Genomic DNA, 55,657 nt, shown 5'->3' with positions numbered 1-55,657 from the left:
CCTGCGCGGTGAGAATGATGAAGGCGGCCTTCTTGGTGGTCGGGTTGGCCCGCACGGCGTGCAGGAAACCGAGGCCATCCATCTTCGGCATGTTGAAATCGGAGATGACGAGATGATGGGGCTGCTGCTCCATGATCTTCATTCCCTGCTCGCCGTCACCTGCGGCGGTGATCTGCTTGAAGCCGAGCTGTGTCAGCGCATCGCTGAGGAGCAGCCGGCTGGTCACCTGATCGTCAACGATCAGAACTTTGATCTTTTCTGCGAGAGACATTAGTCAGCACCTTCTTTGCGGGCAGTGGTTAGTTTGAGGATTTCTTCGCCGATGGAGCCCAGCGGCAATTGCTGTTCAACCGCGCCTAACTCGTAGGCCACACGGGGCATGCCATAGACGACACAGGTTTTTTCGTTCTGGCCGACGGTACGCGCACCGGCATGGCGCATTTTCAGAAGTCCAGCGGCACCATCGCGCCCCATGCCGGTCAGGATGACGCCAACGGCGTTGCGTCCGGCAAGTTCGGCTACAGAGTCGAACAACACATCGACGGAGGGCCGATGGCCGTTGACGGGATCGCGCTCCACGAGCCGGCAGCAGGGCGCCGAACGATTGGCGATCTGCAGGTGACGCTCGCCGCCCGGCGCGAGGTAGATCTTGCCGGTCTGCAGGCGGGCGCCATCCGTCGCCTCTTCCACCACGGGAGCGCAGATGCGGTTCAGCCGTTCTGCGAAGCTCTTCGTGAAGGCGGGCGGCATATGCTGGGTAATTACGGTCGGCGGGCAATTGGCCGGGAATTTCTGCAGCACCGCGATCAACGCTTCGACCCCCCCCGTGGACGAACCGATGGCCACGACCTTGCGCCCCGCCCGATATTCGCTGACCGGAACCGGCTGCGGCGCGGCTGCGGCTTCCGGCCGCGCCGCGCGGTAAGCAGCGTGTTGGGAGCGCGCGGCAGCCTTCACCTTGTCAGCCAGATCGCCGAAGGGGCGCGCATCGCCTGGTGCCGGCTTGCCGACACAGTCGAAGGCGCCGATTTCGAGTGCCGCGAGCGAGGCGTCCGCCCCGCGATGGGTCAGCGACGAGACCATGATGACCGGCATGGGCCGCAGGCGCATGATCTTTTCGAGAAACTCCAGCCCGTTCATTTCCGGCATCTCGATGTCGAGTGTCACGACATCGGGATTGAGCTGCTTGATGGCGGCACGCGCTTCCATGGCGTTGCCGGCCTGCCCGACGACTTCGACCTCCGGATCGGCCTTGAGCACAGCCGAAATCAGGCCGCGCATGGTCGGACTATCATCGACGACGAGTACCCGTGCGAGTGCGCTCATGCCTTCCTCCCCGAAGCGTGACCGATGTAGCGATAGGTGGTGATACCCGTATTATCGAACAGGTTCTTGGCGTCACCGGAGACACGTTCGGAATGACCGATATAAAGATGACCACCTTCCGGCAGCAGGCCTGCAAAACGCGACCAGATGCGCATCTGCGTCGGCTCGTCGAAATAGATGACGACGTTGCGGCAGAAGATGACGTCGAAATTGCCCTTGAAGGGCCATTGCGTCATCAGGTTCAATTCATTGAAGGTGATGAGGCGCTTGACCTTGTCGTCGATCTGGAACTTGCGGCGGCCGCCAGCATCCACTTCCGTGAACCATTGCTTGCGCATGGCGGGAGACACGGTTTCGAGCGCATTATCGTCATAGACCCCGGCACGGGCCTGCGCCAATATTTTCGGGTCGATATCCGTCGCCAGGATTTTGAAGTCGTAATCGGCTGCATTCGGAAACATGGCGAGCACGGTGAGCGCTATGGAATAGGGCTCCTGTCCGTCGGAGCAAGCAGCGGACCAGATGCGAACACGCCCGCCGCTCTTAGCCCTTGCAATGAGGCCAGGAAGAACCTCGTCACGCAAATGTTCGAAATGATGGTTTTCGCGGAAGAAGCGGGTGAAATTCGTGGTTAGGTGCGACAGCATTTCGCGCCGCGCCTGCGCGCCATCTGGAGATGACACCAGAACACAATATTCACGAAAGCCCGAAAGGCCGAGATTGCGGATGTGTTTCGACAGGCGGGAGTAAACCAGCGACGCCTTGGTGTCGTTGAGATAGATGCCCGCATCGGCATAGATCATCGCCGCGATTTCCGAGAGGTCACGTCTCGTCAGCGGGTATTCACCGCTGGCAAGAACGTCATCCGGAGACTGGCGCTGGTCGTTGAAATTAAGTGCTGCCATGAATGATCCGCTTTCAACCCGCCGCCGCGAGCGACATTTCCTGCTTCAAGGGCTGTCCGCGCGAGGCGCTGACGATGGCATCGACATCCAGAATGAGAGCGACGCGCCCGTCGCCGAGAATCGTTGCGGCGGCAATGCCCGGAACATGGGTATAGTTGGCCTCCAACGACTTGATGACAACCTGGCGCTGACCCTGGATCGCATCGACCATCAGGGCACGCTGGCCGCCGCCTTCCGATTCCACCAAAAGAGCAACGCCTTCGACCGGATCGGCCTGCGTCGGGCGGAAATTCAGCACGCGGCCGACATCCACCAGCGGGCAGAAGGAGTTGCGGATGGAGATCAGCCGCTGGTTCGCACCGAAGGAGTGAATATTCTTCGCTTCCGGCTGCAGGGTTTCCACGATCGCGGTCAACGGCACCACCAGTGTCTGGCCGGCAACCGTCACCACCATGCCGTCGAGAACGGCAAGCGTCAGCGGCAGGCTCATGGTGAAGGTGGAGCCTTGGCCGGGGCGCGAGGAGATGTTGATGCGACCGCCGAGCGCCTGAATGGAGCGCTTGACCACGTCCATGCCCACACCGCGGCCGGAAATGTCGGAAATCTTGTCGGCGGTCGAGAAGCCGGGGGCGAAGATGAGATTGTCGATCTCTTCATCCGTCAGGTTCGCATCGGCAGCGATGAGATCGTTGTCGATCGCCTTCTGGCGCACGCGCTCGCGATTGATGCCGGCACCGTCGTCCTGAAGCTCGATAAGGATGCGGCCGGAGCGGTGTTTGGCCGAAAGCTTGATAGTGCCTTCCGGGTTCTTTCCAGCGGCTTCGCGCTTTTCGGGCGTTTCGATGCCATGATCAACGGCATTGCGGATCATATGTGTCAGCGGTTCGGCCAGCTTGTCGATGACCGTCTTGTCGACTTCGGTGTTCTCACCTTCGGTGACAAGACGGATCTGCTTGCCGATCATGTCGGCGACTTCGCGAACGATACGCGACATGCGCTGGAACACCGGTTTTACCGGCTGCGCACGGATCGCCATGACGCTGTCCTGGATTTCGCGCGTCAGTTGCTGCAGCTCGTCGAGACCCATATTGACGGCTGACGTACCGCTCGCATCGTTTTCGATGACGCTCTGCGACAGCATCGCCTGATTGATGACGAGCTCGCCGACGAGATTGATCAGGCGATCGACACGGTCGAGATCGACGCGGATGGTCTGGCCGGCACTTGCATTGGCAGCGGCATTGGCGTTTGCCTGCGCTGCGGCAGGTGCTGCCGCAGCTTCACGCTTTTCGATGGCGGCATTGACGCTCTGGGCGATCTGCGTCGTTGCGACGGCCGTTTCGACAGCTGCTGCAACATAAGACGCTTCCGCCGTGGCGACTTCAACAACGGGCTGCTCTTCCGCGCCGCTATCAAGCGCCGAAAGGTCGAACGGCACGGGGATCATCGGGAGTTCTTCCTCGTCGGCAGCGGCCTCCGAAAGAACTGGCGTGATGTCGAGATCGCAATCCCATTCGGCAAATTCGAAGACGCTGCGGATACCTTCTTCACCCTTGTCGGTCGTGATCGAAACCGTCCAGGAGAGATAGGATGCTTCAGGATCGAGTTTGTCGAGCGAAGGCAGCTCGGACATGTCGCAATTGATGCTCATCTCCCCAATGCGGGAAAGATCGCGCAGCAGAAGTGCCGCCTCGTTGCCCTTTGAATAAAGCGATGCATGCGGCTTGAAGGTGATCTGGAAGGATGGCGCTTCCATCAGCGGCGTGGTTTCGTCGGCAAAGTCCGTGAAGGAGAAGGGGATCGGCTCGAAGCCGCTCTCATCCGTCGGTTTGGCCTTCACGGGTTCCGGCGCCTTTACTGCGACGGGAGCGGGCGCGGATGCCGGAACGGCTTCGCCGTTTGCCAGCGCCTCAAGTTCCTTCACGAGGCCACGGGTGCGGCTTTCATCGACACTGCCGCCGTCTCTTGCGGCATTGGTGAGGTCTGCCAGCACGTCGGCAGAGCGCAGCATGACTTTGAGAACATCCTGCGTCGGTTCCAGCTTGTTGGAACGCACGCAGTCGAGGGTCGTTTCAAAGACGTGCGCAAAGGCCACGAGATCATCGAGACCGAAGGCACCTGCCCCGCCCTTGATAGAATGAACGGCACGGAAAACGGCGTTGACGGTTTCCGGATCACGGTCGCCGTCATTCAATTTAAGAAGCCCCGATTCCAGTTCGGCGAGCTGCTCCTCGCATTCCTGGAAAAAGATTTCCTTGATTTCGTTCATATCCATCGTGAAATGTCCCGTATCAGGCGGTTACGCGCTCAATGGCATCGATGAGTTTGGCAGGGTCGAACGGCTTGACGATCCAGCCCGTCGCACCGGCCTGGCGGGCGCGGTTCTTCTTCTCTGCATCGCTTTCGGTCGTCAGAACGAGGATAGGGATCGCACGGTACTTTTCGTTGCGACGAACACCCTCTATGAAACCGAAACCGTCGAGACGGGGCATGTTGATGTCAGTCACGATGACGTCGGGGTTGCTCTGCTCGAGCACTTCGAGGCCCTCGACGCCGTCTTCGGCCTGAATTGTTTCGAAACCGGCATTGTTGAGCGTGACCAGGAGCATGTTCCTGATCGTCCGGGAATCATCCACGGTAAGAACTTTTTTCTTCACTTTTGCATCTCCTTCAGGAGCAAATGATCGATATCGACGCCTATCAGTTTCATAGTCTTGTCGAATGCATCGGACACGCTGGCAAAGCCGAAGCGTTTGCCGTCCTCTTCCCAGGATTTGGCGCCGGCCATGAGGACCTGCGCACAAAGGGCGCCGATACGTTCCACCTCTGACGCATCCACCGACAGCGGTGCTCCCCGCAACGTCATCAGCTTGCCGTGCAGGGCCGATGCTTCGTTGAGGTCCAGCACCGGTGACAGTTTCAGCGTCGCCTCAGCTGCTTTTCTGGCTGCCATTACATGACTCCCTGACGTCTGAATTGTTGGTAATCCTGGCGGTAATCCGTGCGGCTATCCTCACGGGCCATAAATGATGATTGCTGCCGATCCGCACCGGTGGCGGCAGCGAAATGTTCCTGGCGGGCAATACGAAATTCGCGCACGGTGCGGCCGAGTTCCAGAATGACGGTTTGAAGCGTGTCGGCCTCGGAGGCGCTCGCGCTGATATCGACGGCATTGCGGTCCGCCTGCCGTTGCTGCCCGCCAATATCGGCGGCAACAGATTGCAGTTCGCCGGCCTGCTCGGCCGTAAGCCGCGAGACTTCAGCGATCATCTCGTTGATGCCCGAGACCTGCCGGACGACGCCGCCGATCGCGTCCTGTGTGCGGTTGACCATGCGGACGCCGCCCTCGACCTGGGTCTTCGTGGTTCCGACGAGGCTCTTGATCTCCCTTGCGGCATCTGCAGACCGCTGGGCGAGCGCCCGGACTTCCTGCGCGACAACAGCGAACCCACGACCGCTTTCACCCGCACGCGCCGCCTCGATGCCGGCATTGAGCGCGAGAAGGTTGGTCTGAAAAGCGATCTCGTCAATCGTGCCGATGATCCTGCCGATCTGTTCGGCGGATTGTTCGATGTCCGACATGGCGTCGATCGCCTCGCCGATCGCACGGCCGCTTTCGACCGCCGCGTCGCGGGCGCTCGAAACCGCCTTTTCCGTCGCCGCAATGCGAGCGCCGTTTTCGGCAACGTTCCCGATCAGGGCCTGAATCGCATGCGAGGTTTCGGCAAGGGCTTCGGCCTGCTGGCGTGAACGCTCGACAATGGAACGGCCGATATCGGCAAAACGTCCGCTCAAGGCCTCGGCCTCGCCGACGCTGTTATGGGCCGCCGTCAACGACGCGCCTATGGTTTCAAGGGCCGTGTTGAATGTTGTCGCGACATCCCGATAGGCGTCTGGAACGTCACCGTCTATCCGTGCGTGCAAATCGCCTGCCGCAAAAGCTTTCAACGCGACGCCGAAGAGGTTTGCCGCTTCAGCCCGGTCATTGTCGCGTTGTTCCTGAAGTTCGCGGCCATGACGCAGGCGTAGTTCATTAAAGCGCAGCGAGACCGCTATCTCGGTATCGACCATCACAAGGCGGACGACATTCTTTACCGCTTCGGCGAGCTCACGGCTCTTCTTGCGGCTACCCGGCAGGATGGATCGGGGTGCGTGTTCCGCCACCAGTCCACCAACGAGGTGCTCCAGAACGACGGCGTGGCTGGCGATTTGCCAGCGCGGATCGAGACCCATGCGGCTGGCATTGTCGGAAAGCACCTTCACCCGCTCGGCATAGAGCGCATCGAAACGTGCATCCGTCAAAACGCTCCAGTGCGACGATTGCAGATCGTGCAGGCGTTCGAGCTGGTTTTCGCTGTCGAAGGACGGGGAACAGTCCGGCATGGACTGGAAACGGGTCATCACATCGCGCAGGCCGGCCTTGACGTAAGGCTCCAGCATGCCGCGATAGCTGCGCAGGAAGTCGGATTGCGTCTCATCGAGGCCGGCAAAACGCAGCCGCCCCGCCAGGCTTCCGCCTGCCGATCTGCGCGCTTGATCTGATGGCAAGTCCTGCCCCAACCGACGTCCCCAACAACATGACGGCCGGTGAAACCCGGCCAATTTGCCAAGGTTCAGAACGCCAGCACCCTGAGGGGATTTTTGAACGAACACACCCATCGCGGACGATGCGGCATCGACGCTTGCCAGACCTTCTTGAACCAAGAAACGAAATACCGGATCGGCACCGGTACGGCAGTGCGGCGTCATGCCTGGAAGGGGAGAGACCCCATTCCGCCGTGGAAATACCACCAATCTTTATGGTTAATTCCTTGCTTGAAAGTTAAGAAACGCGGCGTTGCGGGTCAAACGGTAAAATTTGTAAAGTCTTTTAACGGCCCCTGCCCCGACTTTGCCGCAAATGAGCAAAAACAAAAAGGAATTGAGCGCTTCGGGCGGTTTTTCCGGCCTGTGTGCTGGACAAGCGCGGGTGGCTTCCCCTAAAACAAATCAACGGGATATTCGCGCAGCGGTGATGCTTTAAAGAGACGTTTTCGATCAAGGAGATGCCAACTTGCAATGGATGGAGAAAGGCCGCAGTTCAAGGCGCCATCCGCAAGTGCTGATCGGTCTCGTGGTCGCCAGCCTTCTTCTCATGATCGGCTTCCAGGCGCCTTCGGGTATCAAGCCGCTTTCCAAGACCAGCCGCCTCGAACGCATGCAGACCGTCGATCTTGGCCGCTCCCTTTCGCTTCGCGACAAGGATTGCGACAACGGCGGTGATGTCGGTTGCCGGTCAGGCAATGCGGCCCCGGGTATTGGTCAGGACGCGTTTTCCTTGACCGCCGTCAGTGTTGACCTTGAGGCAAAGGCGCGGCTCGTTGCTGTTGCCGTCGCGCCACAAGCGTCCCGAGACTTTGCCAGCGTGGTACCACGCGCGCCTCCGCATCTTATGTACTAGTCATTCCGGCGGTCATCATCATTGGATTCATTGGAATCCTGAGGGATTGGAGTCGTCGGAAATCCGCCGCAAGCTCCCATTCCAGAGAGAAAACCGCCGCCGCATATGACACTTGCAACCATTCTTCCTTTTATTGTCGCATTGCCCTTCGTCGGCGCACTCCTGACGGCGTTCATGCCGCGCGAGGGTGCTGCTGCAGCTCCCGCTTCCGTTGCGGGGGCAGTTGCCCTTTTCGGGCTGGTCAGCAGTATTTTCCTTTATACCAGCGTCAGCGGGGGCGCCGTTCTTAAATACGATGTGGAATGGCTGCCGCAGCTCGGTTTGAACTTCACACTGCGGCTCGACGGATTTGCCTGGATCTTCTCGATGCTGATTACCGGCATCGGCCTGCTGGTGGTGCTTTACGCCCGCTACTACATGTCGACTGAAGACCCCATACCGCGCTTCTTCGCCTTTCTTCTCGCCTTCATGGGTTCGATGCTCGGCGTCGTTCTATCCGGCAACGTCATTCTGCTGTCCATCTTCTGGGAAATGACGAGCATCTTCTCATTCCTCCTGATCGGCTACTGGCACCAGAATGCCGGCGCCCGCGACGGCGCTCGCATGGCGCTGACAGTGACGGGGATTGGTGGCTTCAGCTTGCTGGCGGGTCTGCTGATCCTCGGCCACATGGCCGGCAGCTACGATCTCGACAGGATCATCGAGGCCGGCGCCGCCATTCGCGCGCATCCGCTTTATGTGCCTGCGCTCATTCTTATTCTGGGCGGCGCTCTGACGAAGAGCGCGCAGTTTCCCTTTCACTTCTGGCTGCCCAATGCCATGGCGGCACCAACACCCGTTTCCGCCTATCTCCACTCGGCTACCATGGTGAAAGCGGGTGTTTTCCTGCTGGCGAGGTTCTGGCCGGTGCTTGCGGGCACGCCGGAATGGTTCTGGCTGGTCGGCGCGGCCGGCGTCATAACTCTGCTGCTCGGTGCCTATTTCGCCATGTTCCAGCAGGATCTGAAGGGATTGCTGGCCTATTCCACCATCAGCCATCTCGGGCTCATCACCACGCTATTAAGCCTTGGCAGCCCGCTCGCTGCGGTGGCGGCCATCTTTCACATGGTCAACCATGCCACCTTCAAGGCCTCGCTCTTCATGGCGGCCGGCATCATCGACCATGAGACCGGAACACGTGACATGCGGCGGCTGAGCGGGCTCTATACCTATATGCCGGCAACGGCGACACTCGCCATGGCGGCAAGTGCGGCCATGGCCGGGGTTCCTCTGTTCAACGGGTTCCTCTCCAAGGAAATGTTCTTTGCCGAGGCCGTCGAAACCCATGCCGACTCGCTTCTCGACCGGGCGCTGCCCTATGTGGCAACATTATCCGGCGCATTTGCCGTCGCCTATTCGCTGCGCTTCATTCACACGGTGTTCTTTCGCCCCAAGCCAGTCGATCTGCCAAACCCCAATCCGCACGAGCCGCCGCGCTGGATGCGGTTTCCGATCGAATTCCTCGTCTTCGCCTGCCTGATCGTCGGCATCGTTCCGAGCCTTTCCATCGGCCCGTTCCTGCATACGGCCGTGCTTTCCGTTCTCGGCGCACAGACACCCGTGTACAGCCTGTCGATCTGGCACGGTTTCAATCTGCCGCTGATCATGAGTATCGCGGCGCTGATCGGCGGGGTAACGATCTACGTCCTGCTCGGCGGTTATTTCTCGCGCTGCGATGACGGTCCGCCGATCTTCCGGCATTTGCGGGGTCAGCGCATCTTCGAGCGCATTCTCGTCACCGTGTCCTGGAAGTGGGCGCGGTGGCTGGAAAGCACGCTCGGCACCCGGCGCCTGCAGCCGCAGCTGAGGCTTCTTATCCTCGTGGCGCTTCTTGCCGGTTTCTCGCCGCTCTTCCTTTCGGAGTTCTCCCTGTCGCTGCCGCGGGTAACAACCTTCGATCCGATCTTCGCCATTCTGTGGCTGATCGGTATGATTGCGGCCATGGGTGCTGCCTGGCAGGCGAAATATCATCGCCTCGCAGCCCTTGTCATGCTTGGCGTTTCGGGGCTCGTCACCTGCCTCACCTTCATCTGGCTTTCCGCACCGGATCTGGCGATTACCCAGCTTTTGGTGGAAATCGTCACCACCGTTCTCATCCTGCTCGGCCTCAGGTGGTTGCCGAAACGCTTCGAAAAAGTGGACAGCAGCGACGAGTTGCCGGCGCAGCTTCGCCGTGCCCGCGACTTCCTGCTGGCAGCCGCCAGCGGCATTGGAATGTCCGTCATCGCCTATGCGGTGATGACGCTGCCAGTGCCGAATGCCATTGCGACCTATTTCCTCGAACGCGCTTACAGCGAAGGCGGCGGCACCAATGTGGTCAACGTCATCCTGGTCGATTTCCGTGGCTTCGACACCTTCGGCGAAATCGCGGTTCTGGCCATCGTGGCGCTCACCGTCTTCGCGCTGCTTCGCCGTTTCCGTCCCGCCCATGAAAGCATCGGACTTCCGGAACAGCAGCAGATGCAGAACGCCTTCGATGCGGAGCGCCCGGATCGCAGCAAGGGCGATACCGTTCGCGACTATCTCTACGTGCCATCCATCGTGATGCAGTGGATGTTCCCCGTCATCATCACCTTTTCCATTTTCCTCTTCATGCGCGGCCACGATATGCCGGGCGGCGGTTTTGCGGCCGGTATCACCATGGCGATCGCCTTCCTTCTGCAATATCTCGCCGGCGGGGCGCGCTGGGCTGAGGACCGCATCCGCATCCTGCCGCTGCGCTGGATGGGCTTTGGCCTGTTGATGGCGGCGGCGACGGGTATCGGCTCGTGGTACTTCGGCTACCCGTTCCTGACCTCTTATTTCCAGTATACGGAGATACCCTATATCGGCAAAATGCCGATGGCTTCCGCCCTGCTGTTCGATCTCGGCGTCTTTTCGCTGGTCGTCGGCTCCACCGTTCTTATCCTGATAGCACTGGCACACCAATCGTTGCGCAACTACCGCGTTCGCACGCCTGACGCCGCAAAAGCGGAGGACGTGTAATGGAACTCATTCTTTCAATCGGCATCGGCATCATGACTGGCTCCGGCGTATGGCTCATCCTGCGCCCGCGCACCTATCAGGTCATCGTCGGGCTTTCGCTTTTGTCCTATGCCGTGAACCTGTTCATCTTCGGCGTCGGCGGCATCAAGACAAACGCACCCCCGGTGCTGGTGAACGGCGTCGACAGTTCAACGCTTGCCGACCCGGTGCCGCAGGCACTGGTGCTGACCGCCATCGTCATCGGCTTTGCCACGACAGCGCTTTTCCTTGTCGTGCTGCTCGCAGCGCGCGGCCTCACCGGCACTGACCATGTGGACGGGAGGGAGACGAAATGATGTCGTTCCCCTTCCACATCGTCATCGCACCCATCCTGCTGCCGCTCATTACCGCCGCGCTGCTGCTGTTCTTTGACGAGCGCCAGCGTGTGGCCAAAGCCGCGATCAGCTTCACCTCCACGGTGCTGCTGCTGGTGGTTGCGATTCTGCTGTTCCGCGAGGTGAACTCAACCGTTAACACCGAGATCGCTGCTGTGGTTTCGAGCGGCGTCTATCTCCTCGGCAACTGGCCGGCACCCTTCGGCATCGTGCTCGTCGCCGACCGCCTGTCGGGCCTGATGGTCCTGTTGACCGCATTGCTCGCCATTCCCTCGCTCATCTATTCGATGGCGAAATGGCACAAGGCGGGCGCCCATTTCCATTCGCTGTTCCAGATGATGCTGATGGGCGTCAACGGCGCGTTCCTGACCGGCGACCTCTTCAACCTTTTCGTATTCTTCGAAGTGATGCTGGCGGCATCTTACGGGCTGCTGCTGCATGGCTCCGGCCAGCAACGCGTCAAGGCAGGGCTGCACTATATCGCCATCAACCTCGTTGCCGCCTTGTTTTTCCTGATTGGCGTCAGTCTGATCTATGGCGTGACGGGCACGCTGAACATGGGTGATCTCGCCCACCGGATAGAGGGGCTGAACCCCGACCAGCGCATGCTGCTGGAAACCGGCTCGGCCATCCTCGGCATCGCGTTTCTGGTCAAGGCCGGCATGTGGCCGCTGAATTTCTGGCTGCCCTCCGCCTATGGTGCGGCATCTGCACCGGTCGGCGGGCTATTCGCGATCATGAGCAAGGTCGGCATTTATGTCATCGCCCGCCTCTCCTTCCTGCTGTTCGGCCAGACGGCCGGGGAATCGGCCGGTTTCGGCCACGATGCGCTGCTGGTCGGCGGCATCGCCACCATCATCTTCGGTGCCATCGGGGTTCTGGCGTCGCAGGCGCTGGGACGGCTTGCCGGCTTTTCGGTTCTGGTCTCATCGGGAACGCTGCTTGCAGCCATGGGTACCGGCAATCCCACGGTGGCGGCCGGCGCACTTTATTACCTTGTCAGCTCCACCCTCACCATCAGTGCCTTCTTCATGCTCATCGAACTTGTCGAGCGTGGGCAGGATGCGGGCGCAAACGTTCTTGCCGTAACCATGGAGGCTTATGGCGAAGGCGAGGAAGAAGACGAGGAAGAGGAAATCGGCGTGACCATGCCTGCCACCATGGCCGTGCTGGGCGCATGCTTTGCCGCCTGCGGCATCCTGCTCGCCGGCCTGCCGCCGCTTTCCGGCTTCATTGCCAAATTCTCGATGCTATCGGCCATTCTCAATCCGTCCGGTCTCGGCGCCAATGACAGCATCTCCACCCTGTCATGGTGGATCGTCTTCCTGATCGTCTTTTCCGGCTTTGCTTCACTGATCTCGATGACCCGTGCGGGCATCCGTACTTTCTGGGCCTCCATCGAAGGCACCGTGCCGCGCGTGCTCGTCATCGAAATCGCACCCATCATGCTGCTTCTCGGCCTGACACTCGCCATGACCGTTCAGGCGGGGCCGGTGATGCGTTACATGCAGGAAACAGCGCGCATCCTCGATCTGCCCGCGAGCTATATCCAGGGCGTCATTTCCGCGCCACGGGCGGGCGGCAATCCGGAGGCAGAGCCATGATGAACCGTGTCCTGCCCTACCCGCTACTGACCGTTTCCCTGATCTTCTTCTGGATGACGATCAACAGTTTCTCGCCGGGGCATCTGCTGCTCGGAACTGCGGTGGCGCTCATCGCTTCCTGGGCGATGGCGTCGCTGAGGCCGGCAAAACCCCGCATCCGCAACTGGCATCGGCTGGTGCAGCTGATCCTTATCGTGCTTTACGATATCGTCAGGTCCAATCTCTCGGTCGCGAAGATCATTCTGTTCAGGCGCGAAAGGGACCGAAAATCGGGTTTTCTGGCCGTGCCGCTCGATATACGCGATCCCATGGCGCTGGCCGTTCTGGCGACAATCCTCACCTCGACGCCGGGAAGCGCCTGGCTTGAATATAATTCCAGTCAGGGCACGCTCCTGCTCCACGTCCTCGACGACGTGGACGAGGCCGCGTGGATAAGCCTCATCAAGAACCGATATGAAAAACTGCTGATGGAGATATTCGAATGAGTTCGATTATCCTTTTCTGGTCCTTTTCGCTGGCGCAGCTGATGCTGGCCATTGCCATGACGATTTCGGTCTATCGCATCGCCATTGGCCCGCGCGCGCAGGACCGGGTGCTCGGCATGGATACGCTCTATGTCAACGCCATGCTGCTACTGCTGACCTTCGGCCTACGCACCGGCAACGACATCTATTTCGAGGCATCGCTGCTGATCGCCATCCTGGGCTTCGTGTCAACCGTCGCCCTTTCCAAATTCCTGATGCGCGGGGAGGTCATAGAATGAGCAACGCCGCAGAATTTCCGCTCTGGGCCGCCATCGCCGTGGCTTTCTTCGTCCTCCTCGGCGCCTCCCTGACGCTGATCGGCACTATCGGCTTTGCCAAGCTCAACAGCTTTTATGAACGCCTGCATGCGCCCACACTCGGCACCAGCTGGGGGACCGGCGGCATCGTCATGGCCTCCATCATCTATTTCTCCGTCTCCGGCGGCCGCTTCGCTTTCCACGAAATCTTCATCGGCATTTTCATGACGGTGACGACGCCGGTTTCCCTGATGCTTCTCGGCCGCGCTGCACTTTATCGGGACCGGGCGGAGCAGAATTCTGATAACCGGGAGCATTTGTGATTGCTTAGGTGTGCGTTGAAGCAATGACTTTACGAAAAGTCAGGGAAATCCTCCTGCTTCGAACGGTCTTCACCCCGTTCACAATATCCGATTTGCGAGCCGGAATTTCGTGAGTCCAATGATAACGCCCGGAGTCCATGAGCAGGACACCTGAGCGGGGCTGAAGCACAACGCCACATGTGCCGGATCCGCGCAAATCGCGGAAAACCATCTCGCAAGCGGATAGAAGGCTTATCGACACGATTGTATCGTCGAAACAGGGGACACAATCGACATGCGCGCTGATCCCCTGCCCTGGAAAGTATTCGTTCGCGATAACCTGATCAGGCAAGTTCTCGCAGTGGCCGTTCCTCACTAATCTTCTGGCGAACACGCCCAGCCATGGCGGCAAAGGCCCGAGATAGGCATCCGGCGCAACTGCGCGGGCTTTATAGTCATACCGATAACCGAAATGCTGCACACGACGCTTCAGTTCCGTGCTCCACCCACCGGCATCCAATATGGTTGCGGTGGCAGCTTCCTCTTGCGGCGAAAGGAAGTCACCGAAATATATGACGCCGGGCGGTAAAGAAGATGGAATTACAGTATGATCCATTTGCGGGCTGGCCTCCCTTTACGATGAAAAACGTATGTTACAACCTCGTCATTCTCATCTAGCGCAGAGGTGCCGTCATCTTTCGTTTTATGTGTGCGTATCCCGGATAGTCGGAAACTGAAACGGGTACGCAACCGGTCTAGCAAAACTACTGCGTTCAGCAGCCCCATCCATATCAAAGGCTCCATCGTAGGGAGAACTGTTTACGACAGTAATTGCAACTTTGCCGGAGCTCAAAAGATGGGCTGCGGCACTCCCAAGAAAACGGCGATCCATTTTGTTGTCACGAGCAACTCACGCCGAACGGTCACGGGAATGGCAAATCGCCAAGCTGGGCAAAAAATGCATTAAGCAAAGGTTAAGAATCTGCCAAACATCTGATATTTTTGGGATAATGTTAGCGGATGAAATACATTCACCCAAAAACATCTTAACGAGGAGTTTCGCCTACCCGCCCACGAGGTAAATGTTTATTGCCATTAGGGCTATCGTTGAATCCCACAAGATTAGGTCGGATCGGTCCGAACACGCACCTATATAAATTTATCAGTCTGGAGATTTAATGGTGCCCGGAGGCGGATTTGAACCACCGACACGCGGATTTTCAATCCGCTGCTCTACCAACTGAGCTATCCGGGCACTTCAGGTCCTTGAAGAACCTCCGCTTTTCGCGGTCGGGGTCGTTTGCGCCCCGAAAGTGAGCGGGGTTATAACATCTTGTTCGAACATGGCAAGCGCCCTTCCGAAGTTTTTTGACAGTTTTTTCACGGCGCCTGTGGATGGCTGGAAAGAGCGCAGGGCGAAGGCCGGTTCACGCAGGAAAACTCATTGTATGGCCTCCTGATGCCAGAGCGCATTTGCCCGCGTCATGTTTGCGAGGGACCTATCCCGGCCGGTGGCGGGCGCAGCATGGCAGGTGGGGCTATGCTCCTTCGCGGCGCCGTGCTTCGAAACCAAGCGCGAAAGGCACCACGGCTACCAGCGCCGCCATGACGGGCGAAGACGCAAAGATGCGGCTTGCAAGCGAGGTGACGGCTACGGAGCGCACGACCGTCATCAGGCGGGAGTTCTCGCGGTCGCGCTCATGGTGGGGCTGTGCGGGCCTGTGGCGGGACATCTCGGCCGCCTCAAGCCGCTTGACATCACGCCGGATCTTTTCGACCTGTTGGCGAAGCTCGTCCAGTTCGGCACGCAGCGCCGGGTCGACGGTATTGGCGGCAGGTGTCCTCCTGGCTGCGGTTTTTTCCTCCGTCTCTTCGGCGGCCACAGCTTCCGCCTCTTCGTCCAGTTCGGCCAACTCGTCGTCCAGGTCTGATGGCTTATCGAAACCGTGGGATCGCAGTGGTGCTTTCATCGCTGTCTCCTGAGGCGTGCTGAATTGCGGCGGCGGGCGCTTTTGCCCGGTCAGACTTTTCAACGCCTCAGCCCGGCAAAGGATGCATGGAAAGCGGGTAGACAGGCATAATAAAACAGGCCCCGAAGGGCCTGTTCAATCATCTCACTGGAGCCTCAGGCCGCCTTCGCGGCGCTGGCATAGGGATCGAAGCGACCGTAGAAGGTCTCGCCCTTGGCGGCCATCTCCTTCAGCAGCGGCGTCGGCTGGAAGCGCGGTCCGTATGTCTCGCTGAGCTTTTCGGCGAGCGCGACGAAGCTCTTCACGCCCATGCCGTCAATGTAGGACAGCGCGCCTCCGGTATAGGGCGCGAAGCCGAAACCGAGGATGGAACCGACATCCGCCTCGCGCGGATCGGTGACGATGCCCTCTTCCACCGTGCGGGCGGCTTCCAGCGCCACGGTGACGAGGAAGCGCTGCTTCAGCACCTCCATATCCACGTCTTCAGGCTTCTGCTGCGGATAGAGGTCCTTCAGGCCAGGCCAGAGGGACTTCTTGGCGGGCTTTGGCGGGTAGTCGTAAAAGCCCTTGGCGTTCTTACGGCCAAAGCGGCCCTCCCCTTCCACCAGCTTCTTCACCAGCTCCATATGGCGCGGATCGACCGCCTTTTCGCCGAGATCGGCGACGGTGGCTTTCAGGATCTTGTAGGAAAGATCGATGGCCACTTCGTCGTTCAACGCCAGCGGGCCGACCGGCATGCCAGCGAATTTCGCTGCATTTTCGATCATCGCGGGCGGCACGCCTTCGATCAGCATGTCGTAGCTTTCGGCCATGTAGCGCAGCACGCAACGATTGACGAAGAAGCCGCGGGTGTCGTTGACGACGATCGGGGTCTTCTTGATCTTGGCCACATAATCAAGTGCGACGGCGAGCGCCTTGTCGCCGGTTTCCTTGCCGAGGATCACTTCCGTCAGCATCATCTTCTCGACCGGCGAGAAGAAGTGGATGCCGATGAAATCGGTCGGACGCCTGGAGTTCTTTGCCAGCCCCGTGATTGGCAAGGTGGACGTGTTGGAGGCAAAGATCGCTCCTTCGGGCAGAACGGCTTCCACGGCCTCGATGACGGCTTTCTTCACGTCGCGGTCTTCAAAGACGGCCTCGATAACGAGATCGGCATCAGACAATGCAGTGTAATCCGCCGTGGGAGTGACGAGATCGAGCAGGGCCTTGCCTTCATCCTGCGTCAACTTACCCTTGCCGATGGCGGCCTTGACGCTTTCCTCGCAATGGCCCTTGCCCTTGTCTGCGGCTTCCTGATCGCGATCCACCAGCGTGACGGGAATACCCGCTGCGGCGGTGACGTAAGCGACGGCCGCCCCCATGAAGCCCGCGCCAACGACGCCGACCTTTTTGAACTCCGTCTTGGGCTGGCCGGACGGACGGCGCGCGCCCTTGCCCAGCTCCTGCATGGAAATGAACAGCGAGCGGATCATGCCGAAGGCTTCCTTCGAGCGAAGGATTTCGGTGAAATAACGCTGCTCCACCTTCAGCGCCGTATCGAAAGGCAATTGCAGCCCTTCATAGACGCATTTGAGGATGGCGAGTGCGGCCGGATAGTTGCCGGCGCTTTCGCGGCGCAGGATCGCCGGAGCGGCGGGCCACAGCTGGGCAGCCGCAGGCGTCCAGATGCCGCCGCCGGGCGCCTTGAAGCCCTTTTCATCCCACGGTGCTACCGGCTTCAGGCCGTCCTTGATCATCTGCTTTGCGGTTGCGACAAGCTGATCCGGCTCGACTACCTGGTGCACCAGCCCCATGGCCTTGGCGCGCGCACCGGTCAGCGACTGGCCGGTGGTCATCATCTGCAAGGCAGATTGTGCATCGGTCAGGCGCGAGACGCGCTGGGTGCCGCCAGCACCTGGAAAGATGCCGACCTTGACTTCCGGCAGGGCCATCTTGAGGTTCTTGGCGCTGGAGGCCACGCGGCCGTGGCAGGCGAGTGACAGTTCGAAAGCGCCCCCCATGCAGGTGCCGTTGATGGCGGAGACCCAGGGCTTGCCGTTGGTCTCGATCTTGCGGAACAGGCCGGTCATGCGGCCCACCAGCTCGAACAGCTTTGCTGCCGCCTGATCCGGGTTCTTCGTCTTCTCGTCATTGTAGAAGGAGAACATCGACTTGATCATCGACAGATCGGCGCCGCCGGAAAAGGTACTTTTGCCCGACGTGAAGACGACGCCCTTGACGGCGCTATCGGCGACGGTGGCGTCGAGAATGGCGTTCAGCTCGTCCATCACCTCTGACGTGAAGACGTTCATGGACTTTTCCGGCATGTCCCAGGTGACGAGGGCAATGCCGTCTGCGTCCGTCTCGATGGTGAAATTGGTGTAAGTGCTCATTTGGGATTCCTCTTCCCTGAATCGTAATGGCCGCTTCGCTTTCCTCGTCATCCTCGGGCTTGACCCGAGGATCTAAGCACCGGGGATAGATCCTCGGGTCAAGCCCGAGGATGACGGAAGCGGGCCTTAGCCGCTGCCTTAAACCCGCTCGATGACGGTTGCTGTACCCATGCCTGCACCGATGCAAAGCGTCACGAGCGCGGTGTTCAGATCGCGCCGTTCCAGCTCATCCAGCACCGTCCCGAGGATCATCGCGCCGGTTGCACCCAGCGGATGACCCATGGCGATTGCGCCGCCATTGACGTTCATCCGGTCGTGGTCGATGTCGAAAGCCTGCATGTAGCGCAGGACCACGGCGGCGAAGGCTTCGTTGAGTTCGAAGAGATCGATATCGGCAAGCGACATGCCGGTCTTCTTCAGAAGCTTTTCGGTTACGTCAACCGGGCCGGTCAGCATCAGCGCCGGGTCGGAGCCGATATTGGCGAAAGCCTTGATACGGGCACGCGGCTTCACGCCCATTGCCTCGCCGCCCGCTTTCGAACCAACCAGCACGGCGGCAGCACCATCAACGATGCCGGATGAGTTGCCGGCGTGATGTACGTAGTTAATCCGCTCCACTTCCGGGTGGGCCATGATGCCGACAGCTTCGAAGCCGCCCATTTCACCGGGCATCTGGAAGGACGGGTTGAGCGAAGCCAGCGCCTGCATATCGGTGCCGGGACGCATGTGCTCGTCGCGGTCAAGGATCGTCAGACCGTTCTGGTCCTTCACCGGAATGACCGACCTGTTGAAATAGCCCTTTTCCCAGGCGTGCGCGGCGCGCTTCTGGCTTTCGACGGCATAGGCATCGACATCGTCACGGGAGAAACCGTATTTCGTGGCGATCAGATCGGCCGACACGCCCTGCGGCATGAAGAAGGCCGGAAAGTTGACCGAGGGGTCCATGTACCAGGCGCCGCCCGACATGCCCATACCGACGCGCGACATGCTTTCGACACCGCCGGCGATGACGATATCGTCCGAACCGGCTTTGACCTTGCCGGCTGCGAAGTTGATGGCATCGAGACCGGAGGCGCAGAAGCGCGAGATCTGCATACCCGGCGCCTTGTTGGAGTAACCGGCCTCGAAGGCGGCGGCCTTGGGGATGACGGCGCCGGCATCCATGACAGGATCGACGCAGCCCATGATGATGTCATCGACAGCGGAAGTGTCGAGCCCGTTGCGGTCGCGGATGGCTTCCAGCGTCTTGGCGGCAAGGCGAACGGATGGCACCTCATGCAGGCTGCCATCCTTCTTGCCGCGTCCGCGCGGGGTGCGGACATGGTCGTAGATAAATACGTCGGTCATAACTCTCTCCCTGTGGCGTCAGAAACGCCAGATGTCTCAGAATGCTTCCGCGGCCAGTTCCATCATGATGTCCGCCCCGGTTTCGATGCGGGCCTTGCGCAGCGCCGTTTCCGGCATGATGCGCTCCATGTAAAACTTCGCCGTGACAAGCTTGGTCTTGAGGTAATCCTCATCCGAAGCGCTGCCTGCTGCAAGCGCTTCGCTGGCGGCTTTCGCCATGCGCGCCTGCATGTAGCCCAGCACCACGATGCCGAAGAGATGCATGTAGTCGGTCGAGCCGGCACCGGCATTGTCTGGCTTGGCCATGGCGTTCTGCATGAACCACATGGTTGCGGCCTGAAGGTCGTTCAAGCCCTTCTTCAAACCCTTGGTGTAGAGGCTGAGCTTTTCATCGCCGCGGTTTTCCTCGCAGAAATCGCCGATTTCCTTGAACAGCGCCATGACGGCGCGGCCGCCATTCATGCCGAGCTTGCGGCCCACCAGATCAAGCGCCTGAATGCCGTTAGCGCCCTCATAGATCATGGTAATACGCGCATCGCGGACATATTGGCTCATGCCATGTTCTTCGATGTAGCCGTGACCGCCAAAGACCTGCTGCGCCATCACGGCGTGGTCGAAGCCTTTGTCCGTCAAAACGCCCTTGAGGATCGGCGTGACGAGACCGAGCAGGTCGTCTGCCGCCTGCCGCTCCTTCTCATCGGTCGAGCGGTGGGCGATGTCCGATTGCAGCGCTGTCCACAGAAGGAAAGCGCGGCCGGCCTCGTTATAGGCCTTGATGGTCATCAGCGTGCGGCGGATATCCGGGTGCACGATGATCGGATCGGCCTTTTTGTCCGGGAATTTCGCGCCGGAAAGCGAACGGCCCTGAATACGCTCACGGGCATATTCCACCGCATTCTGATAGGCGATTTCGCCCACGGAAAGCCCCTGCAGGCCGACGCCGAGGCGCGCCTCGTTCATCATCACGAACATGGCCGAAAGGCCCTTGTTTTCCGCACCAAGCAGATAACCCGTCGCATCATCGTAATTCATGACGCAGGTGGCGTTGCCGTGAATACCCATCTTGTGCTCGATCGCACCACAGGTGACTCCGTTGCGCTCGCCGGGCGTGCCGTCTTCCTTGACCAGGAATTTCGGCACGATGAAAAGCGAAATACCCTTCGTGCCTTCAGGTGCGCCCTCGATGCGGGCGAGCACCAGATGGACGATATTATCGGTCATGGAATGTTCCCCGGCCGAGATGAAGATCTTCTGGCCGGAAATCTTGTAAGTGCCATCTCCCTGCGGAACCGCCTTGGTGCGCAGGAGACCGAGATCGGTGCCGCAATGGGGTTCGGTAAGGTTCATGGTGCCGGACCAGGTACCTTCAACCATATTCGGCAGATAGGTTTGCTTCTGTTCCTGCGTGCCATGCACGAGGATGGCGGCAATAGCGCCCTGTGTCAGGCCGGGATACATCATCAAGGACAGGTTGGCGGAAGACATATATTCGCCGATCGCCGCATGCAGCGTATAGGGCAGGCCCTGCCCGCCAAATTCCTGAGGAACGGCAAGGCCGATCCAGCCGCCTTCGCAATAGGCGTCATAGGCTTCCTTGAAACCATCGGGCACGGAGACAGAACCGTCATCGGCGCGCTTGCAACCCTGCTGGTCCCCGGAAAGATTGAGCGGGAAAAGCCGTTCCTCGGCAAGCTTTGCCGCTTCGCCGGTGATTGCCTCGATCATGTCGGGCGTCGCATCCTCGAAGCCGGGCAGGTTGTTATACCGCTCCAGGCCGAGAACGTCATTCAGGATAAAAAGCGTGTCCTTAACTGGGGCCTTGTAAACAGGCATTACCGATGTTCCTCCGCATCGTGGGCGCCGGAGATAATCCGGCCGATATGACGTGACAATATTTGACGTGCGCGTAAACGTCAAATAAATTCCATGGGGTTATCGCTCTCCCTTTTTGCGTAATTGTCCTCCGCACCGCCCCGGGGCTCGGCCTGCACCGCAAAAGTTAAAAAATTCCGACCTTGGTTAACCACTTCTTTACCACGTTTCGTGAATTCTCCCGATGGAGGTAACTGCTTCGTTCATCGGCGCATTTTCCTCCACGGGGGCAAATACCGGCTCTAGAATTGCTGCATGTTGCGGCGACGGCGTGTCCAAACAGGCAACGTCGCGACAGATAACCGGGCACGGCGGGCGGAAGCGAAGCGAGCGAAAAGATGAACGGATTGCGATCGAAAACCCAACAGCCAAGCGACAGGTCGTCGCTTGATGCTCTCAATCGCACCATTGAAGGCCTTGAAGCCCGCATCGAAGGGTTGATGAGCCAGAAGTTTCCGCGCGACCAGCGGGCCGCTGGCGCCCCGCCGGAAACAAAGAGCGAAACCTATGCCGCACCACGCGAGCCACGCACAAGCGTGACGCCACCGCAACTTGATCCCGTCAACGAAATACGCCAGCGCCAGCGTCTGCTGGAGACCAGCTTCCAGCGCCCCCAGGAACCTGCCGCCCGCCCGGAACGCACGATCACACGGCCGATCGCGCCGGAATATCGGCAGAGAGAGCCCCAGCCGGCTCCTCAGGCCGCACCGCGCGCACGCGCCATCCCGCCCTATCAGGAGCCACGCAATGACGCGGCCCTGCAGGAAATCGCGCAGGCACTCGTGAACCTCCGCCACGAATTGAAGCACGATATTGCCGAGGGCGTTGCGCGGGAAGCGCAGGGACTGCGCGCGGAAATCCGCAATATCCGCGCCGCGGCGGAAGACCAGCAATTCATCGGCGATCTGCGCGATGACATCGCACGGCTTGCCGGAAGCATCGACCAGCTCGGCAATCTGGCATCTCCGGATGTCTATGCGCTGCGCAACGAATTCGAGGACCTACGCCTCACCATTGACCAGCTCGCACGCGAAGACAGCGTCCATCGGATCGAAAGCCGCTGGAACAATGTGGAAGACACGCTGCGTGGTTTCGATGCCGGCGCCCTTCAGGATGAAATCGTTTCCCTCGCCTATCGTCTCGATGACATCAAGACGCAGCTCGGCGGCATGAGCAACAATCCGGCCGTTCGCGTGCTCGAGGAGAAGCTGATCGCGATCGCCAGCGCGGTCGAGCAACTCGGCAAGCACATGCAGCCGAATGAAGCGGTCTTCAGCGAACAGTTTTCCGGTCTCGATCAGCGGCTGGACGAAATCAGCCGCGCCATTGCGGCGACCGGCACACGCGCCAATGCGCAGGCAACCGACAATGCGCTCGCCCAGCGACTGGAAAACCGCCTGAACGGCCTCGCCGAACAGCTCGGTGATATCAACCGCCTCGCCGCTGCAAAACCGGAACCCTCCGTTGATCTTACCGCGCGCCTTGAAGCGCTGGCCGGCAAGATCGATGAGCTGAGCACCGCGCGCGATGCAGCGCAACTGCATGAGCGACTGGACCAGCTTTCACTGCTTCTGGAACGGTCGCAGCGCCCTTCGCAACAGGCGGAGCTGACGTCTTTCCTCAGCGACATTTCCCGCAAGATCGATGCGCTCGACCACGGCACAGTCAATGAGGGTCTGGCCGAACGGCTCGACACGCTCTCTCGGCAGATCGAGGAGCTCGATTATCGCTATAGCCAGCCGCAGCTGGCATCGGGCCTCAGTGAAAGCGCCTTTTCGCGCCTGGAAGAGCGGCTTGGCACTATCGCCGCGCGACTGGATGAGACCGCCCATGCCGCCCCCGCTGACAGCCATGCGCTGGCGAGCCTTGAAAACCAGATCGCCCATCTCTCGACGCTGATCAGCCAGCCGGTACAGATGCAGGCCGCAGGCATGTCGCCTGAACTCGATGCGCGCATGGCGGCGATCGAAGACTATATGGCTTCGAACGACGAATATATCATCGAAGCGGCCCGGCAGGCAGCCGAGGCCGTTCTCGACGCCTATACCCGCAACAACCTCTCGGCCGGCGCGAACATCGCCGACATGTCGATGCTGACCGACCTTGCGGCCGATTTGCGCAACCTTGAAGCGCTGAGCCGCAACACCGAAGAGCGCACGCACCGCACCTTCGAAGCACTGCACGAAACGCTGGTGCAGATTGCCGGCCGCCTGGATAATCTCGACAACGGAACGTCCTACCGCGAAGAGCCCACCCGTCACGTTGCACAGCAGGCTGTTGCCGCAGGCCGCGACGACGTCGCGATGCCGGCCGCCATATTCCCGGAAGAGGGCTATATAGCCGAAGAGCAGGCCATTCTTGAGGATGTCAGCGACAATGACGCGACCGCCATCGTGCCGCCCGCTGCCGCCAAGCCCGCAAAAGCAGAGAAAACGAGCCTGCTCGCCGGGCTGACGAAGCGTTTCAAAACAAGCACGGCGAAGCCCGCAAAGACGAAGGAAGAACCCGTATCGGCCTCTTCCCCCCGCACCCAGGTTGAGCCTGCCCCGTCGCTTGATCCGATCGACGTTCTGCCAGCCGGTCAGGAGAACGAACTCCTGGAGCCCGGTTCGGGCGCGCCTGATATCAAGAAAATCCTGGAACGCGTGCGCGCCAGCCAGGTGGCCGCCACCGGCAAGGCCGTGGACGCGGAAGGACGGACGGACTTCATCGCCGCCGCCCGCCGTGCCGCGCAGGCCGCCGCGATGGAAACAGCGCCGGAAAAGCTTGAAACCGGCAAAAAGAAAAGAAAGACCGAAACTTCGGCTCTTTCGCGTTATCGCCGGCCGCTGCTGCTCGGTATCGGCGCGATCCTTCTGGCGATGATGGCCATGCCCCTCGTCAAGACACTGATCAGCGGCACGGAAGCCCCGGCGCCGGTGATTGAACAGAAGATGGACAATGCACCGGTTTCCGCCCTTCCCGAAACCGGCGACAAGGCCGTCACCATACCGTCTGACCTCGCGATCGGATCCGAGCAGGCAGCCCCGGCCGATAGCATCGAGAACTCCGCTCCGGCACAGAATACCATTGACCACCGGACCATTGGCGGTGCGCCGCTACCCGCGGAGCCGCCGGTCGCCGATGTTCCCGCCGTGGATCCCGCAAAATCCGGCACCGTCGCGCAGGCGGAACCGCCGAAACCGGCTGAGGCCGTCTTCACGGCCGCTCCCGCCGACGGCGCCATCGTCGTTCCCGCCGGGATAGAGCCCGCATCGCTTGCTGAAGCCGCCGCCAAGGGCGACACGCAGGCGCTTTTCGAAATCGCAGCCCGCTACACCGACGGTCGCGGCGTTGCCGCCGACCGTGCCGAAGCCGCGAAGTGGTACAAGCTGGCTGCCGATCGCGGTCTTGCGCCCGCGCAATATCGTCTCGCCAATCTCTACGAGAAGGCGAACGGCGTCGAACGCAACCTTCCGGAAGCCAAGCGCTATTACACGCTGGCCGCCGAACAGGGCAATGCGGGGGCCATGCACAATCTCGCCGTCCTGCTCGCTTCCGACGCGGCTGGCCAGCCGGATTTTGCTGCCGCCGCGCAGTGGTTCATCAAGGCCTCCGAACTCGGCGTCCGCGACAGCCAGTTCAACCTCGCCATTCTTTATGCCCGCGGCAGCGGGGTTAAGCAGGACATCGAGGAATCTTACAAGTGGTTCGCCATTGCCGCCAAGGATGGCGATGCCGATGCCGCCCAGAAGCGCGACGAAGTGGCGGGCGCCTTGAACCCGCAGCAGCTCCAGAGCGCCAAGGCCAAGGTGGAGGCGTGGAAGGTCAAGCCGCTTTCGGAAGATGCCAACAACGTCAACCCGCCGGAAGAGTGGGCTGGCAAGGAAGGCGTGAAAACCGCCTCCGTGGACATGGAAAAGGCGATCCGCAACATTCAGGCGATCCTCAACAAGAACGGCTTCGATGCCGGGCAGCCGGACGGCAAGCTCGGCAAGAATACCGTGACGGCCATCAAGGACTTTCAGAAATCCGTGGGCCAGACCCCGGACGGGCGCATTACCAACGAACTGGTGACAGCGCTTCTCGCCCGCAATAAATAATGGTTCTGAAACCCAAAAAGCGGCCCCCGGCCGCTTTTTTGCAACGCCTGACAGGAATGTGGGCGGCTGCCTTCGCCAGACCTCTATCTTTCCAAATTATCAACGTATTTACCGTTGAATGTTGACAGGTTAGGCCCTCGCGGGCATGACGGATGAAGGCTGGGCATGCCCGGTCTTTTCAGACAGAAAGTGTAAATCGCGGCAAGGCCCCCTCACCGGACAAGCCATGCCGCCCGGAACCATTTGCCCGAGGTCCGAGCCGTGACTGTCTATCTGCCGATCGCAGAACTGTCGGTGAATATTTTCATCATTCTCGGCATGGGCGCGGCCGTCGGTTTTTTGTCCGGCATGTTCGGTGTGGGCGGTGGCTTTCTGATCACCCCGCTGCTGATTTTCTACAATATTCCGCCAGTCGTGGCCGTGGCGACGGGCGCCAACCAGGTGGTGGCCTCCTCCGTTTCAGGCTCGATCACGCATTTCCGGCGTGGAACCCTCGACGTCAAGCTCGGCAGCGTTCTGCTCGTCGGCGGCCTCCTGGGGGCGACGGTCGGCGTGTGGATATTCTCCTTCCTGCGCAGCATCGGCCAGCTCGATCTCATCGTTTCGCTGCTCTACGTCATCCTGCTCGGCACCGTAGGCGGGTTGATGCTGAAGGAAAGCATTTCGGCACTTCGCCGCGCCGCCCGCAACGAAACCGTGACGCTGCGCCGGCCGGGACACCACAACTGGGTACACCGCCTGCCGCTGAAAATGCGGTTCAAAAAATCGAAGATCTATCTCAGCATCATTCCAGTCGTCACGCTCGGTTTCGGCATCGGCATACTCACCTCTATCATGGGTGTGGGCGGCGGTTTCATCATGGTGCCGGCGATGATCTATCTGTTACGCATTCCCACCAGTGTGGTTGTCGGCACCTCACTGTTCCAGATCATTTTCGTCACCGCATACACGACCGTCGTACAGGCAGCGACCAACTACTCCGTCGATGTGGTGCTGGCTTTCATCCTGATGGTGGCTGGCGTCATCGGCGCGCAATATGGTGTACGCGTCGGCCAGAAACTGCGCGGCGAACAGCTGCGTGCGCTGCTGGCGCTTCTTGTCCTCGCCGTCGCCCTTCGCCTTGCGGTATCGCTGGTGGTGCGGCCGGAAGATCTGTTTTCGGTCGCCGTCGGGGGGTTAGGTTATTGACCCGCTATTTGTTGCTTGCCGCCCTTGCCCTGCTCTCCTGTCTTGCCTTCGGGCAAACTGCTTCCGCCCAGACGCCGCCGCTTGCGCTGCCGCCGGGTCCGCAGCAGCGCCCCCTGCAGGAAAACATCGAAATCGGCGCTTCGACGACGGAAATTCCGATAGCCTCGGATTTTCGCGGGGCGGATTTCACCCTCTTCGGCGCACTCAACAATACCGACCAGCTGCTACTGGCCATCGGGCAATATGATATCGTGGTGACGCTGGAAGGGCCGAGCGACTACATGACCGTGCGCAAGAAGGAGCGTGTGGCAGGCATCTGGATCAATACCAGCGCCATCACCTTCACGCCGCTGCCAGAATCCTACTCCATGGCCAGCACCCGCAATATCAGCGATGTCGCCTCCCCCGGAACGCTGCGCGCCATGGGGCTCGGCGTCGACCATCTATCGCTCAAAAGCGCTGTATTTTCGGGCGTGCCCGACAATGTCTTCGATTTTCAGGAGGCCTATCGTCGGCTCAAGCTTTCGAGCGGCATCTACCGCAATGACACGACAGGGGTGCGGCTGGAACGCACGGGCCTGTTTTGGGCGACCTTGCGCCTGCCCGCCAACGTCCCAAACGGGGTGCACACGGCACGCGCCTATCTCTTCAAGAGCGGCAAATTCATCGCCCAGCGCGAATTAAAACTGCGCGTCGTCAAGACCGGCATGGAACAGGCGATCACCGATGCCGCGCATCAGACGCCGCTTGCTTACGGCGCGCTTTGCGTTCTGCTCGCCGTCGTCACCGGCTGGGGCGCCAGCATCATCTTCCGCAAGGACTGAGCGTTTTCAATCGCGCAAAAGAGAGCGTCTGCCACCCGCACGGGCAAAGATAGCATTCGCTTCCTTCCGGGGTTTGCTGTAAAATTCAAGGCGTTACAAACGCACGCAGCTGATGGCGGCAAGTGCGGTTGTAACGGGGATGAAAAGGAGAAATGTCATGTTCAAGCACATTCTCATTCCCACCGATGGTTCGCCGCTGGCGCAGATCGCAATCGACCAAGGGTTCGCTCTCGCCAAGGAGGCAGGCGCAAAGGTGACCGTGGTGACGGTATCGGAACCCTTTCATGTGATTGCCAGCGATGTCGAGGACATTGCCGCCATTGCCGAAGAGGAATTCCACCGTTGCGAAGAGGCGGAGCATCTGCTTCGCGATACGCAGGCGCATGCCACCGCCATGGGGCTGGATTGCGAGGCCCTGCTGGCGCGGGCGGGGCGGCCGGACGAGGCGATCATTGAAATAGCCGACAAGACCGGCTGCGACCTCATCGCCATGGCCTCGCACCGGCGCAGGAGTTTCGTCGAGATGCTGCTCGGCAGTGTGACCGCCAAGGTGCTGAAGAATTCGAAGATACCGGTATTGGTCTACCGCCAATAGGCTGCGGTAAAATCTCAGCCGAGCAGACTGGAAAACCGCACCGAGTAGATGCGATCTCTCCCCATCAGATGCGCGACGAGAGCGGCATGATCGAACAGGCCGCGCATTGCCTTGTGGCGTAAATCCAGCCCGCCGCTCAAGACCCCGAATGCCGGCATCAACAGACGCGAACCATCGGTGGCGAAACAGGGCCGCCGCACCGTCTTCTCGCGGCGTCGCACAGTGGCGGAGGGGTGCAGGTGACCGGCGATTTCACCGGCCGCATCGTCCGGCTTAGGCTCGTGGCGGAAAACGAGATTGCCGTAAAACATCTCATCCACCGAAGAACCCGGCAGATCGACAGTGCCATCGGGGTCGTGGTTGCCGTTGATCCATATCCATTCGCGACCGCGGGCCATCTCGCGGATCAGTTCGCGCAACGGCAGCGGCAGGTGCTGGGAGCCGACGCGATCATGAAAATTGTCGCCGAGGCTGACGACGATCTTCGGATCGTAGCGGCTGACGAGGGAAGACAGTATCTTGAGGGTGGCGATGGTGTCATAGGGCGGCAGCATGCGTCCACGCCTTGCAAAAGCCGCACCCTTTTCCAGATGCAAGTCGGAAACGACGAGCAGCGACAGGTCGGGCAGGTAGAGCCCACCCAAAGGGTCGCACCAGGCGGAAACGCCGTTGATGGCGGTCTCGCTCCCCAGGCATTCGAAGCCGTTGGAAAACCTGTCGCTCAATGTCAGCCGGCTCAGCACTTTTATCGTTGTTCCTTCAATGCATACTTCAGCATATGGGCATATTTCAGGACATGGCCTCGGCGATCAGCTCATCAGCAGCTTCCGCCAGCACATCGTCCATCGCTTCGCCCGCCACCGTCTCCCGGCCGATTTCCAGCATGACCGGAACGGCGAGGGGCGAGACGTGCTCCAGCGCGCGATGCGTGGTGTGTCCCTTGATTCGCTTCAGCATATCGCCAAGGCGGCCAATATCCAAAAGTCCTGCTGCGGCATCGCGTCGCGTCGCTTCCAGCAGGATATGATCCGGCTCATGGCTGCGAAGAACGTCATAAATAAGATCGGCGGACACCGTGACCTGCCGGCCGGTCTTTTCCTTGCCGGGATGGCGGCGTTCGATCAGCCCGGAAATGACTGCGCAATTGCGGAAGGTGCGTTTCAGCATGAAGGATTCGTCAAGCCATGCTTCCAGATCGTCGCCAAGCATGTCCTCATCGAGAAGGTCGGCCAGCGACAGGCGGTGGGATTTCAGCCGCATGCCGATATCCTCCATGGCCCAGATGGCGAGCGAATAATCGGTGGCGACGAAACCCATCGGTTTTGCCCCGGCCCGCTCCAGCCGCCGCGTCAGAAGCATGCCGAGCGTCTGATGCGCCAGCCGTCCCTCGAAGGGATACATGACCATGAAGAAGCGCTTACGGAAGGGGAAGGTCTCCACCAATAGCTCGTCGCGCTTGGGAATGATCGACTTCTCCTTCTGGATTGCCAGCCAGTCGCGAACCTGATCCGGCAGGGCATGCCACCGTGTCGGGTCTGCCAGCATGGAGCGCACTTGATCTGCCAGGTAGGTGGAAAGCGGAAATTTGCCACCGGCATAGGAGGGTATCTTCGGATCCATGGAAAAGGCCTGTGAGACCAGGCATTCATTCTCCCTGATGCCCTCGAACCGCAGCACCTTGCCGGCAAAGAGAAAAGTATCGCCCTGCACCAGCTGCTCTAGGAAATATTCCTCGACCTTGCCGAGCGACATGCCACCGCGACCGACCGTGCCCTTGGCATTGCGCTTGACCATGCGGACATTGAGTTCCGCCGCCTCGACGATGGTGCCGAGGTTGAGGCGATATTGCTGCGCTACCGCCGGATTGGACACGCGCCAGCGACCGTCCTTCATCTGGCGGATGCGGGCATAACGTTCATAGGTGCGCAGCGCGTAGCCGCCGGTGGCAGTAAAATCCACCACCCGATCGAAGGTGGCACGCGGCAGGTCGGCATAGGGCGAGGCGCTGGTGACTTCGCGATAAAGTTCATCCGCATCGAAAGGCTCGGCACAGGCCATGCCGAGTACGTGCTGGGCGAGAACATCAAGCGCGCCTTCGGCGATCGGCGGCGTATCCTGCGCGCCGATATAGTTGGCATCCAGCGCTGCCCGGCATTCCATCACCTCGAAGCGGTTGGCGGGAACGAGGATCGCCTTTGACGGCTCATCCATGCGGTGGTTGGCACGGCCGATACGCTGAGCGAGGCGGCTAGCGCCCTTCGGCGCGCCGACATGCACGACAAGGTCAACGTCACCCCAGTCTATGCCGAGATCGAGGGTGGAGGTGGCAACGACGGCACGTAACCTGTTTTCCGCCATGGCCGCTTCCACCCTGCGGCGCTGCCCGGCATCCAGCGAGCCGTGATGCAGTGCGATCGGCAAATTGTCGTCATTGATCGTCCAGAGCTCCTGAAAGACCCTTTCCGCCTGCGAGCGTGTGTTGACAAACACCAGCGTCGTCTGATGCTGCTTCAACGCTTCGTATAAGTCCTTTCCGGCATAACGTGCTGAATGGCCGGACCATGGGATGCGTTCTTCCGTGTGCAAGATGGAAATATCCGGCTTTGCACCGCCTTCGACGGTTATCAAGCCGGCGGGCGGCTTCCCCTGCCCTTGCGGTGCAAGATAACGGCGCAAATCCATCGGCTCCGCCACCGTGGCCGAAAGGCCGATGAAACGGACATCGGGCGCATGCCGGCGCACGCGGGCGAGCGCCAGCGACAGCAGATGGCCGCGTTTGGAGGTGACGAGCGAATGCAGCTCATCCAGCACCACATATTTCAGGTCACGGAAAAAGCGCTCGGCCTCCTTGTTGGCGAGCAGCAGCGAGACCTGTTCCGGTGTGGTCAGCAGGATATCCGGTGGGCGCACCTTCTGGCGCTGGCGTTTCGCCTGGGGCGTATCGCCGGTGCGGGTTTCGATGACAATCGGCAGACCCATTTCGGAAACGGGCTTGGTGAGATTACGCTCGATATCGACTGCAAGCGCCTTCAGCGGTGAGATGTAGAGGGTGTGCACGCCGACAAAGCCGGAGCCAGGCGGTATCTTGCCCCGCTCTGTCAGGTCGGTGAGCGAGGCCATGAAGCCGCCCAACGTCTTGCCAGCACCGGTGGGCGCGATCAGCAACATGTTCTCGCCGCCCCGTGCCCGCGCCATAAGCTCCAGCTGATGGGCGCGCGGAGACCACCCTTTTTCGACAAACCATTTCTGGAATGAAAGGGGCAAGGTGCCGACATCTATGCCGGAAATGGGGGGCTCGGTGTGTTCCACGCCTTTAACGTAGTGAAAAACCTGAGAAAAAGAAGGGCGGAACAGGGCCGCTTGACAGGAAAACATAATCATGGATAAATAATGTCCATGATAGCGCAGCAACAGGACATGGAAAAGACCGATGAAACTCGGGGACGGCGTTGAACAGGCCATTCACAGCGTGGGAATGCTGGCGGGACTTTCCGAAGGCGGCGTGTTGTCCGCGGCCGCGCTCGCGGAATTCCACGGCGTTTCCACCAGCTATCTTCTGAAGCACCTGCAATCATTGTCCAGCGCGGGAATAGTTGCCACGGTGCCGGGGCCGAAGGGCGGCTATCGTCTGGCGCGACCGACTGACAAGATCACCCTGCTGGACATCGTTCTGGCCGTTGAAGGGCCGCAGCCGGCTTTCCGTTGCGCGGAAATCCGGCAACGCGGTCCAAACCCATTGCCGGGCCGGTATTTCACCAAGCCCTGTGGTATCAATGCAGCGATGTTGAAGGCAGAGAAGGTCTATAGGGCCGAACTCGCCAAAACCACCATTGCCGATATTCTGGGCGATCTTGCCGCCACTGACGATGGTGGAATTGCTGCGCGTGGCTGTGCCTTCCTGGAGTTGAACGAGCGCAAGACAGCAGCGCGCTGAGACTGGAAAACAGGCTCCGAAGAAAAACCGATCTACGCTGGAGGGCTTCGTCGCTTTCCGGACTGATGACGCATGACTTCAAACTGACCCAACCAACGGAGAGACCCATGAAAACCCGTATCAACTATGCCAAAGCATCCCCCGAAGCCTTCAAGGCCGTCATGGCGCTTGAAAATTACGTTCAGGGCAGCGGACTTGAACGCCGTTTCGTTCACCTCATCAAGCTGCGTGCCTCGATCATCAATGGCTGCGCCTTCTGCGTGGATATGCATGTAAAGGAAAGCCGCCATGACGGGCTTTCCGAACAATGGATCAACCTGATGAGCGTGTGGCGGGAATCTCCCGTTTATACACAGCAGGAACGCGCATTGCTCGGCTGGGTGGATGCGGTGACGAAGATTGCTGAGACCGGAGCTCCGGACGATGCCTTCGAAACGCTGAAAGCACATTTCTCCGATGAGGAAATCGTGAAGATTACGGTGGCCATCGGCGCCATCAACACCTGGAACCGTATTGCCGTCGGTTTCCGCTCGCAGCATCCGGTTGATGCGGCTGCGAAGGCGGCCTGACCTCGCAAACCCGCGACCGGCGGCCGCTACATGGCAATGTAGCGGTCGTTCCTGTGATTGATAGCAAGCGTGAGGTTCATAACCAGTGCTCCGAGAACGGAGCAGATAATGACAAAAGGTGTGGCAACGAAGAATGAGCAGGCCAGCACCATGCCGTCAAAGGCGAGCTGCACGAGGCCGGCGCGCCAGCCGAAACGATCCTGCAGATAAAGCGCCAGAATGCCGAAACCGCCGAGGCTGGTGCGATGACGAAACAGCGCCAGCATGCCCGCCGCAACCGTCAATCCGCCGAAAAGTGCTGCGGCAACCGGATTGATGCTCTGAAAGGCGAAAAAGCCGGGCATATATTCCGACAGCAGCGCTGTCAAAGCGATGGCGCAGAAGGTCTTGACCGTGAAGGCGAGGCCGAGGCGGCGGAAGGCGAGATAATAAAACGGCAGATTGACGAGGAAGAAGACCGTACCAAAGCTGAGGTCGGTACCGTAATGCACGAGGAACGCCAGACCAACCGTGCCACCCGTCAAAAGACCGGCTGCGGAAAACAGCGTGACGCCGAGCGATACCAGCATGCTGCCCGCAAGAACGCCCTGCGCGTCTTCCAGCAGCGAATGACGATCCGGCGCGGAGGCCCAAAGATTAAGACGCCTGCGCGCGCTCGTATCGTCCATGCCTTGTCCCCTGAATACCAAGCCCTGCCGAGCTATTGCGCTGAAGTGCGGGAGATTTCAACCACCCTCGCTCAGCGCACGACGATATATCTGTCCGAACGGTGATTGATGGCCAGAAACATGTTGAGGACAAAGGCGCCGACGATCGAATAGACCACCGTGACCGGATCGATGACGAGGAAAGCACAGAGCATGACGAAGGCATCGAAGGCGAGCTGGATCAGGCCGGCGCGGATGCCAAAGCGATCCTGAATATAGATGGCCAGAATGCCGATGCCGCCAAGGCTGGCGCGGTGGCGATAAAGCGCCAGCAATCCGTAACCCAGCAGCAGACCGCCGAGCAGCGCCGCCCACAGCGGATTGATGCTGTCGATCACCATCCAGCGCGCTTCCACTTCCGTCAGCACCGAAACAAGGCCGATGGCGATGAATGTCTTGAAGGAAAAGGCAAGGCCGAGCCGACGGAAGGACAGGTAATAGAATGGCAGATTGACGAGGAAGAACAGCAGCCCGAAGCTGATGCCGAAGGCATAATGCAGGAGAAAGGCGACACCGGCGGTCCCGCCCGTCAAAAGGCCGACCTTGTTCAGCAGATAAAAGCCGAGCGCCGAGACAATGGCGCCGGTGACGATGCCCTGCACGTCTTCCACCGGCGCGTGTCTGGCCGGATCGGAACTCCACATGCCGTAAACGCTTCTCGTTCTCAAGCTTTGCCCTCGGTTTCTTTCATATTTTGCACTGCAAAACGAACCCGATCAAGATGGATACGTAAGGAAGGCTGACCTATCGAGAAAATGGAAAGAAATGAGATGTTCAGACCTTGGCGCGGGCAAGAAAAAGAATGCCGGAAAGGGGTTTTCCGGCATCCTTGCGAATGGTGGTCTTGCGAATTTCCATGAGATCAAAACCCGCCCGTTCCAGAAGACCGCTGACATAGGTTTTCGAATGGGCGTAACGAAGGGATTCCCGCAGAACGAAACCATCCTCCCCTGCCGCATCCTCAACCGAAAAGGCAAAGAAGCCGGAGGGCGCCAACAGGGCGGAAACGAGGGGCATGACGGTTTCGAGACTGCCGAGATACATCATTACATCGGCGGCGGCGACGAGATTGGCGCGCTTCGGCGCCAGGGTCGTGGTGAAGAGCCCCGAAGTTTCCGCTTCGAGGGAAAGATCGGCGTGGCCGAGGTGATCGTAGAGATCTTTTTCCTCCGCCTTGGCAAGCATGTTCTGTGAAATATCGAAACCTTCCAGCCGTTTTGCGAAGGCTCTGATTTCAACGCCGAGGAGTCCCGTGCCGCAGCCGATGTCGACGACAGTGTCGAATACCCCGCCATCCGCCGCCTTCTCGATCAGTTCGGCCAGTTTCTGCGGCACGCTGTAATCGAGCTTTTCGACCAGCGAAGTTTCGAAACGATCGGCATAATCGTCGAACAGCCCTTCCACATAACGGCTCGGCGGCTGTTCCGGTGTTTCTGCGGCGCCGAGAACCGCAAGCTTCAGTTCGGCTGCAAACAGGCCTTCCTCATCCATCTCGGCGACCTTTTCGTAAGCCGCCACGGCCTTGTCCGTTTCCCCCGCCTTTTCGTGATATTCCCCGAAGCGAAACCAGCCCGCCGTCCACCGTGGCGCTAGTTCCAGCGCCTGTTCCATGAGTTCGGCGGCGGCGGGATAATCACCGCCCTCCGCCAACATGCGGGCATAGTCCGCCCGGCGGTCGGCAATGACGTCACCGGAAGAAAACTGGTTTGGGGCCATTCAAGATTCCTGAGAAGATGCGCGCTGTCATTTATCAAGCCATAAAAAAACTCAAGTCCTATTTCATGGCGCACTCGTGGAATTGGCTGATATGCGCGATATAGTGCGCAAAAACTTGCATCGATGTGGTCCGTTTCATATGTCAGGACAAAACAGGAGACTTGCTGATGGCCGGTGAGGTCAACAAATTGCTGGGCGACACAGTGGCCCGAACGGTGGTGAAGCTGCTCGTGGTTTCACTGCTCGTCGGCTTTCTGATGGCGATCTTCGGCTTGACGCCGTGGAACATCATTTACGGCGCGCGCGACTTCGTCGTCGACCTGTGGCGCAGCGGTTTCCATGCGCTGGGGGCGATCGGCGACTATCTGATCCTGGGCGCCACGATCGTCATTCCCGTCTTCATCATCCTGCGCCTTCTGAGCTATCGCCGCTGACATGACCGACACCTCTCTCCAGACGCTTACACGGCGCGGTTTCGTGCTGCTTTCCGCCGGTTCGGTTCTTTCCGCCTGCGTTTCCGTTCCAACCAACAAGGGCATACCTTCAGGCACCCGCGATGAGACCGCAGCGGCGCTTCCAATGGTCAACGACCTGCGACGCTCGAAAGGACTTTCGCCGCTTTCCATCAATGGTGCAGCCAGCAGCGCCGCCGCCTATCAGGCCGGACGCATGGTCAAGGCGCAGAAGATGGCGCATCTGATCGGACTGACCGACAGTTTCCTGATCCGAATGAAGGAGGGGAATGTGCCGCTTCCTGCGGCGGAGAATGTGGCCGCCGGTCAGGATAGCGTGGAGAGGGTGGTGAAGGCCTGGATCGGCTCCAAACACCACCTGGAAAACATGCTTGGGCCTTATAACGGCCTCGGCGTGGCGGTCGCCTACGATGCCACCAGCCGCAACCGGCCCTATTGGGCTATGGTGCTCTGCGCCTGAGGTAAAGGGCGGGAAACCACCCTCTTCCCTCATTTCTGTGCTTGTTACAGGAATCCAGCCGACGCGCCTGCGCGGCGGAGAGAGTTCTTTCAGCCTAAGGACTTGGGCTGGCTGGATCCCTGTGACAAGCACAGGGATGAGGAGGGAGAGCCCCTGAGGAAGCGCTGCCTCGACCTTTCAGGCTCGCTGTCAGCCCGGCTTACGATCCGCCCAGCGGTCAACCGCGCTGTCGCGCAGATCGCGGATCGATTCCACGCCCTCACGGGCAACCAGCTTCGACAGGCCCTTGACGATGGCAGATGGCAGACCGGGGCCTTCATAGACCATGCAGGAGTACAGCTGTACCAGATCCGCACCTGCCCTTACCTTTTCCAAAGCCGTTTCCGGGGACGAAACGCCGCCGACACCGATGATCGGCAGATTGACGCCGACGCGGCGGCGCACCTTGGCCAGAACCGTGGTGGAGAGTTCGAAGAGAGGCTTGCCGGAAAGGCCACCCGCCTCACCCTTGTGCGGGCTGGCTCGCAGGCCGTCGCGTGAGAGGGTGGTATTGGAAACGATCAGGCCGTCCAGATCATGGGCAAGCGCTTCTTCAGCAACGTCGTCCAGTCCCTCTTCGGTCAGATCGGGAGCGATCTTGAGGAAGACGGGGATGCGTCTGCCGAAACGTTCAGCTTCCGCCTTGCGGCGTTCCAGCACGGCCGAGAGAAGGGCGGCAAGGCTTTCGCGCGCCTGCAGGTCGCGGAGACCAGGTGTGTTGGGGGACGAAATATTGACGGTGAAATAGGATGCGACCGAATAAAACGCCTCGATGCCCTGCACATAATCGGCGATACGGTCTTCACTGTCCTTGTTGGCGCCGATATTGACGCCGACAATGCCACGCAGATGCGCCTGCTTCAGACGCTCCAGCGCAGCGGCATGGCCTTCATTGTTGAAACCGAGGCGATTGATGACGCCCTCATCTTCCACAAGGCGAAAGATACGCGGCTTCGGATTGCCGGCCTGCGCCCGCGGCGTGACGGTGCCGATTTCAGTGAAGCCGAAACCGAGCTTCAGAAGCGGTCCCGGTACTTCCGCATTCTTGTCGTAACCCGCCGCCATGCCGAGCGGATTGGGGAAGACAAGGCCCGCCACGGTCTGCTGCAGTCGCGGATCGTGCGGCACCATGCAGGTGGGCAGGAAGCCGCTTTTCAGGGCCGCAATGGACAGCCCATGGGCCTTTTCCGGATCGACCAGGAACAGGCCCTTGCGGCCGATCGAGGAAAATAATCCGCTCATCACAAAATCTCCGGAAACTGGTGCTGGCCGTCGTGATCGAGTGCAAGCGGCGTCTCCCAGAGCACGGCGGTCAAGGGAAGAGGCCCATAAAGGTGAGGGAAAAGATCGCCGCCTCTTGAGGGTTCATAGACCAGCTTGTCGCCGAGGGCCGCGCCGTCGACTGCGATCAGCAGCAGATCGGCCTGGCCGGAAAAATGCCGCGCGGCTGTTTCCGCCACCTGCCTGGCCGTGGAAAAATGGATGAAGCCATCGGTCAGGTCGATGGCGGCGCCGTCGAAGGCACCCTTTGCCCTGGCCTCGTTCCACAACGTCTCCGGCACGATTTTATAGATGATCGCGGGCGTTTCCTGCATGCGCTCTCCATGGCTTTCCAACCATCGCGGTTTGCCGTAAAGCTGGGGGATTGTCCACAGTTTCCACGGTATTTTTATTGCTGAAAGCCTGAAAGACCGCCTGTCCACAAGCTTTTCCTTGTAAAGAGGAACCGATTGGCGCAACCTTTTGCGGAGGAGCCGGGCGTGTTTCGACCACCGGCAAAGGGAGTGAGTCAATAACTGGAAAAGAACCGCATAATGCCCTTGGGAGGGGGCCAGAATGTCGGAACTTGTCATTATCATTGCAGATGATCATCCACTTTTTCGCGGTGCCCTGAAACAGGCCGTATCCGGCCTCGACGGACACCAGACCATCGTTGAAGCCGGTGATTTCGAGGCTGCCAGACGCGCAGCCGCAGCCCGTAACGATGCGGATCTGATGCTGCTCGACCTTGCCATGCCAGGGGTCAGCGGGTTTTCGGGCCTCATGGCGCTGCGCGCAGAGTTTTCCAGCCTGCCGATCGTCATCGTATCGGCGACGGATGACGCGACGACCGTCCGCCGCTCAATCGAACTCGGTGCTTCCGGTTTCATTTCAAAATCCTCCGGCATCGATGACATCCGTGATGGCATCCGCGCGGTTCTGGAAGGCGACCTGTGGGTACCGGCCGGCCATCACGGCGAAAAGGAGCACGATCCGGATGTCGCCGATCTCATCGGCAGGCTGCGAACGCTGACGCCGCAGCAGAGCCGTGTTCTCGGCATGCTGGCAGAAGGCCTGCTGAACAAGCAGATCGCCTATGAGCTCAATGTCTCGGAGGCGACGATCAAGGCACATGTCTCCGCGATCCTGTTGAAGCTCAAGGTGGACAGCCGCACGCAGGCGGTCATCCAGCTCGCCAAGATCAACACATCGGCTCTTGTGGCGTAAGCAAGGATTTTATTCCTTTCCTTCCTTTACTCCGGACCGGATATGGTCTAGATTTCGAGGTGTTAACGACAGGAGCTTTTCCGCTATCGGCTCCGTTTGCGGGCTTTCTACCATGCTTTCACATGAGACGATCTGGAGCGCCATCGATACGCTTGCCGAACGCCATCAGCTGACGCCTTCGGCATTGGCGAAGCGTGCCGGTCTCGACCCTACTTCATTCAATAAGTCGAAGCGTTTCGGGCCGGACGGCCGCAAACGCTGGCCCTCGACGGAGTCCGTTTCCAAGGTGCTCGAAGCGACGGGAGCGAGCGTGGATCAGTTTTTCGGTTATGCTTTCGGAAAGGCGCAGACGCGACCTGCCGGTGCGGAAAGTGCCATCCCCCTGCTCGGTTTCGCTCAGGCCGGTTCCGGCGGTTTTTTTGACGACGGCGGCTTTCCGGCAGGTCAGGGCTGGGACGTGGTTGAGTTTCCCTCGTCTCCCGAACGCAAACAGGGAGTCTACGCGCTGGAAGTGCAGGGAGAGAGCATGATGCCGCTTTACCGCGACGGCGACATCCTCATCGTGGAGCCTGGCGCGCAGGTACGGCGCGGCGACCGCGTGGTGTTGAAGAGCCGTGACGGTGAAGTGATGGCCAAGGTGCTGGCGCGGCAAAGCCCCAAGAGCATCGAGCTTCTTTCGCTCAATCCTGAGCATCCCAATCGGAGCTTCGAGATGGCCGATGTGGAATGGATCGCCCGCATCATATGGGCCAGCCAGTAGGCCGATATCCTACACGTCATAATCGCTTTCACCGCGACGGCTAAAAGCGCGCAGCACTGTGCCGTGCCTTAGAGGCCGAGTGCCGTCACGGCCGCGTCAACCGTCATGACTTTTGCGCCACCGGATGCCGCCTTACGCACGAAACCCTGAAACCTGTCTTCCGGGCAACCGTAAAAGCTTGGCGCAGACGACACATCATGGGTAAAAATGACGAGCCAGCCGCCGTTTTGCAGGACGTCGTCAAGCCAGCGATCAGCGGCATCGAGATAATTCGGATCGGGCCGCAATTCGACGGCAGCAAGATTATGCGTATCGATGCTGCCGCGGTTGATGCCGGGCATGATCCCGCGGGCAGTCCTGAACCTGCGCCGCAGCATGGGCTGCATGAGTGGCGAAGCCATGCCGAAGGGGGTGGAGAAATTCCGCCTGTGGCCGTTCTCGTCGAACGAGGCCAGCACCTTTTCATTACGATCGAGATCCTCTTCCAGCCCTCGCCGTGAAAAGCTTGAGAGTTTGCGATGGGAATAGGTATGGCAGGCGAGCTCATGACCGGCCGTAGCCAGTTCCGAACAGCCCCTAGCGGAAATCATGTCCTGCGGTTCGTCATGCCTGTCGATGAAGACCCCGGAAATATAAAAGGTCCCGCGAACATTCTCGTTTTCCAGAATGCGGGCACCGCTGGTCCAGGCGCTCGCCGGCACATCGTCGAATGTGAAGGAGACAATCGGTTCGGATGTCTCGATCCGCGCCGTCGGTCCAGGGAAATACCGCACGAGCCGGTTATTGACCCGGTCTGCGATTGTTCCGATTTTCTGCGTCATACTAGCCCCCCGGCCCGCCGTGCAAATTACTGTCCCTGTTCCAGTATGTCGTAAGCCTGATGTCTCAAACAATAGATCGCAATAAGAAGAGAAGACCAGATAGGCCCGGTTCCGGTAAAGAAATTACTCTCAAGACAGGAAGAAAGCAGCGCATATACCCAGATTCGCCCAAAAAGCCGCGTCAGGCCGGGATCCGTGCCTCTGTCCACCGCTGCTCGGAAATCATTTGCGGGGATGATCACGAGCCATATGAGAGTGAGGACGAAGGCGGGCAGTCCGCCATTCAAAAGGCTCTCGACATAGCCATTATGCGCGTGAAAGGCCGTGACCGCCCAAGTCTCGGAGATATCGGCCTGTGACAGAAGCCGGTCGCTTGTCCAGAAGGCCTGGAATCCCTGTCCGAAGATCGGCGATTGCGCAAAGGTGTCGAAAGACAGGCGCCATATATCCGTCCGTCCGGTGAACGTGGAATCGATGCCCAGGCTTTCGACGAGGCTCTGTATGCTCGGGAAATAGGTGGAGCCGATTGCAACGATATTGAGAAACGCCAGAAGGCCACCGATCATCAGCAATGTCCGCCCGGCATGCCGCTCCATGACCCAGACCAGGGCGATGGTGACGGGCAAAAGCATCGCTGCAGTTTTCCCGTTCGTCTTCCAGAGAAAAAAGCCGGCCAGCAGCGTGATCGCTATTCCGCCCAGCGTGGACCAGGCATTGCGCAGATAAAGGCCCACCATGAAAAGAATGATCATTGCCGGCGCGGCGGCGTTCTTATGATTGAATATTCCGCGCCAATCGCCTGCAAGCGCCTTCTCATCGAGATCGTAAGGCTGATGGATTGCGCGCGAACTCAGGAAGATAACCCCGAGATAACAAAGCGCCAGCAGGAGAATGGCGAAAACGGCCATCATCCGGTCGAATTGCCGCCTGTCGCGCGGCATGACGACCAGCACGCTGGTGATAAAACACAGGAGCGCCGTGAAAATCAGGCGCTGCAACGACGTGCCGGGCTCCGCACCAAGGACCGAACAAAGCGCGAGCCAGGAAAAGAGCAGCAGGATTGGCAAGCGGGGCCTCAGCAAAAGCCCCGTCAGACGATGGCGCAGTGCGAAGACACCGAGGATCAGCGCGATCATCAGACCGGTCAGCTGATTGGCGGCGGCGCGCGGCACGGGCGGCGCCGCAAGATTTTCAAAGGGCGCGACAGAAATCCAGATGTAAAGCATCGTGGCGACAAAAAAAATCGCGTCGCGACGGCCGCCCGACAGGGACATGGCACTGCTGTTTTCCGCAGAAATGGACCGCGTATCAGCAAAACGCGGCATGGTAGCCTGCTTCGGGAACGGAAAATCGGATCATGGACCTGCCCTGCAACGAACAACGAAACCCTTCTGAACCGGGCGATGTCCTAATAACCATAAACAGTCATTATCATCATTATTGTGTAATTGCTTTAACCCTCTCTTACCTCAACAGGGCTAAGACAGGAGAAACTGTCATTCATTCAGGTCGTCGGTGTCGAATACCGCCCGGTTGCCGCCCTTTCAGTTCGTAAGACTTTAAAAGGGACAGTCCTTTTGAATTCGCCCGGCAATGCCGGAAAAAACGGAGAATGAGGTGTCGTTGAACACGCCGCGGCTCGGCCATCTTGTCAGACTTGGATTGGCCTATATGGCATCCGGAGGCGCGCTGCTGATGTCCAGCGCCGCCCAGCTCTTGACCTTCGCGCTGCTAGCCCGCCATCTGGGTGTCGAACAATTCGCGCTTTACGCCTCGATCACGGCCGTTACCAATCTGGGCGTTCAGATTTGCGGTATCGGCTCACAGGAATCGCTCATTCGTCGCGTGGCGCAGGATCGCGGCATGTTCCCCGTCATGCTTGGCCACAGTTATCTCCTCAGCGCGGCGACGGGTGTGGTCCTGACGCTCATCGGCATGGTGACGATCCCGGTGTTTTTCCCGACGTCGGAAACGTTGCTGCACACGCTGATCACCACTTTCCTGATCCTGTTCACCAACCTCGTTCTCCTGAAGGTTATTTCGCTTTCCACGCAAAGCTTCATCGCCCATTCCGACTTTGCCTCGGCCAACAAGCTGGAGGTGATGTTTGCCGTCGCCCGCACCATTGCCGCCGTGGTTGCCTGCCTCGTCTTCAAGGTGGAAACGGTCGAGGCCTGGGCACTCTGGAACCTCGCAGCCCACACGATTGCAGCCATGATTTCCGTCAAGGCAATAGGCAGGCTCGGCCGACCGGTCTTTCGGATCGTCCGGGAGGAAATTCGCATCGGCATCCTGTTTTCCACCCAGTTCCTGTTCAAGGCGGTACGCGGCAATGCCGATATTCTCGTCCTTGGAGCCATCGCCAGTGCGGAGATACTGGGCAGCTATTCCATCGCCCGGAGGATTCTCGACAGCTCCTATCTTTCCGTCGAGGCTCTGAACCGGCTCATCTATCCGGGATCCGCCTCTGCAGCGCTGCAGGGTATCAGCAAAACCATCGAACGCGCCTATAATGTGCTGAAAGCGGCGCTGTTCATCGCGACAGGCAGTGCGCTGGCAATCTTCATCATCGCGCCCTTCCTGCCGCTTTTATTTGGCGACGAATATGTTTCGCTTCCCACCATCACCCGCGTGCTTTGCTGGGCCGTACTGCCGATGGCCGTGGCGGCTACCGCGCTGGAGGCGCTGGGCGCCTCCGGGCGCCAGGATATCCGCGCCAAGATATGGAACAGCGGCAATCTCATAGGCTCCGTCGTCGTTGCCTTCTTCACCTGGTCTTTCAGCATTTCGGGAACGATCGGCAGCTATTTCATCGTCGAAACCGCCATAGCGGCAGCTGTGTGGGTGGCGCTTCTACGGCTGCGGCGGAGCGAAGAGGCTTTCGCTGCGGTCAAATAGAGCCCGCCTCATTCAGTTGAATCGAGTCGGTCCGGGTCTCTCCTAATAGAGCCCGTAGGGAAAATAACGACGATAGATCTCTTCGAGCCGGCCGTTGCGGGAAAGAGCGGCAAGCGCCTGATCGAAGGCCGGCACCAGCACATTATCCGGATCGACCGTCATGATGGAAAGGCCCTCGCCGAGGAACCTGTCCGACATATAAGGCCCCCCAAAAAGAGCGCAGCAGCCTTCGGATGCGCTTCCTGAAACCCAGAACGGCAGGCGCAGGGCATCGGCAAAGATGGCGTCGACCTTACCGGCCTTCAGAGCACCGTACATGGGTTCGTAGCCGTCAAAACCCTCAACCGCCGCCTTGGGAAAAAATGCCTTGAGCATCTGTTCGTGCCGGGAACCGGTCACCACGCCCACTTTCTTGCCGGACAGTGCGTCGGAGCCGGAGCCGGCAAATTTCGTCGCCTTGTTGACAGCCAGCCGGGCCGGCAACAGAAGATAGGGCCGCGAAAAGGTGAAGCTCTTGCGCAGCTCGGCCGTGACGGCGAGACCGGAAATCACCGCTTCGCCCTCTCCCATCTCCAGAGCCGCCTCCAGCTCGTCAAAGGGTAAGGCCTGTACCTGACATTTGCTCTCCACCTTGAGCTGCGCGCACACCTCGCGGACGAGATCGACATGGAAACCCGCAAGCCGCCCTTCCTGATCGGTAAAATTGAAGGGCGGAAAATCCACCGACATCAAAAACCTGATGCGGGGAACGGAGGAAAGGTCACCACCGGGAAACCGCTCCTGAGCGTCGAAAAGCACTGGCATGCGGTTCCCGTCCGACAGGCCCTCCGCATGAAGCTTTTCGAAAATACCGACAACTTGCAAAGCGAACACTAAAGTAAAAACAAGAATTATATTTCGCGTTACAATCGTCATTCTCATCTATACTATCCGCAACAGGAAGTGGGGCGTTACCATGACGGTGGCGGCAGTGCATGGATCATTTGCGACACTATACACGAGAATCGTTTCGCACGACGCCTGCCGGGCGAAAAATTGTATTTTCCCGCATACGCGACAATCCACCCCAGACGGTTCCTGATCGGGGTGAAGCCGGACACATGCGCTTCCTCCGGGCGCTGGGATTTGGCAAGCCCTACATCAGCGCGTGCGAACGGCTGGCGCTGGAAAACGGCTCGACGCTGGAAGCGGAACTGCTGGCCGGCGGTCTTGTCGCGACGGATGCCTATTTTGGCGCTTTCGCCAGATTTTTGCGGTTACCCTTTGTCGCGGAGATCGATTCGGACCGGATCGCAGATGTCCATCTTCTCGATACGCAGCTAGCCGAGCCGCGCTTGCTACGGCTGACGCCTGCGAACGGTAAACCAGCACTTCTGATCGTGCCCGAGCTGGCGCGGATGGAATTACTGAAAAGCCTGCTGGATCGACATCCGCATCTTCTGGACGAGCTCGTGGTGACGACGCCGCATGCCATGCGCGATGCGATCTGGAAGGCGGGTGAAACACGCCGCTGTCGTGAGGCTCGCCAGCAACTCTTCAACACCGCGCCGCAGTACTCTGCCAGGATCACGCTTCAAGGTCATCAGGGCTTTTATAGCGGTATCGTCGTCACCCTGCTTATGCTCTCGCTGCTGTTTCACACGCAGACGGCCATGGCCGTCATCCACGTCGCCCTGACGATGCTTTATTTCTTCACACTGCTGTTCAGGCTGTTTGTGCTGATGCAGACTTCAGGAGAGAAAGACACGACGACCGCAGCTGCGCTCGAACCCGACGGAAATCTGCCGGTCTATACCATTCTGGTGGCGCTCTATCGTGAGGACGCCATCGTCAGCCAGCTCATCGGCGCGCTGGAGCGGCTCGACTGGCCCAAATCCCGACTGGATATCAAGCTCGTCTGCGAGGCAGATGACGGGGCCACAATCGACGCCATCCTTAGATTAAATCCCGGACAGCATATTGAGATCGTGAGAGTGCCGCCTTCCCTGCCGAGGACCAAGCCCAAGGCGCTTACCTATGCGCTCTCCGGCGCGCGTGGGGCGTTCGTTGCCATCTATGACGCGGAAGATCGGCCACATCCGCTGCAATTGCGCGAAGCCTATGCGACCTTCCGCCATCAGCCGGAGAACGTGGCCTGCCTGCAAGCGCCGCTTATAATCAGCAATGCGCGCTCTTCCTGGATCAGTGCCTGTTTCGCCCTGGAATATGCTGGTCTGTTCCGTTCAATGTTGCCCGTGCTTGCGGCGTACCGGCTACCGCTGCCGCTTGGCGGCACGTCCAACCATTTCCGCACCGCCGTATTGCGTCGCGTCGGCGCCTGGGATCCTTACAATGTGACTGAGGATGCCGATATTGGCCTCAGGCTGCACCAACTCGGCTATCGATGCGGCGTCATATACCGTCAGACGCTGGAGGATGCGCCCACCGCGCTTCCCGTGTGGCTCAACCAGCGGGCGCGCTGGTACAAGGGTTGGCTGCAGAGCTGGCTGGTGATGACCCGCGCGCCTGTTGCGACGGCGCGCCGCATGGGATGGCTCTCCTATATCGTCTTCCAACTGTTGATCGGCGGCATGCTGGTGTCGTCGATGGCTCATCCCCTGCTCTTCGTTTCCGTGGCGTGGATGGCCACGGCTATCGGGAACAGCGGTGCAGACATGCTGTTTTCGTGGCAGGGCGTTCTGTTTCTTACCGATACGCTGAACATTGCCGGCAGTTACGCCATATTCGTGCTGATGGGCAGGAACAGGATGATCGATTACGAGAGGAGGCAGGTGGGAAAACGCTGGCTGGCAATTCCGCTTTATTGGCTGATATTGTCTCTGGCGGCCTGGCGTGCCGTGCTTGAGTTAAAAACCAAACCTTTCGTCTGGAACAAGACGCCTCACGTGCCGAGCGTTAGCAACACTACCTGAAACGGTTGCCGCTTCGATCCTCTACCTAGTCGCCGAAGGCGGCTTTTATTTTCTGCCGATATCGTCGCGATTTGCAAAACCGAAGCCGGCCTTACGCAAGTCGCCCACCGATGCGCATATAATCGACGTCTGCCGGAGCGCTTCGTCCGGCAGACGTCCCGTTTCATTTCAAGTGCGGTCGATTATCTTGCGACAAGCTTGTTCTTGATCAGGCCGACGATGACCTGGACGATCAAACCGCCGACACCGCCGCCAACGAGCTGGCCGGCAAGGACGCCGATATCCACACCGCCGGCTGCGGCGTCTCCCGCTGCCCCAAGCAGCGATCCGAGCACGGTTCCACCGCCAATACCGCCAATGGCCCCGGCAATCAGGTTGCCGAGCGCGCCAAGGTCAGAGTCCTTCAGTATCTTTCCACCGGCTGTCCCACCAGCCGCACCGCCGATGATCTGGGCCAATATCGAAGCAAGATCCATGTCATCCTCCTCACTTGTTTTCCCGACCATTCGGAAAAACAGAGCCTCCTAATCACGTCTGTGCGGGCTGGATGGAGCCGGCATGGCCGACCTTCTCTTCCTCACCGAAAATTTTCCAGATTACAGCGCCAATCGCCCCACCGACGATCGGGGCAAGCCAGAACAGCCACAGCTGCTGCAGAGCCCATCCACCGACAAACAGGGCCTGCCCCGTGGAGCGGGCCGGGTTGACCGACGTGTTGGTGACCGGAATGGAGATCAGATGAATGAGAGTAAGCGCAAGACCGATGGCGATCGGCGCGAAACCGACCGGCACCCTGCCATGCGTCGACCCCAGAATGATGATCAGGAAAAACGCCGTCAGAATAACCTCGATCAGCAACGCCGACAGGAGCGAGTATCCCCCCGGCGAATGCTCCCCATAGCCATTGGCAGCAAAACCACCAATGTCAGCCCCCGCCTTGCCGGTGACGATCACGTAAAGAGCCGCCGCGGCAACGACCGCCCCCAAGACCTGCGCAACGATATAGGGCAGTAGGCTTGCTGCCGGAAATTTACCGGCAACGGACAGGCCGACCGAAACAGCTGGATTGAAATGCCCGCCGGAAATACCGCCAACCGCGTAGGCCATGGTCAGCACCGTCAGGCCGAAGGCGAACGCGACACCCAGGAAGCCAATGCCGAGTTCAGGAAAAGCAGCAGCGAAAACCGCGCTGCCACAGCCACCAAAGACCAGCCAGAAGGTTCCCAAAAATTCAGAGAGAAGTTTGCGACTCATAACATTTCCCCATCATGTTACGACTGGATCAACTATTACGTGCAATTTAATCGTAGTCAAGCAAAATCACATAGTCCCGCTGCCACCGACGTGGCAGTAGACAGGGGCCAATATTTTTGGCGAGGGGATCAAGGGAGACTGGAGCGGGTGAAGGGAATCGAACCCTCGTATTCAGCTTGGGAAGCTCGATCTATCGCTACGATTTCAACACGCTACGGGTAAAACTCGTCTTTTCGTGTCGAAATTCTCTCAACGTTTTCAATAGCACTGTAAAACTTTGCCAGTCCTAAAATATGGCGGAGCCACTCCATATTGACTCTCTTTTAAAATGAGAACATTTATAGAACAAACAAGAGAGCAAGAGATATGTCTGACGCTGAAAAAATCATCGTAGTACAGTTCAAAAAGGGACGCGGCGGGATTGTGCCGGGCGATATGCGCCCCGCCACCAGCGCAGCATCCGCTGAGAAAATGGCGAGCGCCATGGCACCGCGTCACATCGGCGTTGCGGCATACGCCGTGACCGTGGACGAAGAAAGCGGCAGCATGGCAAACCCGCGCTTGCTGGTTTCGCACGGTCAAATTTCCGACCTTATGCCAGACTGATTTACCGGCGCGGGGGCGCGCGCCATTTCATGACAGGGGAAACTTTGCGGCTCTGAAACAGGAGATTGGAAACGTGCGCCCGAATGCAATCAAACAGCCGGACGATATCGCGGCCTATGTTATCCAGTGCCATGACGGCGATGCTGTTGCCGCTGTGGAAACGCTGCTGGACGAAATCCACCATCTGCAAAACCAGTTATCCATGGCTGTCGCAGCCATGGGCCGGGGATATACCCGTGGATGGAAGCCGAGCGGCGAGCGGGAATGACATGCGCCATCGTCGCGGTATCGATCTGACCGGCGGCAACAACGATAATTTGCCGCCGAAGCCGACAGGCATTTTTGTGCCGCAGCGGGACCACTCGGCGACCTTGGCCGATCTGCCGCAATGGTATGTCGTCGGCGCGCAATGCTGGCGCTGCAAACGCGTCGGCATGTTGGACAGGTGGGCGCTACAGCGTCGTTACGGGAAATTCCGGCCTATCGTTTCCATGGAACCGCTGTTGCGATGCCTTGGCTGCGGCAACCGTGAGAAAAACAGTTTCGTTTTGGCGCGCGCAAAAAGGGACTGGCCATGAACTATAAACCGACCCCCGGCACCTACGGATATTTGTGGGCCGAAGGCTACACGGTCACGGCCTATTGTGACCCATGTAATCGCGTCGTCAAAGTCGATCTGGAGAAGATGCCCGCCGAGCAAAGCTACATTAATAGGCGCTGGCGGTGCCAGTATTGCCACGGGTTAGGACAGGCCAACTTAAGCCCGGATCATTCGCCGCGCGATTCACCAGCGGCCAAACAACGCGATATGGAGCGCGCCCGCAGGATAGAAGTGTTGGCAGAGCGGATGCGGCCACAAATGCAAAAAGCCGCCCGGCGCGACCCGAGCGGCTTTTTTGATAGGGAAAAATAACGTATCGCTGGTCCGGCATTAAAAATATGGCTATCGAAATCAGCCCCTTACAAAATTTCATAGTCCACTAACGCCCTTGTTAATTGACCATTCATCACTAGATAGGTATCACCATGATACTTACAGCGGTCTAGACCGGTCGGAGGATGTGTGAAGAGTAATGATCCTTGGCTGCCTAATGTGGCAACCGACAAACTGAGGGCAATAGCCCGAGACCCGAAATTCACCATCGCCTACAAACTACATGCCAAAGAGCGACTTGCAGAGCGCAACCTTATTGCCTCTGACGTATTGTACGCTTTGAAATACGGGTTCGTCTACGAACAGGCGGTCCCGGCGACTAGGCAGGGATTCTTCCGCTATCGCGTCGAGTGCAGAACTCCGAATAGCGGGAGCCGAGCCATAGGCGTTGTTGTTATACCCAACCACGTCGGCTGTTACATGAAGGTTGTAACGGTCATGTGGATTGATGAATTCGAGCGCAGGGACGGCTCGATAATTGGAGAATGAAAATGAGTGTTGTTGAGCATCACTACACAGAATGCGGCTTGATGAACGTGTTCATCAGCGGAATCGAGGTCCAGACCGACGATGACGGCGATGAGGTAATCATCGTTCCCGCTGTGAACGAGCTTCATCACGTCATTGCTACGGGCATTGTCAATCACCCGAAGGGCATCAGCGGTGATGAATTGCGCTTTCTGCGTACCGAAATGGGCCTGACACAGTCCGAATTGTCTGGTCTCGTTCACCGAGACAAGCAGTCGATTGGCCGTTGGGAACGCGGCGAAGTCGAAATCGACAGCCCGTCTGAAACGTTGATCCGCCGCCTTGCCATCGAAAAGCTTGGCTTGCAGGAAGTGGCGATTGAAGAACTGTCCAAGCGCAGCATTCCTACTGCGGAAACGCAGACAATTTCGATCCGTAAAGTCGAGAACAACAATGAGCCTTACGAACTCATTGCTGCGTAACGTAGTTTCATAGAGATGGAAAAGCCCGCGTTGCGGGCTTTTTTTATGCGTCAACCGGCCATGCGCCGGTCAAACCATTTATGAAAGAGCGCTTCGACACCACGCGGCCCGAGATAGGCCAGAAGCGCAATCAACCCGGTTGATGCAGGTTGACCAAGATCGGCATAGGCGGCAGCGCTTTCGCCGATGACCGCCATGCCGAGCGCAACCGGCAGTTCCCAAAACAGTTCGATGCCGAAGAACTTGCGGCGACCTTTCCGCGCCTCATTACCGTGCCACATGAAGCGGCCTAGCAGGGAGGCGATAATGGTGGTGAAGGCACCACCAACCCATGCATTCATCAGTTCGATGAAAGAGGTGTATTTTTCCGGCATCACTCGGGCTTTCCGCAATAGAGGGCATAACGTCCGCGATGCCGGGCGATATCAACAGCGGCGCTCCGGTCGTGGGTGATAAGGTAAGTGTTTGTTTCCGGGAGCGGGTTGATCGGCACAAGCAAATCGCAAGGCTCAATCGCCTTCACGGTCGGGCTGCACGCAGCCACCGAGAAGCCCGCACAAATCAAAATCGTCAGCTTGCAAAGCGCCTTCATCGATCTTCTGTCCGTCTTTGAGAATGGTGATACGGTCATCCTGGAGTCCGACCGCGACTTCAGCTTTTCCTGCCCCCTTGCCGACAAAGTAGGCGGGCGCAGCCATGAGAGCGGCACCGATAACGATGCCGCCCCCGATCAATGCAGCGTCAAAAATCCGCATCAGAGTTTCCGCCACGCGAGATAAACGGAGATACCGACGATGAAGACGGCGATTGCCATTCGCGCCCATTCCCCGGAGGAAAGCTCGCCCTGCTGCGCCGAGACAACCTCAACAGCCTTCGTCAAAGGCTCCTGTCCAACCGGAACGGCGGTGCTGACGCCACCGCCCAAAATCGCCAGCGCCTTGGACTTGGCCTGCGTCTCGGTTTCGGCGGTATATTTCTTGCCAGCGACAGGCCCCGCCGAAGGGTATTGTTTCCACGGCAACTGGAAGTGCGGGCCATCCTTAAAGGACTTCCAGTCACCGCCCCATTCCAGCGGAATGCCGAGTTCCTTTGCCGCCTGTTTCATGGCCTTCGCGAGCTTGGCATAAAGCGGCCAGTCCCAAACCACGCTACCGCCGACCAGCGCCGCCAGATCGACCGCATGACTGTAACCGTTCGCAGCCTTCAAATGTCGGCTGTTCATGGTCTTGGAAGCGCCGCGCGCAACCATGTCCTTCTGTTTTTCCAGCGTCCGCACACCTTCGGTCACCACGAAATCAATTTCGGTGATCTGGATGGCGCGCTGGACGATGCGCACTAGATCGGGATGCACGCCTTCAAGGCGCGCAAGGCTGCGTTGGGAAAGCACGTAACCCATTATGGTCTCCAAATTTTCAGGGGCATTATCGGCGGGATGCCGGTTAGTTCTCGTCCGTCCGCCCGAAGCGGCGCGGTGTCAGGAAAGACGAAGGCGTGGCCGGAGTGCCGGGCGCACTGTTCGGAGCAACCTTGCCGGTTGCTTTCGCGGCGTCCGGGCCGGAACTTGAGCTACCGCTTTCCGTGCCGGCCGATTTTTCAGTTGCGGATTTTCCATCATAAAGCCTGCCCGAAACCGCGACTTCGAGACCGCCTGTTTTCGTGTAGGCGGTTTTGGCCGTCTTGATGATGTAAGGCACGCCGTCCACGCCGGGGCGGATATCGGCGAAGAGCAGCGGCAAGCCCGCATCAATACCCGCATCGCCAATCACGGTGACAGACACCGAGCCTTCGCCGCGCTGCAATTCCTTGGCCTTCGCCTGCGCGGCCTTGTCGGCTTCGGCAGGCGATGCATAGGGTTCCGGCAAACGATAAATGCTATCGCCATCCGCATCCGCATCCGCGTCGATTTCAACACGTTCGGCCTTGTCGGAATCCTGATAGTAGGCCACGACCTTGCTGTATTTCGTGCGGTCGTTTATTTCGACTTTCAGGCTTCCGACCTTGATTTTCTCGGGCGTCAGGATGATGGAGCCGAGCGGCGCACCAGACGCAGACAAACCGGAACCGAGCCGCGTGAAAATCATTCGCCTTTGCTTAACCGCAAAGAGGCCGTTATGCCGCTCCGCCAGCCGCCGCAGGAAATTGATGTTGCTTTCGTCCTGTTGCGCCAGCCAGTCATATTCAAAGTCCGCAAGGTCATCATCAACGGCAGGGGTTAAGCCGCTTTCGCTGGCGATCTGAGACAGGATATCGCCGAGCTTCGTTTTATCCCATGACCTTTCCTGCCGCTCTTTAAGCTTTCCGCTGCGAAGGTCCGCAGCCTTGCCGGAAATCGACATTTTATAAGGTAGGCAATCGACATTGACTTTGTCCGCGGTGAAGACACCTTTCGGCACAAGATCGTCACCGAAACCCATCTTGACCGAAATGATGGCCCCCTTACGCGGGATCGCCAGAAAGTTCGGCGGGCCGTCATTCAATTCAATGTCCACCGTGTCGGATTTCATGCCCTCCTCGTCAGTGACGGTGAGGGAAAGCAAACGCTCATAGAAATGGCCTGCCACCGGCACGCCGTCGATACTCACTTCCACGCGCGGTTTCATGGTTAGTCCCAAAGGCTGGTCAACGGCTTGGCCGTGCTGGTGGCGGGAATGTCCGGCATGGTGATTTTCGTGCCGAGCGGAAGGACAGGACCGAGTGCGGCAAGACCCGGATTGGCATCAATAACGGCTTCGACCACTTTGGCCGTGCGCCCATAGAAAGCGAGGCAGGCGAGATCAACCGTCTCGCCCTGCCGTGTAGTGTAAATTGTCGCCATAGGGTCACCGGAAAAGTTCGGACAGGAAAGATGCAGCCCGATCCACCAAGCCTCCCGCACTGGGCAGGGTGCCGGAGCCGGAGCGCTTGAGAGTGATGGAATAGGCGTTGCGCCCCGCCTCACCACGGCGATTGATATAGCTGCGGTCCTCTTCCACGGTCTGGACCGTAAACATGCCTTGAATGACGCCCTGCGCCGCATCACCGGTCACAAGCATCATTTCGGTTCCGGCCATGGATGCGGCAATGATACCGTCAAGTTGCGATTGCCCGCCGAATTCTTCGGGGAAAAGCACTCCCGAGATTGTTACTTCGTCGGACGTGGGGCCGGTCCATTGCTGCTGGTTGAGGGTTTGGCCGACAGGTATATCTACCCAAGGCGTATTCACCTTACGTTTGACACCCTGATAGCCAAAGCCTAACCCCTCGAAGGCGAAGCCCCCGAGCATCATCGACGTAACGCCGGTCATACCTACCTCATTGAATTTTGCTGCCGCAGCGACAGCCGGTCACACAGATGGCAACGGAGTTAATCCGAGAACAAACCTTCTGTGCCCGCTGCGATCTGGTTGCCGAGATCGTTAGCCGCAGCCGCGACAGCTTCTTTGGAGTCGGCAACGCCGGTTATGGTGGCAGTCGCATATACCGTTACGTTCGGCGGCTGCGGGTTCACAACACGCACATCCTGTGTGGCTGTCGGCCTGTTCATTTCGGAGATTGAAGCAGCGTCAATCCGAACAGGGCGCACATTCAAGTCATCTGCCGCTTTGCCGGGAAGCGTGTCAGTAGTGCCTGCACCAATCCCAAGAGCACGCGCACGCCGAGCTTCATCAATTGCCAATTGTGTAGAAGTTCGGGAGGAAAGTCCGCTCTGGCTGTCGGCCTTCGTCAAGGGGTCATCCATGCCGAAAAGACGCAACAGGCTTTCCCTGTACTTCTTCTGATTGTTTACTTGGTCCTGAAACGTATCGCCGGGAGTGTCGCCAAGACCCTGAACACTTAACCCAAAAAGAGCCTGAGAGCCAAAGCCCTTGATCCACTGCGCGGCGCTACTGAACCAAGGAACCACGTCCGGCACGTTACTGCCGCCCTTCGGTGCCTTCGGCCCACCCTTGCCCGGATCACCACCAGCCAAACCCGGAAACTCGCTAAGGGTCCCAACGGTTTTTAAGATCGAAAGTGCGGTGCTTGCCCCGGATAACAGGAACAATGCTGCCGCCAGCTTGCGAATGGTGCCAGCCAGCAGAGAAATACCCATGCCCCACGCAAAAAGCTGGAAGCCGTAGCCGGACATTTCCGCAAAAAACTTGGCGATAGGGTTGTCCTTTATCGCATCGTTCAATTCGCGGATGGATGCGCCCCATTCCTTCGCCCGCATGAAGATTGCGCCAATGCGGTCGGCGGCGTTCGGATCAACGGGACCAAGCAACAGGTCGCCGAGATCGTTCATGAATTCCTTCATGCCGCCGGTATAGCCGAAGCCCTGCGCAAATCCCTTCGTGAAATTCGTGATCTGGTCGAAGATCGTCACGCGGTTGCCGAGCGTGTCCAGCACCTCGCCGATGCCCTGCGCGCCCTCGCGAATGGTCGGCAACATGCTGTCACCGATTTCCGCAAAGACATTGGAAATCTTGTTCCCAAGAAGGTCCAGAACGTTTTCCGTGGTGCTGGCGCGCTGGATGTACTCATTGAATGCCGAACCTGCATATTTCGTGCGGTCGGCCACGCTATCAAGCGCTTGATCCAAAAGCTTGATGTTGCCGACCAGCGGCATGAAGGCGCGCGCTTCGTCGCCGAAGAATTCGGACAGCAAGGAAACCTGCTTATCCTTCGGCGCTTTCGCAATCGCCGTCAGCACCTTGCGCATGGTGCCTTTCGCGTCTTTCTGCATATCCTTGGCAATAGACGGCAGATGCAACCCGAGCGCCTTGGCGGCGTCCCGCTGCGACTTCTTGGCAAACTCGCCTTTCGTCAATGCGCGGATGACGTTCAACATGGCGGTTCCCGCCGTGCTGGCATCCGAACCGGCGGAGATCATGGCGCTACCCATGGCCGCAAGTTCTTCTTTTGCGAAGCCGCCCATTTCACCGAAGGAGCCGACCCGCAACATAAATTCGGTCACGTCCTTCGCCTTGGACGCCATGTTGTTCGACAGGTGGTTGATGGCATCGGCCATGTCGCCGGTTTCGGCCACCGTCAAACCAAGCTGCGTTTTCAGCTTGGCAAGGCTTTCGCCTGCCTCACCTGCGCCGAGATCGAAGGCGATGCCAACGCGCGCGGCCATTTCCGCGAAGCTTTGCAGGTCTTCGGTCGCGATACCGCTTTCACCTGCGGCTGCGAACAGTGCGGCAATGTCGTTTGCCGCCAACGGGATTTCGCCGGACATGCGCCGGATGCTGCGGCGCATGTTTTCAAACTGTTCCTCATTGGCTTCGACTACCTTTTTCACGTCAGCAAATGCAGACTCGAAGCTGATAGCCGCGCCTGCTGTCGCTTCCAGACCGCGCGTGACGCCGAAGTAACCAGCGCCGAGCGCAACCGCCTGCCCGATCAAACCGCGCATTGGCGCGAATGCAGAAGCGGATTGCGCCCGCAGGCCGTCCAGTGCACGCCCGATGTGTCGCGCGGTGGCGGTTGCATCATCAATAAGCGAGATGCGGAGGCTGCTTTGCTGGACACCCATGGTCATTCTCTCATGATTTTTCGCAATTCCTTGGCCTTATGGAAGTAAGCCAGGAGTTTTCGGGCGGGCCACCGTTCAATCACGTCAAGCGGTGTGTGTGCGGTGCTGGCGACGTAGACGGCGATCAGCCGCCAGTCGTGGTCTTCTGGTCGTTTCCCAAAAGCGGTTTTGTCTTGGCGAGGATCGCCTTGAAATCGCTGCCCTTGATCTTCTTAAAGGCGGGCAATGGCACATCGGAAATGAGGGCCAGCAGCGTGACCATTCTGGCAAGGTCGGATGTCGTCTCATCCGCCACCAGCAAATCACCGACATCCGGTTCGCGGAAGGTCAGGTCGGTATAGGTCTTGCCGTCATGCTCGACGGGCTTGGCGAGCGTTGCAGAAATTTCGTCCATGGTATCACCTGAAAAAATGGCCCGCATCACGCGGGCCGGATTGGAAGGATTGGAAAGTGAAGGGGGTGCAAGCCGTTACAACAGCAAGGCGTTGCGGATATCGCCGAACTGCGAGATGCCGCCGACTTTGAAATCGAAATCATCCATTTCGTAGATTTCTTCGCCGTCGATTTCGAGCTTGTAATAGTTCACGTCCACGCCGTAGTCGTTTTCGGAAAGCTCGCCAGCCTTCCACGTCCC

Annotated in this window: 59 protein-coding genes and 1 tRNA gene (2 of these 60 cut by a window edge); 26 read left to right on the top strand and 34 right to left on the bottom strand. The window is 59.2% G+C overall.

From position 1 onward, the window contains the following. The 7 genes in view from cheY2 to EGT36_RS09075 are tightly spaced (at most 16 nt apart) and all read right to left on the bottom strand, a layout consistent with a single transcriptional unit that may run on beyond the window. Window positions 1-271, bottom strand: partial view of a chemotaxis response regulator CheY2 gene (gene cheY2 / locus EGT36_RS09105; protein ID WP_003503467.1) — the 5' portion only. Its footprint begins 119 nt before the window's first position; 271 of the gene's 390 nt are visible here — the first part of the coding sequence; it begins with the start codon at window positions 269-271; its stop codon lies off the left edge, out of view. Further along, on the bottom strand, window positions 271-1,326 hold the full coding sequence (gene cheB / locus EGT36_RS09100; RefSeq protein ID WP_125270316.1) for a protein-glutamate O-methylesterase CheB: 1,056 nt from the start codon (window positions 1,324-1,326) through the stop codon (window positions 271-273). The genes cheY2 and cheB overlap by 1 nt, the downstream gene beginning before the upstream one ends. Next, window positions 1,323-2,231, bottom strand: a complete 909-nt coding sequence (gene cheR, locus EGT36_RS09095; protein WP_004439874.1) for a protein-glutamate O-methyltransferase CheR — start codon at window positions 2,229-2,231, stop codon at window positions 1,323-1,325. Before cheR ends, cheB begins: the two co-directional genes overlap by 4 nt. Before the next feature lie 13 nt (window positions 2,232-2,244). After that, window positions 2,245-4,506, bottom strand: a complete 2,262-nt coding sequence (locus tag EGT36_RS09090; protein WP_037092351.1) for a chemotaxis protein CheA — start codon at window positions 4,504-4,506, stop codon at window positions 2,245-2,247. 16 nt (window positions 4,507-4,522) lie between these two features. Next, entirely contained in the window at window positions 4,523-4,888 is a 366-nt protein-coding gene (gene cheY1, locus EGT36_RS09085) for a chemotaxis response regulator CheY1 (protein ID WP_004439870.1), read from the bottom strand. Then, entirely contained in the window at window positions 4,885-5,184 is a 300-nt protein-coding gene (locus tag EGT36_RS09080) for an STAS domain-containing protein (protein WP_004439868.1), read from the bottom strand. Before EGT36_RS09080 ends, cheY1 begins: the two co-directional genes overlap by 4 nt. Next, the gene (locus tag EGT36_RS09075) at window positions 5,184-6,779 is read right to left on the bottom strand and encodes a globin-coupled sensor protein (RefSeq protein WP_234882021.1); all 1,596 of its coding nucleotides are present in this window, start codon (window positions 6,777-6,779) and stop codon (window positions 5,184-5,186) included. The genes EGT36_RS09080 and EGT36_RS09075 overlap by 1 nt, the downstream gene beginning before the upstream one ends. A gap of 39 nt (window positions 6,780-6,818) precedes the next feature. Between EGT36_RS09075 and EGT36_RS30365 the strand changes: the two genes are divergently transcribed. From EGT36_RS30365 to mnhG, 8 genes are all read left to right on the top strand, one after another. Then, window positions 6,819-7,214, top strand: coding sequence for a hypothetical protein (locus tag EGT36_RS30365; RefSeq protein WP_161794457.1), 396 nt, complete (start codon window positions 6,819-6,821; stop codon window positions 7,212-7,214). A 79-nt stretch (window positions 7,215-7,293) separates the two neighbouring features. Next, complete coding sequence (locus EGT36_RS09070; protein ID WP_037092349.1) at window positions 7,294-7,671, top strand: hypothetical protein; 378 nt, start codon at window positions 7,294-7,296, stop codon at window positions 7,669-7,671. Window positions 7,672-7,776: 105 nt separating this feature from the next. Continuing rightward, complete coding sequence (locus EGT36_RS09065) at window positions 7,777-10,695, top strand: monovalent cation/H+ antiporter subunit A (RefSeq protein ID WP_125270314.1); 2,919 nt, start codon at window positions 7,777-7,779, stop codon at window positions 10,693-10,695. Next, complete coding sequence (locus tag EGT36_RS09060; protein ID WP_006697652.1) at window positions 10,695-11,030, top strand: Na+/H+ antiporter subunit C; 336 nt, start codon at window positions 10,695-10,697, stop codon at window positions 11,028-11,030. Before EGT36_RS09065 ends, EGT36_RS09060 begins: the two co-directional genes overlap by 1 nt. Further along, window positions 11,027-12,673: a monovalent cation/H+ antiporter subunit D gene (locus EGT36_RS09055; RefSeq protein WP_004439856.1), complete on the top strand. Its 1,647-nt coding sequence runs from the start codon at window positions 11,027-11,029 to the stop codon at window positions 12,671-12,673. The genes EGT36_RS09060 and EGT36_RS09055 overlap by 4 nt, the downstream gene beginning before the upstream one ends. Next, entirely contained in the window at window positions 12,670-13,158 is a 489-nt protein-coding gene (locus tag EGT36_RS09050) for a Na+/H+ antiporter subunit E (RefSeq protein ID WP_004439853.1), read from the top strand. The genes EGT36_RS09055 and EGT36_RS09050 overlap by 4 nt, the downstream gene beginning before the upstream one ends. Next, a complete protein-coding gene (locus EGT36_RS09045; RefSeq protein WP_004439850.1) occupies window positions 13,155-13,436 on the top strand; it encodes a K+/H+ antiporter subunit F in 282 nt (93 codons plus the stop codon). The genes EGT36_RS09050 and EGT36_RS09045 overlap by 4 nt, the downstream gene beginning before the upstream one ends. Then, window positions 13,433-13,777 carry a monovalent cation/H(+) antiporter subunit G gene (gene mnhG / locus EGT36_RS09040; protein WP_004439848.1) on the top strand — a complete coding sequence of 115 codons (345 nt, stop codon included), beginning with the start codon at window positions 13,433-13,435 and terminating at the stop codon, window positions 13,775-13,777. The genes EGT36_RS09045 and mnhG overlap by 4 nt, the downstream gene beginning before the upstream one ends. 4 nt (window positions 13,778-13,781) lie before the next feature. Here mnhG and EGT36_RS09035 read toward each other — a convergent pair whose 3' ends face one another. The 6 genes from EGT36_RS09035 to EGT36_RS09010 all read right to left on the bottom strand — a co-directional run bounded on the left by EGT36_RS09035 (window position 13,782) and on the right by EGT36_RS09010 (window position 21,278). Then, window positions 13,782-14,372, bottom strand: coding sequence for an alpha-ketoglutarate-dependent dioxygenase AlkB (locus EGT36_RS09035; protein WP_006697650.1), 591 nt, complete (start codon window positions 14,370-14,372; stop codon window positions 13,782-13,784). A 563-nt stretch (window positions 14,373-14,935) separates the two neighbouring features. Then, a tRNA-Phe gene (locus EGT36_RS09030) sits at window positions 14,936-15,011 on the bottom strand. Between the two features lie 283 nt (window positions 15,012-15,294). Beyond that, window positions 15,295-15,726, bottom strand: coding sequence for a hypothetical protein (locus tag EGT36_RS09025; RefSeq protein WP_125270312.1), 432 nt, complete (start codon window positions 15,724-15,726; stop codon window positions 15,295-15,297). Between the two features lie 155 nt (window positions 15,727-15,881). Next, window positions 15,882-18,098, bottom strand: a complete 2,217-nt coding sequence (locus tag EGT36_RS09020) for a 3-hydroxyacyl-CoA dehydrogenase NAD-binding domain-containing protein (protein WP_037092346.1) — start codon at window positions 18,096-18,098, stop codon at window positions 15,882-15,884. A 138-nt stretch (window positions 18,099-18,236) separates the two neighbouring features. Further along, window positions 18,237-19,445: an acetyl-CoA C-acetyltransferase gene (locus EGT36_RS09015; protein WP_037092345.1), complete on the bottom strand. Its 1,209-nt coding sequence runs from the start codon at window positions 19,443-19,445 to the stop codon at window positions 18,237-18,239. Between the two features lie 36 nt (window positions 19,446-19,481). Continuing rightward, the gene (locus EGT36_RS09010) at window positions 19,482-21,278 is read right to left on the bottom strand and encodes an acyl-CoA dehydrogenase C-terminal domain-containing protein (RefSeq protein ID WP_037092343.1); all 1,797 of its coding nucleotides are present in this window, start codon (window positions 21,276-21,278) and stop codon (window positions 19,482-19,484) included. Window positions 21,279-21,655: 377 nt separating this feature from the next. On the opposite strand from EGT36_RS09010, the gene podJ reads away from it, so the two are divergent. The 4 genes from podJ (at window position 21,656) to EGT36_RS08985 (ending at window position 28,006) form a co-directional block, all read left to right on the top strand. Continuing rightward, window positions 21,656-25,399 carry a cell division protein PodJ gene (gene podJ, locus EGT36_RS09000; protein WP_081950659.1) on the top strand — a complete coding sequence of 1,248 codons (3,744 nt, stop codon included), beginning with the start codon at window positions 21,656-21,658 and terminating at the stop codon, window positions 25,397-25,399. A 261-nt stretch (window positions 25,400-25,660) separates the two neighbouring features. Further along, complete coding sequence (locus EGT36_RS08995) at window positions 25,661-26,587, top strand: sulfite exporter TauE/SafE family protein (RefSeq protein ID WP_004439829.1); 927 nt, start codon at window positions 25,661-25,663, stop codon at window positions 26,585-26,587. Continuing rightward, a complete protein-coding gene (locus EGT36_RS08990; RefSeq protein WP_035206762.1) occupies window positions 26,584-27,411 on the top strand; it encodes a TIGR02186 family protein in 828 nt (275 codons plus the stop codon). Before EGT36_RS08995 ends, EGT36_RS08990 begins: the two co-directional genes overlap by 4 nt. Before the next feature lie 157 nt (window positions 27,412-27,568). After that, a complete protein-coding gene (locus tag EGT36_RS08985) occupies window positions 27,569-28,006 on the top strand; it encodes a universal stress protein (protein WP_006697645.1) in 438 nt (145 codons plus the stop codon). A gap of 14 nt (window positions 28,007-28,020) precedes the next feature. On the opposite strand, the gene pdeM is transcribed toward EGT36_RS08985, so the two are convergent. Together pdeM and EGT36_RS08975 are read right to left on the bottom strand one after the other, a co-directional pair. Next, entirely contained in the window at window positions 28,021-28,749 is a 729-nt protein-coding gene (gene pdeM, locus EGT36_RS08980) for a ligase-associated DNA damage response endonuclease PdeM (protein ID WP_037092342.1), read from the bottom strand. Window positions 28,750-28,795: 46 nt separating this feature from the next. Further along, complete coding sequence (locus EGT36_RS08975; protein WP_022555588.1) at window positions 28,796-31,387, bottom strand: ligase-associated DNA damage response DEXH box helicase; 2,592 nt, start codon at window positions 31,385-31,387, stop codon at window positions 28,796-28,798. Window positions 31,388-31,436: 49 nt separating this feature from the next. On the opposite strand from EGT36_RS08975, the gene EGT36_RS08970 reads away from it, so the two are divergent. Beyond that, complete coding sequence (locus EGT36_RS08970; protein WP_004439813.1) at window positions 31,437-31,940, top strand: RrF2 family transcriptional regulator; 504 nt, start codon at window positions 31,437-31,439, stop codon at window positions 31,938-31,940. A 107-nt stretch (window positions 31,941-32,047) separates the two neighbouring features. After that, entirely contained in the window at window positions 32,048-32,509 is a 462-nt protein-coding gene (locus EGT36_RS08965; RefSeq protein WP_006698962.1) for a carboxymuconolactone decarboxylase family protein, read from the top strand. A gap of 26 nt (window positions 32,510-32,535) precedes the next feature. Here EGT36_RS08965 and EGT36_RS08960 read toward each other — a convergent pair whose 3' ends face one another. The 3 genes from EGT36_RS08960 to EGT36_RS08950 form a co-directional block, all read right to left on the bottom strand. Beyond that, entirely contained in the window at window positions 32,536-33,177 is a 642-nt protein-coding gene (locus EGT36_RS08960) for a YitT family protein (protein WP_004439810.1), read from the bottom strand. A gap of 71 nt (window positions 33,178-33,248) precedes the next feature. Then, window positions 33,249-33,860, bottom strand: a complete 612-nt coding sequence (locus EGT36_RS08955; RefSeq protein WP_006698960.1) for a YitT family protein — start codon at window positions 33,858-33,860, stop codon at window positions 33,249-33,251. 130 nt (window positions 33,861-33,990) lie between these two features. After that, window positions 33,991-34,932, bottom strand: coding sequence for a class I SAM-dependent methyltransferase (locus tag EGT36_RS08950; protein WP_172965636.1), 942 nt, complete (start codon window positions 34,930-34,932; stop codon window positions 33,991-33,993). Between the two features lie 167 nt (window positions 34,933-35,099). On the opposite strand from EGT36_RS08950, the gene EGT36_RS08945 reads away from it, so the two are divergent. Together EGT36_RS08945 and EGT36_RS08940 are read left to right on the top strand one after the other, a co-directional pair. Then, entirely contained in the window at window positions 35,100-35,366 is a 267-nt protein-coding gene (locus EGT36_RS08945; RefSeq protein ID WP_004439806.1) for a DUF6460 domain-containing protein, read from the top strand. A gap of 1 nt (window position 35,367) precedes the next feature. Beyond that, complete coding sequence (locus EGT36_RS08940; protein WP_037092341.1) at window positions 35,368-35,865, top strand: CAP domain-containing protein; 498 nt, start codon at window positions 35,368-35,370, stop codon at window positions 35,863-35,865. A gap of 189 nt (window positions 35,866-36,054) precedes the next feature. Here EGT36_RS08940 and EGT36_RS08930 read toward each other — a convergent pair whose 3' ends face one another. Both EGT36_RS08930 and EGT36_RS08925 read right to left on the bottom strand, forming a co-directional pair. Further along, window positions 36,055-37,146, bottom strand: a complete 1,092-nt coding sequence (locus tag EGT36_RS08930) for a quinone-dependent dihydroorotate dehydrogenase (protein WP_037092340.1) — start codon at window positions 37,144-37,146, stop codon at window positions 36,055-36,057. Further along, complete coding sequence (locus tag EGT36_RS08925) at window positions 37,146-37,499, bottom strand: DUF952 domain-containing protein (RefSeq protein ID WP_037092338.1); 354 nt, start codon at window positions 37,497-37,499, stop codon at window positions 37,146-37,148. Before EGT36_RS08925 ends, EGT36_RS08930 begins: the two co-directional genes overlap by 1 nt. Before the next feature lie 241 nt (window positions 37,500-37,740). Between EGT36_RS08925 and EGT36_RS08920 the strand changes: the two genes are divergently transcribed. After that, window positions 37,741-38,391 (top strand): response regulator, encoded by a 651-nt coding sequence (locus tag EGT36_RS08920; protein WP_006698958.1) that lies wholly within the window; start codon window positions 37,741-37,743, stop codon window positions 38,389-38,391. A gap of 112 nt (window positions 38,392-38,503) precedes the next feature. Beyond that, window positions 38,504-39,151 (top strand): S24 family peptidase, encoded by a 648-nt coding sequence (locus tag EGT36_RS08915; RefSeq protein ID WP_004439793.1) that lies wholly within the window; start codon window positions 38,504-38,506, stop codon window positions 39,149-39,151. A gap of 68 nt (window positions 39,152-39,219) precedes the next feature. Here EGT36_RS08915 and EGT36_RS08910 read toward each other — a convergent pair whose 3' ends face one another. After that, window positions 39,220-39,972, bottom strand: a complete 753-nt coding sequence (locus tag EGT36_RS08910) for a polysaccharide deacetylase family protein (RefSeq protein ID WP_037092337.1) — start codon at window positions 39,970-39,972, stop codon at window positions 39,220-39,222. A gap of 26 nt (window positions 39,973-39,998) precedes the next feature. Then, complete coding sequence (uppY, locus tag EGT36_RS08905; protein WP_125270310.1) at window positions 39,999-41,297, bottom strand: Wzy-type polysaccharide biosynthesis protein UppY; 1,299 nt, start codon at window positions 41,295-41,297, stop codon at window positions 39,999-40,001. A 268-nt stretch (window positions 41,298-41,565) separates the two neighbouring features. Between uppY and uppX the strand changes: the two genes are divergently transcribed. After that, on the top strand, window positions 41,566-42,870 hold the full coding sequence (uppX, locus tag EGT36_RS08900) for a Wzx-type polysaccharide biosynthesis protein UppX (protein WP_037092333.1): 1,305 nt from the start codon (window positions 41,566-41,568) through the stop codon (window positions 42,868-42,870). 42 nt (window positions 42,871-42,912) lie between these two features. Here the strand turns inward: uppX and EGT36_RS08895 are convergent, their stop codons facing one another. Continuing rightward, on the bottom strand, window positions 42,913-43,674 hold the full coding sequence (locus tag EGT36_RS08895; protein ID WP_037092418.1) for a transporter substrate-binding domain-containing protein: 762 nt from the start codon (window positions 43,672-43,674) through the stop codon (window positions 42,913-42,915). Window positions 43,675-43,844: 170 nt separating this feature from the next. Between EGT36_RS08895 and EGT36_RS08890 the strand changes: the two genes are divergently transcribed. Next, complete coding sequence (locus tag EGT36_RS08890; RefSeq protein WP_169691997.1) at window positions 43,845-45,782, top strand: glycosyltransferase family 2 protein; 1,938 nt, start codon at window positions 43,845-43,847, stop codon at window positions 45,780-45,782. 182 nt (window positions 45,783-45,964) lie between these two features. Here EGT36_RS08890 and EGT36_RS08885 read toward each other — a convergent pair whose 3' ends face one another. Both EGT36_RS08885 and aqpZ read right to left on the bottom strand, forming a co-directional pair. Continuing rightward, window positions 45,965-46,258 (bottom strand): hypothetical protein, encoded by a 294-nt coding sequence (locus EGT36_RS08885; protein WP_004439782.1) that lies wholly within the window; start codon window positions 46,256-46,258, stop codon window positions 45,965-45,967. 52 nt (window positions 46,259-46,310) lie between these two features. After that, window positions 46,311-47,036 carry an aquaporin Z gene (gene aqpZ, locus EGT36_RS08880; RefSeq protein WP_125270308.1) on the bottom strand — a complete coding sequence of 242 codons (726 nt, stop codon included), beginning with the start codon at window positions 47,034-47,036 and terminating at the stop codon, window positions 46,311-46,313. Between the two features lie 366 nt (window positions 47,037-47,402). On the opposite strand from aqpZ, the gene EGT36_RS08875 reads away from it, so the two are divergent. The 6 genes from EGT36_RS08875 to EGT36_RS08850 all read left to right on the top strand — a co-directional run bounded on the left by EGT36_RS08875 (window position 47,403) and on the right by EGT36_RS08850 (window position 49,526). Beyond that, on the top strand, window positions 47,403-47,642 hold the full coding sequence (locus EGT36_RS08875) for a hypothetical protein (RefSeq protein ID WP_125270306.1): 240 nt from the start codon (window positions 47,403-47,405) through the stop codon (window positions 47,640-47,642). Window positions 47,643-47,715: 73 nt separating this feature from the next. Then, the gene (locus EGT36_RS08870) at window positions 47,716-47,910 is read left to right on the top strand and encodes a hypothetical protein (RefSeq protein WP_286083797.1); all 195 of its coding nucleotides are present in this window, start codon (window positions 47,716-47,718) and stop codon (window positions 47,908-47,910) included. 1 nt (window position 47,911) lies between these two features. After that, a complete protein-coding gene (locus EGT36_RS08865) occupies window positions 47,912-48,220 on the top strand; it encodes a hypothetical protein (protein WP_125270302.1) in 309 nt (102 codons plus the stop codon). Then, window positions 48,217-48,555: a hypothetical protein gene (locus EGT36_RS08860; RefSeq protein WP_125270300.1), complete on the top strand. Its 339-nt coding sequence runs from the start codon at window positions 48,217-48,219 to the stop codon at window positions 48,553-48,555. The genes EGT36_RS08865 and EGT36_RS08860 overlap by 4 nt, the downstream gene beginning before the upstream one ends. A gap of 180 nt (window positions 48,556-48,735) precedes the next feature. Beyond that, a complete protein-coding gene (locus tag EGT36_RS08855; protein ID WP_172965635.1) occupies window positions 48,736-49,065 on the top strand; it encodes a DUF4258 domain-containing protein in 330 nt (109 codons plus the stop codon). Between the two features lie 2 nt (window positions 49,066-49,067). Next, on the top strand, window positions 49,068-49,526 hold the full coding sequence (locus EGT36_RS08850; RefSeq protein ID WP_010970913.1) for a helix-turn-helix domain-containing protein: 459 nt from the start codon (window positions 49,068-49,070) through the stop codon (window positions 49,524-49,526). Window positions 49,527-49,576: 50 nt separating this feature from the next. Here EGT36_RS08850 and EGT36_RS08845 read toward each other — a convergent pair whose 3' ends face one another. The 9 genes from EGT36_RS08845 to EGT36_RS08805 all read right to left on the bottom strand — a co-directional run. Beyond that, entirely contained in the window at window positions 49,577-49,900 is a 324-nt protein-coding gene (locus EGT36_RS08845; RefSeq protein ID WP_010970912.1) for a phage holin family protein, read from the bottom strand. 135 nt (window positions 49,901-50,035) lie between these two features. Then, window positions 50,036-50,281, bottom strand: a complete 246-nt coding sequence (locus tag EGT36_RS30460) for a hypothetical protein (RefSeq protein WP_035256200.1) — start codon at window positions 50,279-50,281, stop codon at window positions 50,036-50,038. Then, a complete protein-coding gene (locus EGT36_RS08835; protein ID WP_125270295.1) occupies window positions 50,281-50,922 on the bottom strand; it encodes a M15 family metallopeptidase in 642 nt (213 codons plus the stop codon). Before EGT36_RS08835 ends, EGT36_RS30460 begins: the two co-directional genes overlap by 1 nt. Before the next feature lie 43 nt (window positions 50,923-50,965). Continuing rightward, on the bottom strand, window positions 50,966-52,126 hold the full coding sequence (locus EGT36_RS08830; protein ID WP_125270293.1) for a phage late control D family protein: 1,161 nt from the start codon (window positions 52,124-52,126) through the stop codon (window positions 50,966-50,968). 2 nt (window positions 52,127-52,128) lie between these two features. Then, entirely contained in the window at window positions 52,129-52,341 is a 213-nt protein-coding gene (locus tag EGT36_RS08825; protein WP_080841915.1) for a tail protein X, read from the bottom strand. A gap of 4 nt (window positions 52,342-52,345) precedes the next feature. Further along, a complete protein-coding gene (locus EGT36_RS08820) occupies window positions 52,346-52,810 on the bottom strand; it encodes a phage tail protein (protein WP_125270291.1) in 465 nt (154 codons plus the stop codon). Between the two features lie 59 nt (window positions 52,811-52,869). Next, window positions 52,870-54,903 (bottom strand): phage tail tape measure protein, encoded by a 2,034-nt coding sequence (locus tag EGT36_RS08815; protein WP_286084058.1) that lies wholly within the window; start codon window positions 54,901-54,903, stop codon window positions 52,870-52,872. A gap of 244 nt (window positions 54,904-55,147) precedes the next feature. Continuing rightward, window positions 55,148-55,417, bottom strand: a complete 270-nt coding sequence (locus EGT36_RS08810; RefSeq protein ID WP_080816012.1) for a phage tail assembly protein — start codon at window positions 55,415-55,417, stop codon at window positions 55,148-55,150. Between the two features lie 75 nt (window positions 55,418-55,492). After that, window positions 55,493-55,657, bottom strand: partial view of a phage major tail tube protein gene (locus EGT36_RS08805; protein WP_125270287.1) — the 3' end only. It continues 348 nt past the right edge of the window; 165 of the gene's 513 nt are visible here — the last part of the coding sequence; its start codon lies off the right edge, out of view; the stop codon is at window positions 55,493-55,495.

This window comes from Agrobacterium sp. FDAARGOS_525, from assembly GCF_003938925.1.
Classification (GTDB): Bacteria; Pseudomonadota; Alphaproteobacteria; order Rhizobiales; family Rhizobiaceae; genus Agrobacterium; species Agrobacterium pusense.
Note: the sequence above shows the minus strand (reverse complement) of the source record. Positions and strands in the feature narration are given on the sequence as shown.

Excerpts from the sequence above, each read along its gene's own strand:
- EGT36_RS08885 (WP_004439782.1), bottom strand. The coding sequence starts at position 46,258 with ATGGATCTTGCTTCGATATTGGCCCAGATCATCGGCGGTGCGGCTGGT.
- EGT36_RS09035 (WP_006697650.1), bottom strand. The coding sequence starts at position 14,372 with ATGGATCATACTGTAATTCCATCTTCTTTACCGCCCGGCGTCATATAT.
- EGT36_RS09025 (WP_125270312.1), bottom strand. The coding sequence starts at position 15,726 with ATGAAAGCACCACTGCGATCCCACGGTTTCGATAAGCCATCAGACCTG.
- EGT36_RS08890 (WP_169691997.1), top strand. The coding sequence starts at position 43,845 with ATGGATCATTTGCGACACTATACACGAGAATCGTTTCGCACGACGCCT.
- cheR (WP_004439874.1), bottom strand. The coding sequence starts at position 2,231 with ATGGCAGCACTTAATTTCAACGACCAGCGCCAGTCTCCGGATGACGTT.
- EGT36_RS08915 (WP_004439793.1), top strand. The coding sequence starts at position 38,504 with ATGCTTTCACATGAGACGATCTGGAGCGCCATCGATACGCTTGCCGAA.
- EGT36_RS30460 (WP_035256200.1), bottom strand. The coding sequence starts at position 50,281 with ATGCGGATTTTTGACGCTGCATTGATCGGGGGCGGCATCGTTATCGGT.
- EGT36_RS08875 (WP_125270306.1), top strand. The coding sequence starts at position 47,403 with ATGTCTGACGCTGAAAAAATCATCGTAGTACAGTTCAAAAAGGGACGC.
- EGT36_RS08810 (WP_080816012.1), bottom strand. The coding sequence starts at position 55,417 with ATGGACGAAATTTCTGCAACGCTCGCCAAGCCCGTCGAGCATGACGGC.
- EGT36_RS08865 (WP_125270302.1), top strand. The coding sequence starts at position 47,912 with ATGCGCCATCGTCGCGGTATCGATCTGACCGGCGGCAACAACGATAAT.
- EGT36_RS09045 (WP_004439850.1), top strand. The coding sequence starts at position 13,155 with ATGAGTTCGATTATCCTTTTCTGGTCCTTTTCGCTGGCGCAGCTGATG.
- EGT36_RS09090 (WP_037092351.1), bottom strand. The coding sequence starts at position 4,506 with ATGGATATGAACGAAATCAAGGAAATCTTTTTCCAGGAATGCGAGGAG.
- cheB (WP_125270316.1), bottom strand. The coding sequence starts at position 1,326 with ATGAGCGCACTCGCACGGGTACTCGTCGTCGATGATAGTCCGACCATG.
- EGT36_RS08850 (WP_010970913.1), top strand. The coding sequence starts at position 49,068 with ATGAGTGTTGTTGAGCATCACTACACAGAATGCGGCTTGATGAACGTG.
- EGT36_RS08925 (WP_037092338.1), bottom strand. The coding sequence starts at position 37,499 with ATGCAGGAAACGCCCGCGATCATCTATAAAATCGTGCCGGAGACGTTG.
- podJ (WP_081950659.1), top strand. The coding sequence starts at position 21,656 with ATGAACGGATTGCGATCGAAAACCCAACAGCCAAGCGACAGGTCGTCG.
- EGT36_RS08930 (WP_037092340.1), bottom strand. The coding sequence starts at position 37,146 with ATGAGCGGATTATTTTCCTCGATCGGCCGCAAGGGCCTGTTCCTGGTC.
- EGT36_RS08940 (WP_037092341.1), top strand. The coding sequence starts at position 35,368 with ATGACCGACACCTCTCTCCAGACGCTTACACGGCGCGGTTTCGTGCTG.
- EGT36_RS08970 (WP_004439813.1), top strand. The coding sequence starts at position 31,437 with ATGAAACTCGGGGACGGCGTTGAACAGGCCATTCACAGCGTGGGAATG.
- mnhG (WP_004439848.1), top strand. The coding sequence starts at position 13,433 with ATGAGCAACGCCGCAGAATTTCCGCTCTGGGCCGCCATCGCCGTGGCT.
- EGT36_RS09080 (WP_004439868.1), bottom strand. The coding sequence starts at position 5,184 with ATGGCAGCCAGAAAAGCAGCTGAGGCGACGCTGAAACTGTCACCGGTG.
- EGT36_RS09015 (WP_037092345.1), bottom strand. The coding sequence starts at position 19,445 with ATGACCGACGTATTTATCTACGACCATGTCCGCACCCCGCGCGGACGC.
- EGT36_RS08825 (WP_080841915.1), bottom strand. The coding sequence starts at position 52,341 with ATGGCGACAATTTACACTACACGGCAGGGCGAGACGGTTGATCTCGCC.
- EGT36_RS08955 (WP_006698960.1), bottom strand. The coding sequence starts at position 33,860 with ATGTGGAGTTCCGATCCGGCCAGACACGCGCCGGTGGAAGACGTGCAG.
- EGT36_RS08950 (WP_172965636.1), bottom strand. The coding sequence starts at position 34,932 with ATGGCCCCAAACCAGTTTTCTTCCGGTGACGTCATTGCCGACCGCCGG.
- aqpZ (WP_125270308.1), bottom strand. The coding sequence starts at position 47,036 with ATGAGTCGCAAACTTCTCTCTGAATTTTTGGGAACCTTCTGGCTGGTC.
- EGT36_RS09065 (WP_125270314.1), top strand. The coding sequence starts at position 7,777 with ATGACACTTGCAACCATTCTTCCTTTTATTGTCGCATTGCCCTTCGTC.
- EGT36_RS08830 (WP_125270293.1), bottom strand. The coding sequence starts at position 52,126 with ATGAAACCGCGCGTGGAAGTGAGTATCGACGGCGTGCCGGTGGCAGGC.
- EGT36_RS08960 (WP_004439810.1), bottom strand. The coding sequence starts at position 33,177 with ATGGACGATACGAGCGCGCGCAGGCGTCTTAATCTTTGGGCCTCCGCG.
- EGT36_RS08920 (WP_006698958.1), top strand. The coding sequence starts at position 37,741 with ATGTCGGAACTTGTCATTATCATTGCAGATGATCATCCACTTTTTCGC.
- EGT36_RS08895 (WP_037092418.1), bottom strand. The coding sequence starts at position 43,674 with ATGCCAGTGCTTTTCGACGCTCAGGAGCGGTTTCCCGGTGGTGACCTT.
- uppY (WP_125270310.1), bottom strand. The coding sequence starts at position 41,297 with ATGCCGCGTTTTGCTGATACGCGGTCCATTTCTGCGGAAAACAGCAGT.
- EGT36_RS09050 (WP_004439853.1), top strand. The coding sequence starts at position 12,670 with ATGATGAACCGTGTCCTGCCCTACCCGCTACTGACCGTTTCCCTGATC.
- EGT36_RS09055 (WP_004439856.1), top strand. The coding sequence starts at position 11,027 with ATGATGTCGTTCCCCTTCCACATCGTCATCGCACCCATCCTGCTGCCG.
- EGT36_RS09070 (WP_037092349.1), top strand. The coding sequence starts at position 7,294 with ATGGAGAAAGGCCGCAGTTCAAGGCGCCATCCGCAAGTGCTGATCGGT.
- EGT36_RS08985 (WP_006697645.1), top strand. The coding sequence starts at position 27,569 with ATGTTCAAGCACATTCTCATTCCCACCGATGGTTCGCCGCTGGCGCAG.
- EGT36_RS08910 (WP_037092337.1), bottom strand. The coding sequence starts at position 39,972 with ATGACGCAGAAAATCGGAACAATCGCAGACCGGGTCAATAACCGGCTC.
- EGT36_RS08845 (WP_010970912.1), bottom strand. The coding sequence starts at position 49,900 with ATGCCGGAAAAATACACCTCTTTCATCGAACTGATGAATGCATGGGTT.
- uppX (WP_037092333.1), top strand. The coding sequence starts at position 41,566 with ATGCCGGAAAAAACGGAGAATGAGGTGTCGTTGAACACGCCGCGGCTC.
- EGT36_RS08835 (WP_125270295.1), bottom strand. The coding sequence starts at position 50,922 with ATGGGTTACGTGCTTTCCCAACGCAGCCTTGCGCGCCTTGAAGGCGTG.
- EGT36_RS08965 (WP_006698962.1), top strand. The coding sequence starts at position 32,048 with ATGAAAACCCGTATCAACTATGCCAAAGCATCCCCCGAAGCCTTCAAG.
- EGT36_RS08860 (WP_125270300.1), top strand. The coding sequence starts at position 48,217 with ATGAACTATAAACCGACCCCCGGCACCTACGGATATTTGTGGGCCGAA.
- EGT36_RS08945 (WP_004439806.1), top strand. The coding sequence starts at position 35,100 with ATGGCCGGTGAGGTCAACAAATTGCTGGGCGACACAGTGGCCCGAACG.
- EGT36_RS08820 (WP_125270291.1), bottom strand. The coding sequence starts at position 52,810 with ATGACCGGCGTTACGTCGATGATGCTCGGGGGCTTCGCCTTCGAGGGG.
- EGT36_RS08815 (WP_286084058.1), bottom strand. The coding sequence starts at position 54,903 with ATGCGCGGTTTGATCGGGCAGGCGGTTGCGCTCGGCGCTGGTTACTTC.
- EGT36_RS09020 (WP_037092346.1), bottom strand. The coding sequence starts at position 18,098 with ATGAGCACTTACACCAATTTCACCATCGAGACGGACGCAGACGGCATT.
- EGT36_RS09010 (WP_037092343.1), bottom strand. The coding sequence starts at position 21,278 with ATGCCTGTTTACAAGGCCCCAGTTAAGGACACGCTTTTTATCCTGAAT.
- EGT36_RS08975 (WP_022555588.1), bottom strand. The coding sequence starts at position 31,387 with ATGATTATGTTTTCCTGTCAAGCGGCCCTGTTCCGCCCTTCTTTTTCT.
- EGT36_RS09060 (WP_006697652.1), top strand. The coding sequence starts at position 10,695 with ATGGAACTCATTCTTTCAATCGGCATCGGCATCATGACTGGCTCCGGC.